The sequence below is a fragment of the Cupriavidus sp. 05L310 genome (genome assembly GCF_056398185.1).
Genome location: NZ_JBFTOX010000029.1, coordinates 1 through 55,878 on the forward strand (window position 1 = coordinate 1; position 55,878 = coordinate 55,878).

A 55,878-nucleotide genomic window follows, 5' to 3' on the forward strand; every position below is an offset into this window, starting at 1 on the left:
GGGCGATCTGCGCCGGTTTCTCGCGCGTGATGTCGATGCCGTTGAACAGGATCGTGCCGGTCGTCGGCTCTAGGAACTTGGTGAGCAGGTTGAAGCACGTGGTCTTGCCGGCGCCGTTGGGGCCGATCAAGGCATGGATGGACCCGCGGTTCACCCGCAGGTTGACGTCGCTCACAGCGGTGAAGCCGCGGAACGACTTGGTCAGGCCGCGCGTTTCTAATATGGAATCTTCGTGGGGCATCGTTTGTTCGCCTCTGGCATGCATCGGGAATGCGGATCTGGCCGGCGGCCTTATCCGTGGACGGGCAGCGCCTCGACGGCGTAGGCATGGTGCAGCGAGCGAGCCAGCACCGGATCCTCCAATTCGATCTCGAAGCGATCCGCCGGCCGGATGCCACCGATCGCGGCCAGCGTGCCGCACAGCATGGCGGTGCCATCGTCGAAACTGCCGCCCTGCTCCGCAAACCTGTCGAGCAAGTCCTGGGGCGAACGCATCGCCGTGACCGGCCCCTGCTGGTACAGGACCCGCTCGCCGCCGATGGTCGCGTAGGCACGCAGGACAAGCTGGTCCCAGTGCTTGCCGATGTCCGCCAGACGCCAGAGCACCTGCGCGCATGGCTTGTCGCACATCTGCTTGGACACCGTGATGCCGTAGGTCTCCACCTCCCGGTCCGTGTGGTCCGAGGCGATGCCGACGAAAATTTCACCCTGGTGCTTGATCAGCAGGAACTCCACTTCGCCGCTGCTGGCGCCTCCGCTGACCTGGATCGCGGGCTGCGATTGCAGCCGGTCCGCCGCAACCCGGTAGAACACCGGGGTGGCCGATGGCCGCCTTACGCCCAACGCCTCCAGCTCGCGGATGTGCTTCTCCATCGCGTCGGCATCTCTCCCCGTCCAGCCCGCGATGACAAGCTGCCTGATGTCCACAACGCGCTGCCACCTGCCAGTGCGTGTCTCAATATCGAATGTCAGCATGTTCATGTCTCCGTAGTTGCTAGTTGCTAACCGTCACTTCCTGATCAGCGCGCATTTGCTTGCCGAAATCGGCCGGAATGCTTCGCTGGCTGGAATGACCTGCTTGATCTTGTAGTAGTCCCATGGTTTCCTGGACTCCTGCGGCGTCTTGACCTCGGCGAGATACATGTCATGCACCATCAGCCCGTCGGCGCGGATCTTTCCATTGGCCGCAAAGAAGTCGTTGACGGGGCTGGACTTCATCTTCGACACCACCGCGTCGGTCTCGTCGGTGCCCGCGGCCTGGACGGCCTTCAGGTAGTGCATCGTCGACGAGTACACACCGGCTTGCACGAGCGTGGGCATCTTCCTGGTCTTGTCGAAGAACCGCTGCGACCAGGCACGCGTGGCATCGTCTCGGTCCCAATAGAAGGAAGTGGTCAGCATCATCCCTTGTGCCGCTTGCAGGCCGAGACTGTGGATGTCGCTGATAAACATGTGCAGTCCCGCCAGCTTCTGCTTTCCCGCGCCGCCAATGCCGAAGTCCCGGGCGGTCTTCAATGCGTTGACGGTATCGCTGCCGGCGTTGGCCAGGCCGATCACCTTGGCGCCCGATGCCTGGGCTTGCAGCAGATAGGACGAAAGGTCCGGGGAATTGATGGGATGCTTTGCCTTCCCGATCACCTTCCCCCCTACCGAGGTCAATGCATCGACCGCGTCTTTCTCAAGGGACGCTCCCAACGCGTAGTCGACCGTCAGGAAGTACCAGCTGTTGTCGCCGCCCTTTGACAGGGCTTTGACGGTGTTGGCTGCAAAGGCATAGGTGTCATAGGAATACTGGATGGTGTAGGGCGAGCAATCCTCGTTGGTCAGCCTGGTCGTGCCGGCGCCGCTGGCAATCACCAGCTTGTGCTTCTCCCTGCCGAGATTGGACACCGCGAGCGCCACCGAGGACGGCAATACGTCCTGGATGACGTCCACCTTCTGGTTGTCGAACCAGTCGCGCGCGATGGTCCCGGCCACATCGGTCTTGTTCTGATGGTCGGCGCTGACCACCTTGATGTCCGATCCCAGCACCTTCCCGCCGAAATCGTCCACCGCCATCTGGGCGGCCACCAGTGACCCTTTTCCACCAATATCGGAAAATATCGACGACATATCCGTCAAAACACCGATCTTCACCACGCCGTCGCTGATCTTGCCCGGCTGGGCCGCGGCGAGCGCCGAAGCGCCCAGCATCGTGCCGGCCAGGAACATCGGCTTGAACCGAAAATGAAACATGATCTCTCCTCCTCGTTGTCAGAAGCCGACACAAAGCCTTGCCGGCGGATAAGGCGTCTACTCCTCGTGGCTACGCAGGATGCACTCCATGCCCATGCCGATGGCGAGTAGTCGCCGGTCCGCCATCGGCTGGCCGAACAGCATCAGCCCGACCGGTGCCTCGCCCGTTTCATGGCACGGCATGGTCAGTGCGCACAGGTCGAGCACATTGGCGATGGCGGGATTGCGCAGCAATAGCCGGTTGGCACTAAAGAACGCGGCGTCATCGGCCAGGTCGGCAATCCGCGGTGCCGCGATCGGCACGGTCGGCAGCACCACTGCGTCGAACCATTGCAACTCCCCTTGTGCCTCCCGGCATAGCGCTTCGCGCCGGGCGCGCATCCGCAGGTAATCCGCCGCGCTCTGCTGCTCGCCCATCCGGATGCGCGACAGGACTCGCGGGTCGTACCGATCCGCCTGGGCGGCGACCCGCCCGGCATGCCACGCGCTCGCCTCCGCCGCCACCAGGCCCCCGTTGATGTTCAGTTCCGGCAACTGGTTCCAGCTATTGAAGGCAACCTCACGCAGCAAGGCGCCGGCGGCAGCCAGCCGGCCAAGAGCCCGCTCATAGGCACTGGCGACTTCGCCGGAAAGCCCGTCGAGCACCACGTTCCGTGCCACGGCCAGCCGAAGGCCACGTACCGGCCTTGCTGTCAACGGCACCTCCGGTTCCCCCGCCATGACCCCGTCGAGCGCGGCGCAGCAGGCAACCGTCTGCGCCAGGCAACCGATCGAGTCATAGCTGGGCGACAGCGGCACCGTGCCCTGCAGCGGCACCCGGCGCGCGGTGGGCTTGAACCCCGCGATGCCGCAGAGCGCCGCAGGAACCCGGCACGAGCCGCCCGTATCCGAGCCGATCGCGGCCACGGCCATGCCGTCCGTCACCGACACCGCCGCCCCGGACGAGGAACCGCCGGGAATGCGGCCAACCGCGCGCTCGAACGGATTGCGGGGCGTGCCGTAGTGCGGATTGGTGCCAACCCCGGAGTACGCGAACTCGGTCATATTGGTGCGGCCGACGAAGACCGCGCCGGCCGCGCGCAACCGTGCAATCGCGACCGCGTCAACCGTGGCAGCCTGCTCGGGCAGCACGCGGGCGCCGGCCCGCGTGACGTCGCCCTGCACATCGAACAGATCCTTGACCGAAATCGGCAAGCCAGAGAGCCGCCCGACAACGCCTTGTCTGCGCAATATGTCGCTGGCCGTGGCTTGCTTCGACGCGGCCATGCTCACGCCGTGCGGATACACGCGAGCCCCCTCCCCGCCGGGATTGCAGGCGCGCTCCACGCAATCCGCCAGCAGCGACGCCGCATCGGCGGTGCCCGCCGAGAGCTGGCCCATCACGGAATCTATGGTCGCCACCATGATCAGGCCGGGTCGAAGTAATGGATTTCCAGCAGCATGCAACCCGCGTTCGACTTGAAGGGACCGTGATAAGCACCCGGCGGACGGCATGCATAGGTGTTCGGATCGAAAGCCCGCCCGCCCTCGCCGCGCTCGTCATTACCGACGGTCAGGTCGCCGCTGAGCAGATACACTTCCTCCCAGTAGCGATGGACGAACGGCGCGGTGGTGAAGACGCCGGGCTGGAATCGCAGCAGGCGCGTGCGGCTGCCGCGGCCGCCGCCTTCGTCAAGGGAGCCGGAGAGTATCTTTTGCTGGATGCCCGAAGGATAGCCGGGAGGCACCTCCCAGCCGCTCTCCATATCAATGGTGTGAAACTCATCGTGAAGCTTGTTGATCGCCATGGTTATCTCCGTGGGTGTCAGCGAATCTCAAAAAGCGGCTGCCTGCTCAGGCAGCGCGCGCCACCTGGCCCAGCTCCGCGCCCAGCGAATAGCTGCCCAAGATGTTGTCGACCAGGTCGGTGGCCTTCTTCCAGTCGTAGGATCGATAGGCGTGCCCCTTGGTGACGAAGCCCGCGCCTGCATAGAACATCTCGTATTGGTTATGGCGCGATGCAAACTCGGACCCGACGGCGTCCCAGGCAAGCTTGAAGAACTTGACGCGCTCTTCCGGACTGCAGGCCGGCGACTTCTGCGTCTTGTCGATAATCGAGGCCAGTGCCGGGTTCTCGAAGTCGCGGATGCTCGACGGCAGCATGATCATTCCGCCACCCGCCAGTTCGCGCAGGGCGTTGAGGACCTTGGCGTAGAGCTGCTGGGTGATGACCTGCGATCCGTACAGCAGGTTACGGTCGGGCACGAAGTAGCCCTTCTCCATATGACCCTTGGATTCCATGCCATAGACCCAGGCCTCCACCATGGCCGCCTCGGCGGCGAGCTGGCCCAGCATCTCCCGCACCTGCGGGAAGGCATTGGTGCCGTTGACCTCGGTAATGCGCTGCGCGATGCCCACCAGGAAGCGCAGCTTCACCATCAGCCGGACCTGGCACTGGTAGTTCTGGTAGCTATGCGCCGGCGTGGCATGAAACTGCTTTGCGCACATGCCGACATCGCCCGCGATAAAGACGCGCTCCCATGGCACCTTGACGTCGTCGAAGTAAAGGACCGCGTCGTTCTCGTCGTAGCGGCTCGACAGCGGGTTGTCGAAAACCGAAGTCGCGTTGCCCTCGTACGATTTGCGCGACATGACTTTCAAGCCCTTGATGTTCATGGGCACGGCGAACGAAAGCGCATACATCTCATCGCCCTCGCGCAAGGGCTGGATGCAGCTGCAAAATACCTCGTTGGCCATGATGCCGCTGGTTGCCAGCATCTTTGCGCCGCGCACCGTGATGCCTTCGGCATCCTGGTCGACGATGCCCACCGCCAGGTACTTGTCTTCCTGCTCGTGCGCCGCCTTGGACTGGTTTGCCTGAGGATTGACGATGACGTAGGTGAGGAAGAGATCGTTGTCCCGGGCGTACTTGTAGTACTCGCGCAGGGCGCCGGCCCGGGCCCGGTCGTATTGCTCGAAGACGTCGATCCCCATGTACATGCCGGAAATGCAGGATGCGACATGGTCGGGCGAGCGGCCCATGAAGCCGTAGTGCAGTTCCGTCCAGGCCTCTAAGGCCATCCGGCGCTCGACCAGATCGTCGTAGCTCTCGGGCAGTTGCCAGATCCGGCTTACGCGCTCGCCGGTGTCCGGCGACTCGAAGGTCATCTTCTCGATGTTCTCCGGGCTGGCCTGGAAGTCGTAGAGGTTCGCGTAGCTGCGGATCGAGTTCCGGAATGCGGGGTCGGTCGTTACATCCGCGACCCGCTTGCCATCCAGATAGACCTCGCGGCCGTCGCGCAGCATGTCGATATGCCGGCTACCTGTCTTGACCATGTCTTCTCTCCTAAATACGTATCTGTCGTTGAATCAAGCGGCGGCGGGCGTCTCGTCGAGAACGCGATACCTGCCTCCGAAAAAAACCAGTGGCCTGCCATCCGGCCGGGCCCGGTGGCGAACGACGCGTCCAATAAAGATCACGTGGTCGCCGCCGTCATGGCGCGCATACGGCTCGCATTCGAAGGTGGCGAGCGCGTCGGGCAGGAGCACCGCCTGGCCGCTCCCCTCCGGGGCAATACCGATGCCGTCCCACTTGCCGGAGTTCGCCCTGGCAAAGCGGTTTGAAAGGTCTTGCTGGCTCGCCTCGAGCACGTTGACGGCATAGCGTGGCGTCGCGCAAAGATCGTCCAGGCTCAGGCAACGCCGGTCCACCGAGAACAGGATCAGCGGGGGATCGAGCGAGACTGAGTTGAACGACGCCACCGTGATGCCCACCGGTGCGCCTTGGGCGCGGGGCGCGGTGATCACCGCCACGCCCGTGGCGAACATCGCGAGCGTGCTGCGAAAGCGACGCTGCTCGTCGGCATCGGCGTCGCGCTGTGCATGGGTTTCGGCCATCATCCCTCCTGTATGGAAACCGTGGCGCGGATCGCATTCCGATCCGCTGCTTCACTTGTCGTTTTTTGCTTCGTTTATTAGCTTTGTAACTTAGGTAGTATTGAATGCCAATCCATGCCGCCATTCAAGCTGGTGAAAACCCTTGGTTGTGGGGTCAGGCTTCGCGCAACGACGGACCCAGCGCCGCAAAAATGGCCCGGAGCAGGCTTGCGATCAGGGGAATCGATGTCCAGGGATGGTGCAGGCAGGCTTCCACCTGCTCGCTGCGGCTTTCGCCGGACACGCACCACGAACAGAAATGCTCGCAGTTGTTGGTGAGCAGACGGTAGTTTTCCTCGCCGAGCCGAGAGCGGGCACGGCGCATGGCCTCCTCGCCACTGTATTTGGCGTGCACGTGCGCCCGCATGCTGACTTCGCGGCCGCCGGAGAAGCGGTCTAGCGTGGTCTCCTCCACCGGGCCGCGATCCCATGCCGCGCAAAATCCGGCGTAGTGCACCACCCGGTTGCCGCCAACATAGATGCCATGATGGAAGTAGCCGCGGCGCGCCGTGACCAGATGCGCACCAAGCGGGAGCTCGCGCCCCGCCGCATCGCTGCCTGCGGGGGAGCCGAGGAGAACCTGCGTCTCGTCATCGTGGTTCATGGGCACCCCTTAACCGGGTTGGCGCAGTCCGGTCCCGCGGCGCCATTTAGCTTTATAACTTAGCTACTAATAAACGCTACTATTCATCGGTATGCAAATTGGTAAAAACCCTTGATGCAGTACTCATCGTTGGCACGCATGAAATCCGTCACGAACGCTGAAACCCTTTGCCGGCATGACTTTCCGGGCAATTGTCCGCGCGGCTTTCAACCGGATCCGGTTGATTCGGCGTTGCGGACAAGCCGACGAGCAACCCTACCGGCGGCATGGTGCCAACGTGTTTTTTCCCCGGCCGGCGGTAGACTCGCGGCAAGCTCTCGCCGCCGGCCCGCGCATCACGCGGACCAAAGGCGCATCAACCGCATCAGGAGAACCAAGGAATGCAGGACGCAGCCACCGCACGCCCGATCTACATGGACTACAGCGCCACGACGCCGGTCGACCCCAGGGTCGTCGACAAGATGGTGCCGTACCTGTACCAGCACTTTGGCAACCCGGCCTCGCGCAGCCACAGCTATGGCTGGGAAGCCGAGCAAGCCGTGGAGACCGCGCGCGCGCACGTAGCCGCACTGCTGAACGCGGATCCTCGCGAGATCGTCTGGACCTCGGGCGCGACAGAGGGGAACAACCTGGCGCTGAAAGGCGCGGCCCACTTCTACGGCGGCAAGGGAAAACACATCGTCACGGTCAAGACCGAGCACAAGGCCGTGCTTGACACCTGCCGGGAACTGGAGCGGCAGGGCTTTGATGTCACGTATCTCGACGTCGAGGAAGATGGCCTGCTTGACCTTGGCAAGCTGCGCGCCGCGCTTCGCCCGGACACCATCCTGGTGTCGGTCATGATGGTCAACAACGAGATTGGCGTGATCCATCCGGTTGCGGCCATCGGGAACCTGTGCCGGGAACACGGCATCCTGTTCCATTGCGACGCGGTGCAGGCGGCCGGAAAGATCCCGATCGATCTCCAGGCGCTGAAAATCGACCTGCTGACCGTGACCGCGCATAAGGTGTACGGTCCAAAAGGCATTGGCGCGCTCTACGTCCGGCGCAAGCCGCGGGTTCGCATCGAGGCGCAAATGCACGGCGGCGGGCACGAACGGGGCATGCGTTCCGGCACGCTGGCGACGCACCAGATCGTGGGCATGGGCGAGGCATTCCGTCTCGCCAGGCTCGAACTAGCCGAGGAATCGCGCCGCGTTGGCGCATTGCGGGACAAGCTGCTGGCCGGGCTCGAACAACTCGACGAGGTCTACGTCAACGGCAGCACGTCGCACCGGATCCCGCACAACCTCAACGTCAGCTTCAATTTTGTCGAGGGTGAGTCACTGATCATGGGGATCAAGGGCGTTGCCGTTTCATCCGGATCCGCGTGCACATCGGCATCGCTGGAGCCCTCTTTTGTCCTCCGCGCGCTGGGGCGCAGCGATGAACTGGCGCACAGCTCGATTCGCTTTACGCTTGGGAGGTACTCCACGGAGGCGGAAGTGGATCAGGTGATACGGCAGGTACGGGACACGGTAAGCAAGCTGCGCGAGCTCAGCCCGCTATGGGATATGCATCAGGAAGGCATTGACATCAGCACGATCCAGTGGGCGGCGCACTGAAGCCACTGCGTGGACAGCCGCGTGAGCGAACATCACGCTTTTTGCTGCCGCGCAAGAAGGTGCGCCAGGTCGAGCGAGGCGCGATCGCCATTCGCCACAAGGCGATCCACCACCGAGCACAGGACCTTGAACTCGGTGCGGTTGACGCCTTCGAAGAGGACGTCATTGATACGTTGCTGCACCGGCGTCAGCTCGCTCAGCAAGCGGGTGCCCGCCGCTGCCACCGTAAGCAGCATCTTGCGCTTGTCCTCGGGGTGGGCCTTCTTGTCGATCAGGCCGAGCTTCTTGAGTTTCCCGGTTTCGATGGTAACGAACGGACCGCTCAAATGCAGATGCTCGGCCAACTGGTTCACCGTCACTTCGCCTTGCGCGGAGAGATGCGCGATTGAACGGATCAGCGAATACTGGACGCCGGTCAGGCCGATCAGGCTGCCGAAACCATCGCGCACGGACAGCAGGCGGGCGGCGAACGGCAGCAGGCCGTTGACCAGGTGCCGGAACTCGCTATCCGAGCCATCGACCAGGCATGCGGGATTGGTAATCGTCAGCGCCTTGACCTTGGTGTTCGTTGCCATACCTCACGCACTCCTTTAGCTAACTAAATTATCTTTTCCAAAAATAATACCAAAAAATTGGCAATGCACGTGCTACCCCTCTGTTGAGGAGGCGGGTCGGCGGGGATTCGCAGAACATCCGCCACATCCCTGACGACCCGTTGATTTGTCGAGGGAATCCAGCCTTTCCGGCACACGGATGCCCGAATAGCGCCTGGAGCAGCATATCCCCGTAAATGCCGGTCGAAGGGGCGAAGCGGTTTTGGCAGGGAGTAGACCTTGGCGGCCGCTCGCCGGGCCGATCTCCGCGACATCCGCCCACGCCTTTGCGTCGAAGCAGAACTTCGCGATGGCGCACCGACTACGACTCTCCGCAAGCCATATCCCGCGCAGTGCTCCAACGTAAAAATGTGCACGAATTCGTCGGATTTGGCGCGCGCATGGTGAAAACAGCGCGCATGCATGGCTTTCGCGCACTACCCTACTTGTAAGATGGCAGCCAGGCTCTCTACAGAAATCAGGTCGCCCCAACATGTGAAACGGAGGTGGTGTGTCGAACCGTCACACGAAGCGGATAGGTCGGGCGAGCGGCCATGGAAGCAGGCTGGCGCACCATCTTCTCGCCGCGCTGCTGGCCACCTTCGCCGGTTTCATCGCCCCGGCCCGGGCACAAACACCATCACCTGCCGCCGAATGGCAATACTCGGCCGGTGTGCCACTGATAAAGCTGTTCGAGCGGAGTATTCCCGAATGGGAAGTCCGGCTGGGTCTCGGCACCAGCCTGCGGCCGAGGTATGACGGCGCCCAGCAATATCATTGGCTGGTCGGCCCAAGCATCGATATCCGTTACGGCGACCTGTTCTTTGCCTCTACTGGCGAAGGCATTGGCATCAATTTGCTGCGCGCGACGCACTGGCGTGGCGGCGCCGCCATTACCTATAACCTGGGGCGACGGGCAGCCGACGATCCCGGGCATCTGAACGGCATGGGCAATATCAACGTTGCCCCGGAAGCCAAACTGTTTCTGGAATATGCCGTATCGAAAGAATTTCCGCTGGTGGTCCGCGCCGATCTCCGGCGCAGCATGGGTGGTACCGACGGATGGATAGGCGATCTGGGTGTCTATTTGCCGCTGCCGGGCAGTTCGGAGAGGTTCTACTGGTTCGCTGGTCCCACGATAACTTTTGCTGACGCCCGCTATATGAATGCGTGGTTCGGTGTCAGCCAACTCCAGGCGGCGCGTTCTGGCTACCCCCAATACAATCCCGGCCCGGGACTTGTGTCGTACGGTGCCGCCATCACTACGGTCTGGTACTTCCGCAAGCACTGGTTGCTGACCGCCGACACCGCAATAGGGCAACTGGCTAGCAGCGCGGCGCACAGCCCGATCACGCAGCGGGCAACCAACTTTGTCCTCGATCTATCCATCAATTACGAATTCTGAATGCCCCATCGACTCTGGCATCCCGCGATGCGGGCTCTCCAAGGGAGTCAGTAGACAATAGGCTCTGCCCCGCAAACATGGAAGAAAAGCCACTGCGCGTTGGCAATATCCGCTCCGATGTCGTAGCGCGCCTAAATTCCGGGCAATTCTCCATCCCGCTCCTTAAGCCGGAGCGGCCAGGCTCAGTTCAAATCGTCGTCCTTGTAGTACTTGGTCCCTTTAGCGGTGAGTTCGATCGCCAAGCCTTTATCGGTAAGCTGGTAGAGCCAGACGCCAGGCCCCACGGCTATCGCCCCCTGGTACGCGCTGCCCTTGTCGCCGGCTTTCGCCGCGGCGGTTGCTTGCCCACCGAACGCCCACCCGGACGTGATGAAATCGTTCAGCGCGGTCTCGTTCTCGAATACCCAGACCAGCTGGAATTTCTTCACGCCCATGCCGAGGCCGGCCTGGACCTCCGCCATCTTCATATAGGTCATGGCCTTGGTCTTGTTATTGACCGCGACGCCCTCACCCGACCCTCCGCCAGCGAGGAGGATCTTCATGCCGAAGTTGCTGAACGCCGCATAGCCTGCCTCAGACTCCACAGCCTTGCGCGCCGACGGTTGCACCCTGTAGAGGGCAGCCAAAGAATCCTGTGCCGCTTTGCGTACTTTCCCCTGCTTTTCCTCCTTGCTAGCGCCAAGCGCGATAGCCGGCATGACCGATAAGCAAGCCAGCACCAGAATTACCATGCGACGATTCATACCCCCCCGATAAGCGTTGCTGCGTTGGCGCGGGAGTAACAGCGGCTCCCAGGCCTACGGGCACTGGCTGATGGCGCTAGCCGCATTGCTGTCGGTGCCGCGGAAACCCACCGATGAACCGGACCCACTCGCGCCTTGGCGTACGATGGCGGCCGAGCCGCTTGGTGGTTGCTGGCCTGGAACGTAGACATCGAATGCCTGGTCGTTAGCGAGCATGTACTGCATGTAGACCACCTGGCCAGAGCTGTTCGCCCATTTAGACCCGATGCATTGAGCGGCCGCTTTGGGGGCAAGCTGACTTTGGCCGACGGGACGAACGTCTGACGGTGGTGGCGGTGGGGTGGCGCACCCGGAGACCGCAATGGCCAACGCGATTAAGGGATATTTCATGTTAGCGACTCCATATCAAATCGCACAAAGCACGGACGTCGGTACGAGAGTCATCCGGTGCAAGGGGTTTCCATGCCGCGCAGCATGCCGACGAAACCCTGGCTCGAATGGCAGTTCCGCTGCCCCCAAGTTAGCGCGTCCGCATCACAGGTTTGCACTACTCCTATTCCTAGACTGCAAGTACATAGTGTCACACCGACACTATGATTCAATTGGACCTTGGTCCTACACAGCGCGTACGGGAACGGTCCTTCCGATCACTCCGGCTCGTCAAGCCCCTTTGCACATGTATACCTAACGCAGCACGGCGGACCGCGCGAGGATAAATAAGCGTAGCGCCTGGCCAGAGGTTAAAGGCGAACTTATCGAGTCGGCGGCGGGCGTCTACGGCCTTTTGATTTACATGCTTCCCACCCATGAACGCTCCGTAGGTTGAAGATGTAGCGGATGTCGATCTGGTCCTTGATGACGTCTTCGCCTATGATCAATTTACGGAAAAATATGAAAAATCTCTGGAAATTTTCCTGAAACCATCCTTTTTGGCTCCCTTCTTTTCACTGTCGACCATAATCCTGTTATAGGATATTCACATCATGAAAAGATATTATCCTCTACTTTTCTTCTGCGCTGCGATATCATTTACCTCGACAGGATGCGTGAATCGCCCATCTTTTTCCGGAGAAAATAGTGTTAGCACAGCAGGAAGAATAGTAGATTATGCCGGAAACAAATATATAGATTCTTGTGGCGGGATGGCACCAAATGTCTCGGCCACAACCCAGACCATTATCATTTGGGCTAGGCCGAGGAATCCCCCAGGCAGTGTTAGTTACGTGACCCAACCGAGTCAGGGTTTGAACGTGCCTCAACAATCTGTCGTGTGCAAGGTTAACTACAAGATTCTTGAGAACAATAGCGCCGCTCAAGCGGGCATCTGGGTCCAGGATGGGAAAACGAGATATAGCGCAGTTGCCTGCGGCGGATTATGGGAGGTACTCACCGGGATTAAAGTCATGATTTGCCCTTACATAACAAGTAGGGATGCGGCAAATCAGCCAAACTCCGGTTGCACTCCGCTCGACAATCTGTATATTGGCTCCGATGCATCCCATGAGCTTATTTGCAATTAGATATTTCGATAATTATGAATAATGTACGATTCGACTTTGCGCGTTCTTCGGGCCGCCTGCCTCACGTCGATTTTCGAAAAACAGTATTTCAGCAGCCTGCCAACCTTACTGTTTGATCGGCCTGTCGCCTCGCGATGTCACCGGGCGGATCGGAAGCGCCGATGAAGCGCGAGCCGCGTTCGTCCCCGCCGTGCGGCCATTGACGAATTGACACGGCGTGAACACGCACGAACTCGGGTCGCTTTGACGGCTGCCGGCATGACGTCCCACGAGAGTGGGGTACGGCATCGCTCGCCAATGCCGTTTACACCCAAGCTAATATGTCGAAATCGCGCGTGCTCCTCGATGTTTCTGGAAACCGCGAAAGGGATCGAGCAAGGAACGTCTCTCGTCAAGACCTCCCTCAGACTAATACATGACGTGTTTCAACGAAGAAGCGTTGAATCCGGCGATCTATATCAGGATCGACCATCAACTCCGGCCGGTTTCCATTCGGGCAGGCCAGCCGGGGCGTCGTGCCAAACAGACGGCAGATCAACGGGCGCTCGGCATAAACCTGGCAACCCTTGCTGCCAAGATGGGGGCAACTTAGGTTTTCAAGCGCAGCTTCGTGCTCGGCATCGCTTTTTACGGGAAGCCTCGACATCTCCTCCGTCGACGCCATCACGGGCCCACAACAGTCATGGCAGCCAGGTGTGCATTCGAATGAGGGAATCCGTGATCGAAAAAATCTGATTTTTTGACTGGTCATTTCAGTCACTCGAGTCATTTGAGCGTCCCCCATTTGAGCGTCCCGCTTCATTGGCCCGCCCACCTGCCTGCGATTGACCTGGTGGCCGGCGGCGCACGCATCAAATGCGCAGCCGCGCCAGCCAGGCCACTGCCACCGCAGCCGCGGAAAGCCAGAGCGCAACAATCACGGCGACCGCAATGCGGCTGCCGGGACGCTCCGCAGCGAGCGCGGCGGCGGCCCGATGCTCTTCCATCACTTCAAGCGGGATCATCCGGACCACCAGCAACACGCCGAGGGGCACCAGCACCACATCGTCCAGATAGCCAAGAATCGGGATGAAGTCCGGAATCAGGTCGATCGGAGACAACGCATAGGCGGCGACCAGCATGGCCAGCGCTTTCGCATACCAGGGCGTGCGGGGATCGCGCGCAGCGAGCCACACCGCGTGGACGTCGCGCTTCACCTCCCGTGCCCATGCGCGCGCGCGGGCGGCCAGCCGCGGAAGGAAGTCCGAGCGCAACATGTGGCTTCGCACGTCATCCATGACAGGTACGGCACCAAGTGCGAGCAGCAATGTGGCCAATGGCAGGGTGACACTGAACCCAACATGCCTGAACCCTACCGCCCCGACTACACCGCCGGCAAAGAACAGCGCGACCAGCGTAACGAGCACCCGCAGCTTTCTCCGGTCGGCCAGCACAGTTGGCTTGGCGGAATTGGCCCTGGCCAGGTTCCAGTAGAACAGCTTACCCAGTTCAATGCCGATGTCGGTGACCATACCCGTTATGTGCGTGGTGCGGATCTCGGCCTTCGAGAGCTTTGTGATCATGGCATTCTGCAACCCCATGATGAAGCAAAGCACCATGACCGTCGCCGGCACGAACAGCCATTCGTGACGCTCGAGATTGCTGCCCAGCAGACCGAAACACACCAGCAACACGGATTCAAGCATCAACGGCAGCGCGAATTCGCTGTGCAGGCGCTCGCGCCGCCCCCAGTTGATCAAAATCGCAGAGCAGGCCGCACCCGCCAGAAACGATAACAAGGCACCCAGGCCGTCCAGGATGAGCCCGATGCTGCCGAGCGCCAGATTGTCGGCCATGGCGGACACTATGCCCGACATATGGGAGGTGTATTGCTGCACCGCCAGGAATCCGCCTGCGTTGGTGGCGCCTGCCACAAACGCAAGATAGCGTGCCAGTTGCCGGTCGGCCTCCGGACTGCGTTCCCTCCCGGTCAATCTGCGCAAGTATGGAATCGGCATGGTCACATCGGTGAGCGTTACCTTCAGTTCAGACCGCGTCTATTCGGCATCGGCCGGCGAACGCGTCAGCCCGCGAGCTTTTGCCAGAAGTTGTGATCCGCCGCCAGCCGTTTGCCCTGTTTCAAGCGACGCGCGGCCGAGCGCAGATTCAGCGGATGCGTGGTTTCCAGAGCGCGCGCACGCATCAGCAATTCGTCCAGCGAGGGAAGTGCCTGCGCGCCCTTCCAGGCGAACAGCGCGTAGTTGCAACTGTCCTCAGAGGGAGAAATGGAAAAGGAGTCGCCGAACACCGAACGAATTTCTTCCATATAGAACGGAATATCGGCATCGCTGTCGATGAAGTTGGCGACCAATACTCCATCGTCGGCGAGCCTAGCGTGGCACGCCGCGTAGAAGTCCGCGCTGCCCAATTGTGTTGGCATGCCATGGGCGAGAAAGCCATCCACCAGGATGACCTCCGGCCGCGCGCCCTGACTCTTGACATATTCGGCGCCATCCGCGCAAACCACCTCGAGCCGCTCGTCGTCGGGCGGAATGTGAAACGTATCGCGCAGGGCAATCACCGCCGGATCGATTTCGATGGCGACAACCTTGGCATCCGGCAGATGCCGATAGCAGTACTTGAGCAATGATCCCCCGCCGAGGCCGATCATCGAAATCCTGGCGGGCGCCGGCTGCAACAGTAAAAACGCCATCATCGTCCGTGTGTAGCCAAGAACAAGCTTGTCGGGATCACGCCGCGACATGACGCTTTGCGTTGCCAGCGCGTCGAAATGCAGTGAAAGCGCAAGCGAGGTTTCCAACACCGTCGGCGTGCCGTCGTTGGGCGCTTCGGACAGAAACTTCAAGTAGGCTTCAAAGGACGTGCGCGTGGGGTCCATCTGGGGGGCTCGATCGGGCGTGGTATTCAATTCGTCACTCAGTCAGCAGGGCGGCAATGACTTTCACGGCAGCAACTTCATCCGGTCCGGTGGCCCGAATATGCACCTCGGTCCCCGCCCGTGCCGAGAGCCGCATCACCTCCATCACATTCTTGGCATTCGCTGTGCAGTCATTACTGACAAGCAGGATCTCGGATTCGAACTGAGCGGCGGTAAAGGTTAACCGCGCTGAGCCCCTGCCTTGCAAGCCCATGCGGTTCGTCATTTCAATTGTCGCGTTTACCACATCGCCCTCGGATAAGAAGCGGCCCCTAAGCAACTTGCAAACATCACGTCCTCTGGCTTGCCGCCATAGGCCGGACAAGACCGGCTGGCATGCCGGAACATCGTCAAGTTGTATATAATGATAACGCTATTATCATACAACACTATTCGAGAGCGCATGGAATCCAAGACCGCCCGTTTCACCGTGTTGATCGACCCCGTGAAGAAGAAGGCCTTTGAATCGCTGTGCGCGGCGCAGGATCAGACGCCGTCACAGGTGGTGCGCCAGTTGATCCGCGACTATCTTGAGCAGCATGGCGTGGCTTACGCCACGCGGCCCCAAGTCGGTACCACGCTTCCGGCCAGGAAGGACCGCGAGTGACCAATGTCCGCGTCGCGGACTACCAGCATCAATCCGCAGTTCCACTTCGAGGTCGCATCCGGCAAAGGTCCGCGCAAGGGCACCGAGATGCCTGCCCTCCCTGCGAGGTGCCGACCGGAAGGCAATGCTTCCTGCCGTCACGGAATGCCGCGGCCGCCGTCAGGCCCTTGCAACAATCGGGAGAGATCCATGCACAAGCCGGCGGTTAGTTATCGCGTCACTCCGCGCGCAAAGGCGCTCGTCGACGGCAGTTTCCAGCCGAAGGTGCTGGTGGCCATCTACCGGGGTGATGCCCTGCTTAGAGATGTCACGCTCTACGCGCGCGGTGGCTCTTGTCCGTTACGCGCCACCGCGGCAAGGCTTGCCGAAGCGCTGGCCTTGCGGATTCAGGCGGTACTTCAAGCGGTGCTTGAGGACATACAAGAGACGGATGACGTCGCCACGGCCGCCATTCAGACACTATTGCGCCGTATTGGACTCAGGACGAGCCTGCGATCCGTCACCATGGGCGATGCCGGCGCCAGCTAGCCGGGTTCGGGAAGAGGCATTGGTGGCGCAAGGACGCAGCACCGCATGTCCACGCCCCCTGTCAAGCATCCCAATCCTCCACCTGCTCCACAAGCTGCTCCATGGTTGCTTCGCCAGCCCGTTCGCGCAAATGCCTCACGCGCTTTGATGCCTGCGTGGCTTATGTTAATCACATTAACATAGTGATTACACGTATGGCGCATTGAATTATGGTTCCTGGCATATGAAATCTTCATCCCGTATGCTAGGTTGTAACAAGCAAATGGCGACCGCCGCTGCCGATTCACCGGCAGTGCTCGGTGGCAGTGCCGAGCACCGCCTGGCAGCAGACATTCATGCATGATGTGATGCATCTGACCATCGTACTAGCACGTTGAGGCTCCATGGAGATCAAGACTGCTCGGCTGACGCTGCTCATCGATCCAAACAAGAAGGCCGCTTTCGAGCGCCTTTGCGCGCAACAGGATCTGACGGCATCGCAGGTGGTGCGCCAGCTCATCCGCGAGTACCTCGCTCAACATGGGGTCCAGTACGTGCCCAGCGGATTGAACTCGGACAATGTCGAGCCTGCCGGCGATGAGACAGTGCCACAAGCGCAGGCGCAGTCTGAAGCCCCGCCCGCCAAACGGCGCACCGCACGCCGCAAGGGCTAGGCCATGAGCAGCCTGCCCCCGGCCGCACAATGGCTCCATATCGACTGGGTGCTTATTGTCGTGGGGGCCTGGTTGCTGGTCGGGGCCGCGGGCGTTCTCGCGCTGCAGCGGCTGACCCTGGTGTCTCGCGTTCTCTTCCCTCTCGGTGGATTGCTTGGACTGGCGCTTTCCGGCTTCGCGCTCGCCTCGGTACACGGCACGCCGGAGGTCGCAGTACTGGCCATCGGGCTGCCGTCGCTGCCCTTCCACGTCCGGCTCGACAGCCTCTCCGCTTACTTCTTGATGGTCATCGGCGGCGCGACCGCGGGCATCTCCATGTTCGCGGCCGGGTATTTCCGCAAGGGCGAGGGCACGCCGCCAGGCTTGCTTTGCCTGGAATATCACCTGTTCCTGGCCTGCATGGCCGGTGTCATTCTGGCTGACGATGCCTATTCGTTCATGGTGATGTGGGAGACCATGGCGCTGTCGTCATTCTTCCTGGTGACCGCGAATCACCGCATTCCGGAGGTGCGCAGCGCCGGCTACATCTACATCACGATGGCGCGGATCGGCGCGATCGCAATTCTGCTCTGCTTCGGTGTGCTGCAGGCCAACACCGGTGACTACACCTTCGCCAACATGCGCGGCCAGGCTCTGACGCCCTTCTGGGCATCGATTGCCTTCCTGCTTGCCGTGTTCGGCTTCGGCGCCAAGGCCGGCATACTGCCCTTGCATGTCTGGCTGCCGGAGGCACATCCGGCAGCGCCCTCGCCGGTCTCCGCGATGATGAGCGGCGTCATGCTCAATACAGCCATCTACGGGCTGTTGCGCGTGTCCTTCAATCTGCTGTCCATGCGCCTGTGGTGGTGGGGTGCGCTGCTTCTGGCCATCGGCCTGGCCACCGCCCTGTTCGGCGTGGTCTTCGCCGCGGTGCAGACCGACATGAAGCGCTTGCTGGCCTACTCGTCGATCGAGAACATGGGCCTGCTGTTTGTCGCCATGGGCCTGACCCTGATCTTTTCGGCTTATGACATGAGGCCGATGGCGGCACTAGCCCTGACCGCGACGCTCTATCACGTCGCAAGCCATGCCTTCTTCAAGAGCCTGCTTTTTCTCGGCACGGGCAGCGTGCTGCATGCGACCGCCGAGCGAAGCCTGGGCAAACTGGGCGGATTGATACGGTACATGCCCCGGGTGGGCTGGCTCACATTGCTGGGGGTGCTGGCCAGCGCAGGCCTGCCTCCGCTCGGCGGTTTCGTGTCGGAGTGGCTGCTGCTGCAGAGCTTCCTGTTCACGCCCGGCTTGCCGATGCCACTGCTGACCATGCTGATTCCGGTGGTCGCCGCGCTGATCGCGCTGGTGGCGGCGCTGGCCGGTTATACGATGGTCAAGTTCTTCGGCGTGATCTTTCTCGGCCAGCCGCGCGAGCACAAGCTCACCCACCCGCATGACGCCGGCCCCTGGGAATGCGCGGGCATGGCGTGGCTGGCCCTTGGCTGCGTGGCGCTTGGCCTGTTGCCGACGCAGTTCATTCAGCTGATCGACCCGGTGACGCGACAACTGGTCACCGCCGGCCTGGGTGCCCAGGTAGCGGCAAGCGGATGGCTGCTGGCGCCGACCAACCGGGACCAGGCCAGCTATGGGCCGGTCATCTTCCTGCTCGGCATCCTGGCCAGCTTTGCCCTGGCCTATGTGCTCGTGCGCTGGCTGTACCACGGCCGGTTGCGCCGCGGCCCGCCGTGGGCCTGCGGGTTTCCCTGGGGCACCGCGCGCATGCAGGACACCGCCGAGGGATTCGGCCAGCCTATCCGGCAGATCTTCGAACCCTTTTTCCTGATGGAGCGCGAGCTGCCGACGCCCTTCGACGAACGGCCGCGCTACCGCGTGACCATTGAGGACCGCTTCTGGCGCTGGCTATACCTGCCCGCTGTCGATCTGGCCTCGTATCTGGCGCGGCTGGCCGGCTTGATGCAGCAGGGGCGCATCTCCGTGTATCTGCTGTATAGCTTCCTGACTCTGATTGCCACGCTGCTGGCGGTGATGCGATGAGGTCTCCATGACAGTCACCGGCTTGCTGTCACAGTCGATCGAGATCGTGATATCGATCGCCCTGGCGCCGCTTCTGACGGGCTGGGTCAATCAATGCCGTGCCTGGTTGCAGAACAAATCCGCGCCTAGCCTCTGGCAGCCATATCGCACGCTGCACAAACTGTTCAACAAGGAATCGGTGGTGGCAGACAACGCATCGCCGCTGTTCCGCGTCACGCCCTATGTGGTGTTCGGCTGCATGGCGCTGGCATGCGCGATCATCCCAACCCTCTCGACGGACCTCCCGCTGGCGCCCGCGGCCGATGCGATCGCGCTGGTCGGCCTGTTTGCGCTGGCACGGGTTTTCATTTCGCTGGCGGCGATGGACATCGGCACCGCCTTCGGCACCCTGGGGGCGCGGCGCGAGATGCTGATCGGGTTTCTTGCCGAGCCGGCATTGCTGATGGTGCTGTTCTCGGCCTCGCTGGTTTCCAAATCGACATCGCTCACTACCATCGTCGAGACACTCGCCCATCGCCAACTGGCGATCTACCCCGGGCTGGCCTTTTCCGGCGTTGCGTTCACCATGGTGTCGCTGGCGGAGAACGCACGCGTGCCGGTCGACAACCCCGCCACGCATCTGGAGCTGACGATGATCCATGAGGCGCTCATCCTGGAATACTCGGGCCGCCACCTCGCACTCATCGAGTGGGCCGCGAGCCTGAAGCTGTTCGCCTACTCGTGTATCGGACTCGCGCTGTTCTTCCCCTGGGGCATCGCCGAGGCCCAGGCGCCATCGTCCATGCTGCTGGCGCTGCCGGCGCTGCTGGCCAAACTCATGGTGGGCGGCATCCTGCTTGCCGCGCTGGAGACGGTGAGCGCCAAGATGCGCATCTTCCGCGTCCCGGAATTCCTGGCTACCGCCTTCTTGCTGGCGGTGATCGGCATGCTGGTGCATTTGCTGCTTGCCCGCTGACATGAGCACCCTGCTGACCCAGTTCGTCAACCTGCTCGGCGCGGTGCTGCTGATCCTGGCCTTCGGGATGATCTCGCAGCGCCGCATCCTGACGCTGATCCACCTGTTCACGCTGCAGGGCGCCACCCTGGCGCTGGCGACGGCCGTGGTCGGCTACGTGACCCGGCAGCCAGACCTGTACCTGTCGGCCGGCGTGACTTTCGCGCTCAAGGTGCTGCTGATCCCCTATCTCCTGCACCGGGTCATCACCCGGCTTGATATCCGCTGGGACGTAGAGACGCTGATCAACATCCCGACCATCATGGTGATCGGCATTCTGGTGGTGATCTTCGCGTTCAACCTGGCCATGCCGATCTCGCGGCTGTCGGTGAAGTTGGCCAGCGGCACGCTCGGCATCGCGCTGGCCTGCATACTGCTTTCGTTCCTGATGATGATCACCCGGTCGAAGGCGATACCGCAGGTCATCGGCTTCCTGGCCATGGAGAATGGATTGTTCTTTGCCGCGACCTCGGCGACCTACGGCATGCCGATGGTGGTCGAGCTAGGCATCGCGCTGGACGTGCTGATCGGCGTGCTGATCCTGGGCGTGTTCATGTTCCAGATCCGCGAGCAGTTCGACAGCCTGGACATCCGCCACCTAGAGAAGCTGAAGGAGGACTGAGTTGATCGCGCTAGCCTTCCTGCTTGCAACCCCGCTCGCCGGCGGGCTGGTGCTGGCTCTGGTCGGTCATCGCGATCATGCCCGCGACGTCAACGTCGTGTTCAGCCTGGGCACCTTCATCGCGGCCTGCCTGCTCACCGGGCGGATTATCGACGACGGTCCCACGCTCGCGTGGGACCGTGCGTTCTACATAGACGCCCTGAACGTGTTTCTCGTTACGCTGACCGCGTTCGTGGGCCTGACCACGTCCATCTTCTCGCGGCCCTACATGCGCGTGGAGCGCGACCACGGCAAGATGACGCCGCCGCGGCTGCGCCTGTACCACAGCATGTACCAGCTATTCACCTTTACGATGCTGCTGGCGCTGACCACCAACAATATGGGCATCGTATGGGTGGCGATGGAAGCCGCCACGCTGACCACGGTGCTGTTGGTCAGCGTGTACCGGACCGCGGCCAGCCTCGAGGCGGCCTGGAAGTACTTCATCCTGTGTGGCGTGGGTATCGCCCAGGCGCTCTTTGGCACGGTGCTGCTCTACATGGCGGCCGAGCAGGTCATTGGCCCCGAGGGCGGCGCGCTGCTGTGGACCAACCTCGATGCGGTCAAGGGCCGGCTGGACCCGAATATCATCACTCTGGCGTTTGCCTTCCTGTTCATCGGCTATGGCACCAAGGTCGGCCTGGTTCCCGTGCACAACTGGCTGCCGGACGCGCATGCCGAGGGGCCAACCCCGGTGTCCGCCGTGCTGTCCGGCCTGCTGCTCAATGTGGCGCTCTACGCCATCCTGCGCTGCAAGGTGTTGACGGACGGCGCGCTGAACAACCATCTCACCGGCCGCCTGATGATGGGCTTCGGCCTGGTTTCCGTAGTGGCGGCGGTCTTGCTCCTCATCCGTCAGCGGGACGTCAAGCGCATGTTCGCCTACTCCTCCATCGAGCATATGGGCATGATGACCTTCGCTTTCGGCATGGGCGGCCCGATCGCCAGCTTCGCCGGACTGCTGCACATGACGGTGCATTCGCTGGTCAAGTCCGCGATCTTCTTCGCCGTCGGCCATGCGGCCCAGCAAGCGGGAACCCAGGCCATGGACGAGATCCGCGGGCTGGTCCGGGTCAGCCCCACGGTCGGTTGGGGCCTGATGCTGGGCGTACTGGCCATTCTGGGCATGCCACCCTTCGGCGTGTTCGCCAGCGAGTTCCTGATCGTGACGACCGCGATGCGGGAACAACCCTGGGCCACGCCCTTCCTGCTGGTCGCGCTCGGCCTGGCCTTTGCGTCAGTGTTCAGCCGCGTGCAACCGATGGTCTTCGGCGAGACCACCCTGAAACCCCTGCCGCACCCGCCGGCGCTGGTCCCGGTATTCTTGCACCTCATACTCGGCTTGATGCTGGGTCTCTATATCCCGCCGTACCTGGATGCGTGGTACCGCCAGGCGGCCGCCATGCTGGGGGGTTGAGCACATGGCCCTGCCTGAACTCGGACTCGACCTGCATCGCCTCCCGGCACCGCTGCCGGTATGGCACGGGCTCGCCGGTCCCGATGCATGGAGCGCGGCAGCGCGCACGGTCGCGGACACGGGCGGACGACTGATTTCCGTGTGGGGCGCCGATCGCAGCGCTGCGGGCGGGACGTTGGCGGCATGCGCCGCGTATGCCGTACCGGATGGACTGGTCTGGCTCGAACTGCGGCTCGGCGGCCCGGCTCAGGGGGTTCCGGATCTGGCCGGCATCTTCCCGTGTGCCGGGCGGATGCAGCGCGCCATGGCGGACCTCTCGGGCATCCGGGTGCAAGGCAGCCACGACCAGCGCCCGTGGCTCGACCATGGCCTGTGGCCACCCGGGTCATTCCCCCTGCAACATGGGACGCAACCGCTGGCCGCCGCGGGCAGGCTGCCCGCGGACTACGCCTTCGTACGTGTCGATGGCGATGGGGTGCATGAGATAGCCGTCGGCCCGGTGCATGCCGGCATCATCGAACCCGGCCACTTCCGCTTCTCCGTCGTCGGCGAAAAGGTGCTGCGCCTTGAAGCCCTCCTCGGCTACACGCACAAGGGCATCGAACGCCGCTTCACCGAACTGGCGCCGAGTGAGGCTTACCGGCTCGCAGGCCGCATCTCAGGCGACTCGACCGTGGCCTATGCCTGGGCCTACTGTATGGCGCTGGAATCCGCCTCGGGGAGCGAAATACCGGCAAGGGCGGCCTCGCTGCGCGCCCTGATGCTGGAGCGCGAGCGCGTGGCCAACCACCTGGGCGACCTCGGTGCGTTGGGCAACGATGCCGGACTGGCCTTTGGACTGGCTCAGTTCTCGCGGCTGCGCGAGGATTGGCACCGGCTGTCCGGGGAAGCCTTCGGACATCGCTTCATGATGGATGCGGTGGTGCCCGGGGGTGTCGCGATCGATCCGGCGCCGCGCATGATGGACCGGCTGCGCAAGCAGTGCGACGGCATCGAGCGCGAAGTTCGCGCGTTGCGGCGCGTCTATGACGAGCATGCCGGACTGCAGGACCGGTTTCGCGCCACGGGCCGGGTAACGCCACAACTTGCCGCCCAGCTTGGCCTCGCGGGGCTCGCCGGACGCGCCAGCGCGCAAGCGGCGGACCTGCGCTGCGACCACGCATGGCCGCCCTATGACCGGTTAGACGTCACGATGGCCACGCACCGCGATGGCGATGTCGCCGCACGCGTGGCGATGCGCTTTGACGAGACCATTGAATCCCTGCGGCTTGTTCGCGCCATCTGCTCGGAACAGCCCGGCGGCGCGATCCATGCCGGCATCCGGGCGCAAGACGCGATCTCCATCGGAGCAGGCTGGGTGGAGGGCTGGCGCGGCGAAATCCTTGTGGCGCTCGAAATCGGCGCTGACGGCAGAATCCTGCGTTGCCACTGCCATGATCCCTCCTGGCAGAACTGGCCGGTGCTTGAGCACGCGGTCATTGGCAACATCGTTCCGGACTTTCCGCTGATCAACAAGTCATTCAACCTCAGCTATTCGGGACACGACCTCTGATGTGGCGCATCCTCAAACAAATCGTCCGCACTGGCATCGTCACGGAGCCGCCGCCCCCGGCCGTCGATGGCGATGGTGGCGCCGCGATGCAACGTATCCACCGGGACATCCTCGACATCCTCGGTCAGGCGCTCACGATCAGGGAGGTCGATGCAGGCTCGTGCAACGGCTGCGAGCTGGAAATCCACGCGCTCAACAACCCCTACTACAACATTGAGGGGCTTGGCATCAAATTCGTTGCCAGCCCGCGCCACGCTGACATGCTGCTGGTGACAGGACCGGTTTCGCGCCACATGGAAGACGCTTTGCGGCGTACCTATGACGCGACGCCAGAGCCGAAACTCGTGGTCGCGGTGGGTGACTGCGGCTGTACAGGAGGCATCTTCGGCGAGAGCTATGCGAGTTGCGGTCGCGTCGCCAACGTCATCCCCGTCGACGTCGCCGTGCCTGGCTGCCCGCCTCCCCCCATCGAGATCCTGCGGGGGATACTGACCGCCGTGCAGCGGCGCAAAAGCTAGATCCTCCACGTGATCCTCATGGAGGATGGCGACGGCATCTTTTAAAGGAAGCGTGGTCAACGCGGCCACGACGGCTCCGGGGGTCGTGCAGACCGGCGTAGTGACCGGCATCAAGCACATTTTCCGACAGGGAGCGAGACAACGGGAAGCGGGGAAAGCCGGCAGGGGTTGCCCCGCCGCGACAGCACACCCCGACCTCACTCCAGGGTCACATTGGCCTTCTTGACCAGTGCCGCATAGCGCGCCGCTTCGCTCTGGAAGAACTTCGCGGCGGCCTCCGGCGTGCCGGGATTGATCGTATTGCCCTGCCTCTTCATCGCTTCCAGGACATCCGGGCTGGTGAATGCCTTGACGAACACGGTGTTGAGGCGCTTGACCTCGGCCGGCGGAAGCCCTGCCGGACCCACCACGGCAAACCAGCCCTCGACCGCGAAGTCTGGCAAACCTTGTTCGGCGATGGTTGGAATCTCCGGCGCGGCGGGCGAGCGCGTGGCGCCGCACAGGCCGATCGCACGCAGGGTGCCGTTCTTCAGGTGCGGCGCCACGGCGTTAAGCGCCACGACCCCCATCTCCACCTGGCCCGCGATCAGGTCGGTCATCATCGGGCCGGTGCCTTTGTAGGGCACGTGCCGGGCTTTGACGTGCGCTTCATCGAGGAACATCTCCGCGGCGAGCTGGATGATGGTACCGTTGCCCGATGACGCATAGTTGAGCGAATCGGGCTTGGCCTTGAGCAAGGCAACGAGTTCCTGCACGTTCTTCGCGGGAACCTTGGGGTTGACCACAAGGACCAGCGGCGTCGAGCCGATCACGCTGATGGGCGTGAAGTCCTTGATCGCGTCGAACGGCATCTTCTTGTACACGCTCGGATTGATGACATGGTTGTTGGAGAACAGGCCCAGCGTCGTGCCATCGGGCGGCGCCTTGGCCACCGCCGCTGCGCCGGTAATGCCGCCGGCGCCGGGGAGATTCTCGATCACCACCGGCTGGCCCAGGCTCTTGCCGAGCGACGGTCCGGCGGCGCGCGCGATAGCATCCACGCCCGAGCCCGCGCTGATAGGCAGGATCAGGCGTACCGGCCGGCCCGAGCCTTGGGCCATGACGGTGCCGGCCGGCAAGGCGACCGCGAGTGCGATGGCCGAAGCGGCCATGCCGAGTACCGCCCGGCGCGAAAGGGGGAATGCCATGTCTGTCTCCGTATGCTTATCGTTCTGATCCGCGTGGCCATCCGATGCCACGCGGCAATGCGGGTAGATTCAATCCGGCGTGCGCGTGCGCAGGCCGGACAGGATTTCGTCGTTGTGCTCGCCGATGCCCGGCAGCGGCATGCGCACGCCGGGCCTGCGTCCGCCCATCAGCAGCGGCAGCAGCACGACGTCCGTGGTGCCGCCATCCTCGGTCTGCATCGGCACGAGGCCACCGCTTGCCTTCAGGTGAGGGTCATCCAGCAGTTGCTCCGGACGCATGATGGGCGCGTAGGGAATGCCCGCGGCTTCGAGCTTCGGCGAGAGTTCTTCCACGCGATGGTCCTTGAGAATCGCACCCAGCCGTTCCAGCAATGCCGGACGTACCGCGACGCGCATGGCGTTGGTCGCGAGCTCCGGATCGGCAGCCAGGTCGGGACGTTGCAGCACGCCGCACAAGATGTTGAACTGCTTGTCGCTGACGGCGCCGATAAACAATTGCTCGCCTCCGGCCAGCGTGAACACGTCGTAGACGCTCCAGGCGGACACGCGCGACGGCATCGGCGGCGGCGGCTCGCCTGTCATCGAGAACTGCTGCATATGCTGGGACGACAGGAACACGCAATTCTCGAACAGCGCGCTCTGCACTTCCTGCCCCCTGCCGGTACGGTCGCGCTCCCGCAGGGCGGCCATCACGCCGATGGCGCCGAACATGCCGCCCATGATGTCGTTCACCGAGGTACCCGCGCGCAGCGGGCGGCCCTTGGGCCCGGTCATGTAGGACAGGCCTCCCATCATCTGCACGACTTCGTCGAGCGCCAGGCGGTTTTCATAAGGGCCGGGCAGGAAGCCCTTGTGCGACACGTAGATCAGCCCGGGGAATCTGGCGGACAACGTGGCGTAGTCCAGCCCGCATTTCTCCATCAGGCCCGGGCGGAAGTTCTCCAGCAACACATCGCACTGGCCAACCAGTTCCGCTGCCGTGGCCTGTCCTTCCGGGGTGGTGATGTCGATGACGACGCTCTTCTTGTTGCGGTTGAACGAGCGGAAGAAGCCGATGCCAAGGCCGGGCAGGTTGCGCGTCTTGTCGCCGCCGGGGGGTTCGACCTTGATGACTTCCGCGCCCAGGTCCGCGAGGATCATGCCGCAGGTCGGGCCCATCACCATATGGGTGAACTCAACCACGCGGACGCCGGCGAGCGGCAAGGAGGCATGTTCAGTGCTCATGATTTTCTCTCTCAGGCGCAGGCGGCGGCAGCATCGGCCACCGATGCGGGAAATGTCTTGGGCAGGCCGGCGCGCCACAGCGTGCCGTGCAGGGTCTCATTGGTCAGCCAGCCGGCCACGCGCTCGCGCAGCGCCAGCAACCGGTCGATATCGATGCCGGTATCGAAGCCCATGCTGCCCAGCAGGTAGGCCAGGTCTTCGGTGGCGACATTGCCGCTGGCGCCGGGCGCGTGCGGGCAACCGCCAATCCCGGCGAGACAGGCATCAAAGCGGGTCACGCCGGCTTGCAGGGCGGCATACACGTTGGCCAGGCCAAGCCCGCGCGTGTCGTGGAAATGGCCGCACCAGAAGCGGTCGCCGGCGATTGCCGTGGCGCGTTCAAACAGGCTGCGCACCATTGCGGGATCGGCATAGCCCACCGTGTCCGCCAGGCTGACGCGATCGGCGCCCGCATCCAGCAGGGCCTGCATCAGGCGGAGCACCTCGTCCGGATCCACATGTCCCTGCAGCGTGCAGCCGAAGGCCGTGCCCACGCCGCCTTCGATCAGCGTCCTGGAGCCGGCCGCGTCGCGGGCGGCGCGGATCCTTGCCACCTCGGCCACCACCTCGTCGGGCGTCTTGCGCAGGTTGGCCAGACTATGGGCATGGCTGGCGGACAGCGGCACCAGCATCAGGTCGGCGCCGCTGGCGATGGCGTTTTCCGCGCCCCGCAGGTTTGGTACCAGGACCGAGACGAACAGCCCCGGCAGCGACCTGGCAAAGTCCACGAGTTCCGCGGTATCGGCGAGTTGCGGCAGCAGCTTCGCCGGGACGAAGGAGCCGACCTCTATTTCCCGCTGGCCTGCCGCATAGGCCGCCTGGATCCACTCGCGCTTGGCGGAGGTCGGCAGGATGGTGGCGATGCTCTGCAGGCCGTCGCGCAGCCCGACCTCCCGAATCACGGCCCGGCGTGGAGCGAATTCAGCGTGTGTTGTCATTCTGTCTGGGTCCCCTCGGATGTTCGTGTTTCGGTCTGGCATGAGCACTCTATGCCATTCCAATCGAAGGCAGAAGCGCTAATCCAGAAGCACTAACATTCCGAATCGGAATGGCTAGCTAGCATCACACCATCCCATGCGCCCCCGGTTTAGAAATTCCTGAGCAACGCAACACCCGCTAAAATTACTACGCTAAATTTCCATATCGGAAATCCTGAACTCAACACCGGAAGCTTCCGATGCGTGACCTGGACCTCACCTCCCTGCGCCTGTTCGTGGCGGTTTGCGAGACGCGCAACATGGCGCGCGCCGGCGAACAGCAACACATCGTGGCTTCGGCCATCAGCAAGCGCCTGGCTCAACTGGAAGACACCGTGGGCGTCACGCTGTTCGAGCGGCGCCGGCGTGGGGTGATACCGACCGCGGCTGGCGAGATCCTCCTAGAGCACGCACGCGCCATGCTGGCCGCGGCTGATCGCGTGGAGCGCGATATGACCGACTACGGCACTGGCATCAAGGGACAAGTCCGCCTGCTGTCCACTGTCTCGTGCATGGCCGAGTCGCTCCCCGACGATATCGCCAGCTTTCTGCAAGTGCCTGACCATCGGGATATCCGCGTCACCGTCGAGGAGAGCATCAGCCGCGAGCTTGTCCGCTCACTGCGGGAAGGCTCCGCGCCGCTGGGCATCTGCTGGGATGCCGCGGATCTCGAAGGACTCCAGACCCGGCCCTATCGCAGCGATACCTTGGCAGCCATCGTGCATTCCTCGCATCCGCTCGCGAGCCAGGCGGAGTGTTCCTTCGAGCAGACGCTTGAATTCGACCATATCGGCCTGCCCGGGCAGACCGCGGTACACACCATGCTGGCGCGCGCGGCGGCCATCATCGGCAAGCCGATGGCGTACCGGGTGGTGGTTTCCTCCTTCGATGCGTCCCTGCGCTGCGTCCGCGCAAACCTCGGTCTTGCCATCGTGCCCCGCGAGGTAGTTGAGCCCCTTTCCGCCAGCTTTGGCGTGCAGATGGTCCCGCTCACGGATAGCTGGGCGCAGCGCCGCTTCGCGATTTGCTTCCGCGACGAGGCGAGCCTCTCGCCGGCGGCGAAGCTGTTGGTGGATTACCTGGTACGCCAGGCGGCATCCTGACAGCCCGCCGGGCACCGTCGGGCCAGAACACCTATGCTTGATTCCTGCGAGGCGCGTGAACCTGCGGGACTGCGCCCCCTGGCGCTACTGTTCCAGCGCGTCACAATACAGAGCAGAGCGTGGCCTCGGGCCACGGATACCGGGAGACCTCCATGGATTCGAAAGCGCAGCGCAACGTACATGTCGTGCCTCACGGCGACGGCTGGGATGTCGTCCATGAAGGCGCCAGGGGCGAGCGAGCCCATTTCCTCAATCAGGAGGAAGCCGTCGAGGCCGCCACGGTGATCGCCAGGCGCGAGAAGGTAGAGTTGCTGGTTCACGGCCAGGATGGCCAGATCCGCATGCGCAACAGCTATGGTCACGACCCTCGCGACGTGCGGGGCTAGACAGTAAGCCGGCGCCATCGGGAGCGACCCGGGATCCGGAAATACCAAGCCATTGCTTGTGTAATTCACGGCACCACCTTATTATCCAAGCATCATTTTGGATAATAAGGTGGCAGCCATCCTGCCGCACGCTCTCAATGCCCCCTGAACAAGCCTTCACCGGCGCCTGGCGCGAACTGCTCCTTGGCAAGAACGGGTTACTTGCCCTCGCCCTTACCGGCGGCGTGGCGCTTCACGCCATCAACGTCCACATTGTCACCACCGTGCTGCCGTCCGTGGTACGGGACATTGGCGGCCTGGACTGGTACGCCTGGAACACCACGCTTTTCGTCGTCGCCTCCATCGTCGGCGCCGCGCTGTCCGTCCGGCTTCTGGCCGCCCTGGGACCGCGCGGTGCCTCCATTGCCGCGCTGGCCGTGTTCGCACTGGGATCGGCGGGCTGCGCGCTGGCGCCGTCCATGCCCTGGATGCTGGCCAGCCGTGGCGTGCAGGGGCTGGGCGGCGGCACGCTGGCAGCGCTTAGCTATGCACTGATCCGGGTTGTGTTCGCGCCGCCGCTATGGCCCCGCGCGGTGGCGCTGGTCTCGGGCATGTGGGGCATCGCCACGCTCTGCGGGCCGGCCGTGGGCGGATTGTTCGCCCAGGTGGGGCATTGGCGCTGGGCGTTCTGGACGCTGCTGCCGGTGTCCATCATGCAGGGCTTGCTGGTGGCGGTGCAATTGCGCCCGGCCGGCGAGCGCGCATCGTCCGCCGCCGCGCCGAGCATTCCCGCCGCGCAGATCGCACTGCTGGCTGCGTCGATCCTGGCTGTCGCCGCCGGCAGCCTGTCGGCGGCGATGGGCTGGCAGGCCGCCGGCGTGGCCGCGAGCCTGGCATTCGGCGCCGCCGCCATTGTGTGGGACCGGCGCGCGCTGGTGCGGTTGCTGCCTAGCGGCGGCACCGAGCCCGGCACGCCGCTGGGCGCGGTCTATGCCAGCGTGGCCCTGCTCCTGATCGGCACCACCACCGAAGTCTTCGTGCCTTATTTCCTGCAGACCTTGCATGGCCACACACCGCTGGCCGCGGGCTATCTCACAGCCGCGATGGCGGGTGGCTGGAGCCTGGGCGCGCTGCTTTCCTCCGGCCACGGCGGTACGGGCGCGGCACGGCTGCTGCGCGCGGGGCCGGTACTGTGCGCCGCCAGCCTGATCGCGCTGGCGATAGTGGTACCGGCGGGGGCAAGCCTGGCGCCGACGGCTCGCACGCTGCTCAGTGGCCTGGCGCTGGCCGGCGCGGGCGCTGGCGTGGGCATCGGCTGGCCGCATTTGCTGACGCGCGTGCTGACGCTGGCGCCGCACGGCGAGGAAGGCACGGCTTCGGCCGCGATCACAACCGTCCAGCTCTACGGCATGGCGATCGGCGCAGCGATCGCGGGGCTGGTGGCGAATGCCGCTGGCCTGATCGTCCCCGGCGGCACCGCGGGCGCGCAGTCGGCTGCCGCCTGGCTGTTCGCCAGCTTTGCCGTGGCGCCCGTGCTGGCAGCGCTGGCCGCGCGCCGGATTACAAGCCGGGCGCATTAGGATTCCGTGGCGTTGCGCCAACTCCGCCGCCGCTACCCGCGCCCGGACGCGCTCAGGCATGCGCCGCGCCTTGGCGCGCAAGTCCGCTAGCATCGCCACCGGCGTCAGGTCGCGCCAGCTGAACGGCAGGTTGCTGACCATCGGCACGGTATGGAGCGCGGACGAGGTGACCAGCAACTTGTGGGCCCCCACGGTCGCAAGCGCCACCGGCCGATGCATCAGCGGCTCAGGCCTCGCGCATCGATATCCCACAGGCCGGCTACCCGCCCCTGCCGGAAGCAGACGTAGTGCCGGTGCAGGTTGGCGGTAGGGTCGCAGTGCCCCGGGATCAGCAGCAGCTTGCCGCCCAGCAACTCGTGGCTGTCGCCGTTGAGCACTTCGAGCACGCCGTGCTCGTCGTTGGCGGCGACGTAGCGCAGCGACCCGTTGCCGTCGCGCGACCACAGCCGCGGCAGGCCGGAATCGACCGCCACCGTCTTCAGGCCGACATCGCAAACCACCACGCCGGGGCGAGCCGTGCTCATCACCGTGGCCGCGATGAACAGGCTGTGCGCCGGCCGGAATTGCCCCATCCATTCATTGGCGCCGTAATGTCCGTCCAGGAACAGATAGGACCCCGGCTGGATCTCGGTGTAGACGCTGCTGCCGACGTCGAACTCCGCGGTGCCGGTCCCCCCGCCCGTGACCACCGGGCAGGCGATGCCGCGCGCATCCAGGTGCCGGACATAGGCATGCGCCGCTTCGGCAGCCCGTTGCGCGGCCTGGCGGCGCTGCGCCCAGGCGGCGATATGCTGGGCCGGGCCGTGATACGCCTGGAGGCCGCCGAACCGCAATGCCGGAAACGCTGCGATGGCGTCAGCCAGCGCGCTCAAGGCATCGCGGCTGGCAACGCCACAGCGTCCGTGTCCCACGTCGACCTCCGGCAACACCGTGATCTTCGCGCCCGCGGCGGTGGCGGCGGCCCCCACCGCCCTCACCTGCCGCACGTCATCGGCGCAGATGCTCAGCGCCACATGCCCGGCCAGTTCTATCGCCATGGCCACCTTGTCGGCGCCGGCGAACTCGTTGCTGATATGGATGCTGGCGATGCCGGCCGCCGCGAACGGATAGGCTTCGCTCAGCTTCTGGCAGCAGATGCCCGCGGCTCCCTGGGCCATCTGGGCCCGGGCGATGGCGACGGACTTGTGCGCCTTGGCATGCGGGCGCAAGGCCACGCCCGCGGCAGCCGCCAGGTCACGCATCTGCAGCAGGTTCGATTCGAAGGCGTCCAGGTCCACCAGCAGCGCCGGTGAACCCACGTCCTCCAGCGCATCGCCCTTCGCGGCCGGCTCGGGAAGCCGCAAGGGTGGCCGCCTGGCGGCTGCCGGGCCGGTGTGCTCACGCATGATGCAGCTGCCCCTGGTCTTTCCGCTTCAGCGCCATCGCCAGCACGCGCGCCACGTGCACGGCCTCGGTGTCCGCGCCGTCCAGGATCTGGTGGCGGCAACTGGTGCCGTCGGCGACCACCAGGGCGTTGGCCGCGCGCTGGCGCACCGCCGGCAGCAGCGAGAGTTCCGCCATGGCTTTCGATGCCTCATAGTGCTCGGCCTCGTAGCCGAAGCTGCCCGCCATGCCGCAACAGGAGGAATCCACCGGCGACACCTTCAGGCCGGGGATCCAGCCGAGCACGGTCTGCACCGGGGTGAAGGCATCGAAGGCCTTCTGGTGGCAGTGGCCATGTACCAGGGCCTCGCCGGTCTGCAGCGCATCGAGATCGAGGGCCAGGCGTCCCGCCGTCTTCTCCCGCACCAGGAATTCTTCGAACAGGAAGGCCTGGGCGGCCAGCTTCCTGGCCTCGTCGCCGTAGCCGTAATTGAGGAACTCGTCGCGCAGGGACAGCAGGCACGAAGGCTCCAGCCCCACGATCGGGATGTTCCGGTCGACATAGGGCTTGACGGCATCCAGCAGGCGCCGCGCTTCCTCCCTGGCCTGGTCCACCAGCCCCGCCGCAAGGAAGGTACGGCCGCAGCACAGGGGGCGCTCGCCTTCGCGGGTGTTGAAGTGCACCGTGTAGCCGGCGGCTTCCAGCACTTGCTGCGCCGCCCGCGCGTTTTCCGGCTCCATGTAATTGGTGAACGTGTCCACGAAGAGCATGACTTCGCGGCCCGGTGCTGCCTGCCCCCTGGTCCGGGCTTTCGACAGGAACGATGTCTTGAAGCGTGGCAACGAGCGCTGCGGCGCGAATCCCACCGCGCGCTTTATCGCGCCGGAGATGCCGGGAATGCTGCCGGCCAGCGCGAGCAGCGCGGGGAACCGGCTGGCGACCGGCGCATAGCGCGGCATGAAGGCCACCATGCGCTCGCGCAGGGTGATGCCATGGCGCTTGGTCCAGGCATGGCGGGCCTCGATCTTGAACTTCGCCATATCGACGCCCGTCGGGCAGTCGCGCTTGCAGCCCTTGCAGGAGACGCACAGGTCCAGGGCTTCCTTGACTTCCGCGCTGGCAAGGCCCTCATCGCCCAGCTGGCCGGAGACCGCCAGCCGCAGCGTATTGGCACGACCCCGCGTAACGTGCTGCTCATCCTTGGTCACACGATAGCTCGGGCACATGGTGCCCGCGTCGAACTTGCGGCAATGGCCGTTGTTGTTGCACATCTCCACTGCCGCGGCGAGCCCGCCCGCGCGGTCGCTGCCCGTGCCCGGCGCCGTTTCCTCGCCGGTCAGCGGGTTGCGCGTCACGTTCCAGGCGGACCAGTCCAGTGCCGGCGCGAGCGGCAGCGCGGCGTAGCCCGGCGCGAAGCGGAAGTTCTCGCGCGCGTCCATCTTCGGCGGCCGCACGATCTTGTCCGGGTTGAAGCGGTTGTCCGGGTCGAACAGCGCCTTGATCTCGCCAAAGGCGGCATTGATGCGCGGACCGTATTGCCAGGCCACCCACTCACCCCGGCACAGCCCGTCGCCGTGTTCGCCGGAATAGGCGCCCTTGTACTCACGCACCAGCGCGGCCGCTTCCTCCGCGATTTCGCGCATGCGCAGCGCGCCGTCGCGCCGCATGTCCAGGATCGGGCGCACATGCAGCGTGCCCACGCTGGCATGGGCGTACCACGTGCCTTCGGTCTCGTGCTTGTGGAACACGGCGGTGAGCCGGCGCGTGTACTCGGCCAGGTGCTCCAGGGGAACAGCGCAATCCTCGATGAAGGACACCGGCTTGCCGTCGCCCTTCATGCTCATCATGATGTTCAGGCCCGCCTTGCGCACATCCCACAGCGCCTTCTGGGCTTTGGCATCGGGCATCTTGACCACGGAGCCCGGCAGGCCCAGGTCGCTCATCAGCGTCGCGAGATCGTCGAGCCGCGCCAGCAGCGCGCTGTGCTCCTCGCCCGCGAACTCGACCAGCAGGATGGCCTGCGGCTCGCCGGACAGGGCCTGCCCGATCACCGGGCGGAACGCCGGGTTCTCCATCGACAGGTCGATCATGGTGCGGTCCACCAGCTCTACGGCCACGGGCTTGAGCTTGACGATATGCTGCGTCATGTCCATCGCCTGGTAGAACGTGGGAAAGTTCACCACACCCAGTACCTTGTGCTGCGGCAGCGGCGACAGCTTCAGCGTGAGCTGCCGGCTGTAGGCGAGCGTGCCTTCGGATCCCACCAGGATATGCGAGAGATTGGCGTAGCCGTCGTCGGTATAGGCGCGCGGATTCTGGCATTCGAACAGGTCGATGTTGTAGCCCGCCACGCGGCGCAGCACCTTCGGCATGCGCTCGGCGATTTCCTCGCGCTCGCGGGTGGCGATTCGCCGCAGGCCTTGCAGGATGCCCTCCACGCGCCTGTCCGCGACAGCCTCTTTGAGTGAGCCGAAATGGCATTGGCTGCCGTCGGCCAGCACGGCATCGATGCCCAGCACGTTGTGCACCATGTTGCCGTACTCGATGGAGCGTGAGCCGCATGAGTTGTTCCCGGCCATGCCGCCGATGGTGCATTGGGCTCCGGTCGATACATCCACGGGAAACCACAAGCCGTGCGGCTTGAGCCAGGCATTGAGGTGGTCCAGCACGATGCCGGGTTCCACGGTGACGGTGCGGGCGGCGGGATCGAAATCCACGACGTTGTTGAGCCACTTGCTGTTGTCGATCACCAGCGCCTCGCCAACGGTCTGGCCGCACTGGCTGGTGCCCGCGCCGCGCGCCAGCACCGGGGCCTTTTCGTCGCGGGCGATCTCCAGCGCCAGCATCAGGTCGGCCTGGTCGCGCGGCACCACCACGCCGACCGGCATGATCTGGTAGATCGAGGCATCGGTAGCGTAGCGGCCCCGGCTGGCCCGGTCGAAGAGCACATCGCCGCGCAGTTCCTTGCGCAGTCGTGCCGACAGCGGCGAGCTGGCGCGGCCTTGCGACGGCACGAGGTGGATCGGCTTGACCAGCAGCGAGGGGGAGGAATCATTCATGGCTTTCTACCAGTGGCTTGTGGGTATCGGTGCCGCATCTGCGCGCGGCTTGTTACGCGAGGATGAGTTCGACCGCAGGCAGGCCGGCGATCCTGCCCAGCGCCGCGCCCGGCTTGTTCCTCTTTTCGTGCCCGCCCGGTCCGGGCCGGGGCAGATTCATCGCCGCCGGCTCTATGGCCGGTTCCCGCTAGTGCACGCAGGCGGCGGGGCGCCAAAAGGCAACACCTCTCCCTGGCCTCACCCCGGGAGGTGAAGCCATGCCTGTCTGCACTTGCGGTGACTCAGGAAGACCGGCGTACGCCTGCCGCGCGGGCAAGCCGCCCGGCCTTCCGGTGCCGGTTCAGGCCGCGGCCTTCAGCGCTGGCGCGTCCGCATGCGCGGCCAGGTACTCCATCGCCGCCACGACCCCGCTCGCCGCCACCGGCACGCCCGCGAGCTTCAGCCCCATCTCGCAACCGGACAACGTGGCCATCAGGGTCAGGTCGTTGCAGTCGCCGAGATGCCCGATACGGAACATCTTGCCGCGCATCTTGCCCAGTGCCTGCCCCAGCGACATGTCGAAGCGTTCATAGATGTGCTTGCGCACCGCGTCGGCGTCCACGCCCTCCGGCATCATCACGCCGGTCAGCACCGGGCTGTACACCGATGCGTCCGCGCACTGGATCTCCAGCCCCCAGGCCCCCACCGCGCGGCGGGCCGCCTCGGCCAGCCGCTGGTGCCGCGCGAAGACGTTGTCCAGGCCCTCGTCCAGGATCATGTCCAGCGCCTCCGACAGGCCATAGAGCAGGTTGGTGTTCGGCGTGTACGGCCAGTAGCCGTTCTTGTTGGCTTCGATGATTTCGTCCCAGCCCCAAAAAGCACGCGGCAGCTTCGCCTGCTTGCTGGCCGCGATCGCCTTCGGCGACAACGCGTTGAAGCTGATCCCCGGCGGCAGCATCAGGCCCTTCTGCGAACCCGACACCGTTACGTCCACGCCCCACTCGTCGTGCCGGTAGTCCGCCGAGGCCAGGCCGGAGATGGTGTCCACCAACAGCAGCGCCGGGTGGCCGGCCGCGTCGATAGCGCGGCGCACGGCGGCAATATTCGAGGTAACGCCGGTCGAAGTCTCGTTGTGCACCACGCATACGGCCTTGATGGCGTGCGCGCTGTCGGCACGCAGGCGGGCTTCGATCATGTCCGGCTGCACGCCGCGGCGCCAGCCCTCGATGCCCGGCAGGCCCAGGAATTCCGGCTTCAGTCCCAGTGCCTCCGCCATTTTCTTCCACAGCGTGGCGAAGTGACCCGTCTCGAACATCAGCACGTTGTCGCCGGGGCTCAGCGTATTGGTCAGCGCGGCTTCCCAGGCACCCGTCCCGGAGGCCGGATAGATGATCACCGGCTGCGCGGTCTTGAAGATCTTCTTGATATCGGCCAGGACCTTGCGGCCCAGCGCGCCAAACTCCGGACCGCGGTGGTCGATGGTCGGATAGCTCATCGCACGCAGGATGCGGTCGGGCACGGGGCTCGGACCGGGGATCTGAAGGAAGTGGCGGCCAGCGGGGTGGAAGTCGAGTTTGATCATGGATTGGTCCCTCCTTTGTGGATTATGAATTTTGCATTCAAAATACTTTAGCAGACGAAAGGACCGCCTTCCAAGCGCTGAATGACTGTAAACACTGGGTGTTTACCCCGACGCTGCGCGTCTGGTGAGAGATGCAGTAAAATGCGGAAAACGCAAAGATAAGGACTTTGTATGCAGAATCCAGTTGGCGGCGACCTCTCCCGCCCTGCGCCGGTCCTCCCCAAGGTTGAACGGCAACGGCTTCACGACACAGTAGTCGAGCACCTGCGCAAATTCATCGTGGAAGGCGTGCTATCGCCAGGCATGAAGCTCAATGAACGCGAATTGTGCGAAACCCTCGGGATCTCGCGCACGCCGCTGCGCGAGGCGTTCAAGGTGCTGGCGGCGGAAGGCCTGATCGAGATTTCTCCCAACCGAGGCGCCAGCGTCTCGCGCATGACGGAATCGGAAGTGTGGGAAACCTTCGAGCTGATGAGCGGCCTCGAAGCTTTTTCGGGCGAGCTGGCATGCGAGCGCATCACGCCGGCCGAGCTGGCGGAGATCAAGGCGCTGCATTATTCGATGCTGGCCTGCCGCGTGCAGAACGACCTGCCGGGCTACTACAGCCGCAACCAGGAAATCCACGACCGGATCAACGAAGCGGCGCGCAATGCCACGCTGCGCCAGACCTACCAGAGCATCAACCGGCGCCTGAAGGCGCTGCGTTTCCGCTCGAATCACGAGACCGACAAGTGGGACCGCGCCGTGCACGATCACGAAGACATGATCAAGGCACTGGAAGCGCGCGACGGCAAGCTGCTCGGCTCGATTCTCAAGCGGCACCTGCTGGAAAAGCGCGACGCCATCATGCGGATCCATCCGGATCCCGTCGGCGACCCGCCCACGGCTAACGCGTAGGCGCGCCGGAAAGCACGGCATATTTCTTGCGGCGATGTCCTGACGAGTAAAGCGCTACCGCCACACCTGCACTGAAACGGCGCCGTCTCCCCGTTGCGCCTTTGTCAGACACTCCCCGATGGTCATGCGTCACGGCGGGTCCAGAATGGAAATATTCACACGTCCAAACACGTCCCAAACAGGAGATCGCCATGACAGCCAGGAATATCCACGTTTTGCCGCACGGAACCGGCTGGGACGTGATCCAGGAGGGGGCGAGGTATGCCAACTCGCATCACACGTCCCAGGAAGACGCCGTGGAAGCCGGTACCCGGGACGCCCAGCGCGAGCACGTCGAACTTCTGATTCACGGCCTGGACGGACAGATCCGTGCGCGCAACAGCTTTGGCCATGATCCTCGTTCGGTGCACGGCTGAGCGCCGCGTCGTGAAGACTTTCCTACCGGCGTTGCACTATTCGCCGCCACTGCCACGCGGCAGCGGCGCCAAACCCGAGCGGCCCAACCCACGAGGAGGCGTATCCCGCCGGCAGGCAAGCGTGGCGTTGCGCGGGCACGTGCTTTGCTCCAAGCGCATACCCCGCCGCCATCCGGTGGCGGCTTTGGTCACGCATTGCATACGCGAAGGAGGATCTCCATGCACGCGAAGTCAAAGGCACAACAAATGGCCGCTGGCGCGGCGCTTTCCGCGAAGCGCGGCGACCGGAAGGCAAGTAGCCTGAAAGGCGCCTCGAAATCCATGTTCAGGTCGATGAGCGAAGCCGAGCTGCACGAGATGGCCGCCACGAGGCAAAAGGGCAAGCCGAGCCATACGAGCAAGTCATAAGGCCATAAGGCCATAAGGCGTTCCGCCAGACTCGCCCAGACAAGGAAGACACCGCTCCGGGCGAGTCCGGGCCGCTTCACTAATCTGTTGAAACCCGAGCCGGCCTGATAACGCTGGGCGCAACGGCGGGAGATTGCACGAGAAACAGCGCGCAGAGCAGACTGCCGATGCTCAGGAGGGCGATGACGACACCCATCCGCCAGGGTGTACCGTCCGTGCCGACGCCGACCAGAGCCGAGCCGACGATGCCGGCGCCGTACTGGATGGCGCCGGTCAGCGCCGACACGGCACCGGCGCGTCCGGGAAACGTGCTGAGCGCACCGGCAATCGAATTGGCGACGATAAGGCCGGTTGCGGAGACGAGCAGGAAAAGCGGTATCACCAGACCCGCCAGCCCGCCCCAGCCAGTCCGGGCGGCGACTGCCAGCAGAATGCCCGCGATTGCCGCGCCGATGGTACCGGCCCGCATCAGGCGATCGCTGCCAAGCCGGGTCACCAGCCTTGAATTGACCAGGTGGTGATCATGATGCCGGCGATGCCCGCACCAAACAGCACGCCGTAGGCCTGCGGCGATACGTGGTGGCAGGTGATGTACGCGAAAGGCGTGCCGGCGTCAGTGACATGGTTCGATATCCTGCTGCGCACGGCAAACGCGCCGGTACCCGGAAGGCCGGACACCGGCGCGTTGCCGCCACAGGCAAGTCAGCGATCGACTCGCTGCTGGAGATGGGCCGGGTAACGATCACCCGCGACGGTGATCCGTTGCAGTGCCGCCTCGATGACGGACAAATCCTCGGCCGACAGTTCGACGGCGGCCGCGCGGACGTTCTCATTCAGCCGGTGCAGCTTCGTGGTACCCGGAATCGGTGCGATCCACGGCTTTTGCGCCAGCAGCCAGGCGATCGCAATCTGTGCCCGCGTGGCGCCCTTGCCGTCCGCAATCCGGCCAAGTACCTCGACGAGGCCCGCATTGGCCTTGCGGTTTTCCTCGGAGAAGCGTGGCACAACGTTGCGGAAGTCAGTCTTGTCGAACGTGGTGCCCGCGTCGATGGCCCCTGTCAGGAAGCCCTTGCCTAGCGGGCTGAACGGCACAAAGCCGATGCCGAGCTCCTCGAGGGTCGGCAGCACCTTCTCCTCCGGCTCGCGCCACCACAGCGAATACTCGCTCTGCAGCGCCGCCACCGGCTGCACGGCGTGCGCCCGGCGGATCGACTGCGCGCCAGCCTCGCACATGCCGAAGTGCTTGACCTTGCCCTCCCGGATCAGCTCCCCGACGGTGCCCGCCACGTCCTCGACCGGCACGGCCGGGTCGACACGATGCTGGTAGAACAGGTCGATGCGATCCGTCTTCAGACGCTTCAGCGATGCCTCCGCGACGGCGCGGATACGCTCGGGCCGGCTGTCGAGGCCCTTTGTCGAATCGCCGTCCTTGAAGCCGAATTTGGTGGCGATCGCCACCTGGTCGCGAAATGGCGCCAAGGCCTCGCCGACCAGTTCCTCGTTGACGAACGGGCCATAGGCCTCGGCCGTGTCAAAGAATGTGATGCCTTGCTCGAATGCGGCCCGGATCAACTTGATGCCTTCGGACTTTTCAGTGGCCGGGCCGTATCCGAAGCTCAAGCCCATGCAGCCAAGGCCGAGTTCCGAAACATCAAGACCGCTGTTACCAAGTGTGCGCTTTTGCATAATTTCTCTTTTCCAAATGTCGCAGCGGATCGTTGCCGTTGATCGGGCGCTACTGTCACGGCCTTTGCAGGGAGGCCGTAGCTGCGCGGGCAACGCCCGACACGTGTCAGTCGCTATTTGCTGTGGTGGATTGCTGTGGTGGATTCTAGGTTGCTGTACTTCATTCAACAATCCGCTTACCATTTCACAGGGAGTTGAGAGAAATTCATCAATGATGCGCGCTGGCCTGTCCGAACTGACTGCTTTCATGACCATTGCCGAGCAGCGAAGCTTTCGCGCGGCCGCGCGCACGCTGGGCGTTTCGCCGTCGGCGCTAAGTCACGCAATGCGGAATCTCGAAGCGAAGCTGGATGTGCGATTGTTTAACCGGACGACTCGGTCGGTCGCGCTGACCGAAGCGGGTGAACAGCTTCTGCGGCGCGTCAGGCCGGCTATCGCCGACATCGAGGATGCGGTAAACGAAGTCGCGTCAGCAAGCGACCGGCCGTCGGGCTCGATCCGTATCAGCGCATCCGAGTCCGCGGCAAGGCCGCTTGTGCGCCATGTGCTGCCGGACTTCCTGGCGGCTTACCCCGGCATACACGTCGAGTTCATCGTGGACACACGACTCGTGGATATCGTGGCCGACGGTTTCGACGCCGGCATACGGGTTCTGGACGATGTGCCGCGCGATATGATCGCCGTCCGCTTCGGACCTGACATGCGGTTCGCAGCAGTGGCATCCCCGGAATACCTCTCGCGTCATGAGCCGCCGAAAGCGCCACACGACCTGGGGCAGCACCGATGCGTCCGCTTCCGGTTCGAGAGTGGCGCGCTCTACCGCTGGGATCTCGAGCATCGCGGCAAAAGCGCCAGCATCGATGTCGACGGGCCGCTGACGCTTGGCAACCTGAATCTGATGGTCGAAGCAGCGCTGGCAGGTATCGGCATCGCCTGGGTCCCGGAAGATCAGGTTGCGGAGCACCTGGCCTCGGGCCGGCTGATCCACCTGCTGCCGGGATGGAGCCCTTCCTTTCCCGGCTTGTGCCTCTATTACCCGGCTAACCGGCACCCGCCTACCGCGCTGAGGCTGTTTGCGCAGGCGGTGCGCGAGTGGGCCAGCCGTCGGCCGGCGTTGTGACGATCAGTAATGACGATCAACGCGGCCTGGCGCCGGAGATCGTTCACTTCATCGCCCGCTTTTCCGGAACGCGGCAAAGCAGCGGAGGCAACGAGCGTTGCCTCCCCCTTCCTCAATCCGCTGAACTGGCGGGAAGCACCGAAACGCGGACGCTGGTAATGCCCAACGGCTCGCGCCCGGCGGCGCCACGCGCGGCGGAGGGATCGGTCCAGCCTTGCAGCGTGTTGGCCAGCGACCGCAACAGCGCCGTGCCTGCCACGGACGCCTGCTCAAGCCCCAGCAACACTTCGAACGACGCGCTGCGCTCGCCCGCGGCCTGCAGCCGCGCGTCCAGGTCAGCCAGCAGGTTGTAGACGGCATTGCCCATCTGCAGCACGAAGCCGCTCTCCAGCCCGAGCTGCCGGTATTGCGGCCGAACCCACGACTCGACCAGGGTCACGAAGATCACACCGGTTTCGTCGGCATTGATTTCGAATGCGCAATAGCCGACCGGATGCAGGTCCCGCGCGAGGATCAGCCGGTAGAAGAGGACCTGGCCGCAGACCTCGTCGCTATCCATGTCCATCTCGAAGGCCTGGCCGGGCTCCCAGTCCTCGCTGTCAAGGACTTCGCCGGATACAGGCGCGTCGCCGCCGGGCAACGGTACGCCGGCTTCCGCTTCAAGCTGGGCACGCAGGGTTGCCAGCACTTCGTCGCGTCCGGGCGCTTCCGGCGGTTCGGTATAGATGGCAAAACGCTCGCCCTCGGCCGTCCCGGCGAAGTCCGGGCCCATCAAGGGCGACAGTTGCAACGCTAGCGGTTCCTGCAGCGCCTGGCGGAGGGTATCGGTGTTGGTGCGAGCGGTCATGGGCGTAGTGGTGGATGGCGTGTGGTTGGCGTGGCGGCGGTGAACCCGCCTGCGGCAAAAAAGGCAGCGCCGAGTTTGCCATAGGCCAGCCAGCGGAGCCACGATTATCCCGATTCACCCTGGCTTGTCCATTCCGCGGAGAATCCGGTGGCGGCAAACCGCACATGCCGCGCCAGGCGACGGCCGCTGTGCCACAATCCACACCAGCCGCACGCCGGAACTCCCCCACAGAATATCGGCCTTCACACCAGTCAGCCAGGCGCCGCGCGCGGTCCGCTACCGGTGATGTCGTCGAGTCCGGCAGTCTTCAATCCCCACAGAAAAAGGAAGCCGCATGTCGACCCGCCGTCAATTCCTGAAGACACTGCCGATAGCCGTGGCCACAAGCCTCGCGGCCGTTGCGGCGCCGTCCGGCGCCGGCGCGGCCACGCTCGACGAGAAGGATCCGCAGGCCGTCAAGCTGGACTACAAGGCGGACACCCGCAAGGTGGATCAGGCGAAATTCCCCAGGCATGCGGCCAGCCAGACCTGCGCCAACTGCCAGCTGTTCCAGGAAGGCGCCAGTCCGTCGACGGGCAGCTGCGTGCTGTTCGGCGACAAGCAGGTAGCCGCCGCCGGCTGGTGCAGCGCGTGGGAGCAGGGCTGAAGACTGGACGCCATGCCGGCGCCGTCAGCTCTCGGGAACCTTCCCCGCCGATGATGGATCCGCGGCCTGCCCGCGCGGCTCGCTGCGCTCCCGGTCCTCCGCCTCCCATGTGCGCCCCCGTGTGCGCGGGTCGACGGGCAGGCGCTGCTGCATCGCCGCCTTGGCCAGCATATGGGCGCTGATTGGCGCGGTCAGGAACAGGAAGGCGGTGATCAGCAGTTCATGCAGGCTCAGGCCGTTGCCCTGGTTGCTGAAAAACACGACCGAAGCCACCACGACGCCACCGACACCCAGCGTGGTGGATTTGGTCGGCCCGTGCAGGCGCATGAAAAAGTCCGGCAGCCGGAGCAGCCCGATGGCGCCGACGAGCGTAAACACGCTGCCGATCAGCAGCAGCACGCAGGTGGCGAATTCCGCGATTGGGCTCATATTGTCCATTGGGCCTCCCGTCATGGTTAGCGGACCAGTCCGATCCGTCCGGTCACTTGAGTTCGATGATGTCGCCGCGCTGCAGGTACTTGGTCAGGGCGACGGTGCCGATAAAGCCCATGACCGCGATCAGCAAGGCAACCTCGAAGAACAATTCCGAGCGCAGCCAGATGCCGAATACCACGATCAGCGCGATGGCATTGATATTGAGCGTGTCGAGCGCGACGATGCGGTCGGGCAGGCCCGGCCCGCGCACCAGGCGGATAAAGGCGAGCAGGAAGGCGACCCCGAGGATTCCCAGCGAGAGCGGTATTACGACGGCAAGCATTCAAATATCTCCCGTAGCGGCGCCTCATAGCGCGACTTGACCAGCGCGATCAGCTTGGCTTCATTGTCCAGATCGAGTACGTGGACCAGCAGCCGGCGGCGGTCATCGCTGAGTTCGGCGCATAAGGTGCCCGGGCTGAGCGACACGATGCTGATCAGCGCGGACAGCGCCAGTTCATGCTCGACATCGATCGGCACCTGGATAAAAGCCGGGCGCATCCGCGACACCGGCCCCAGCACCAGCAAGGCCACCTCCACATTGGCCACCACGATGTCGATCAGCACGTGCGCCGCCAGGCGCAGCATCAGATCGGGCCGGCCCACGCGCATCGGACGCAGCCAGAGTCCCTTGCCGATCAGGAGCGAGATCGCCCAGCCGAGAAGTGCGCCCAGCGCCCAGTCGGCAGGCGACACCCTGTTTACCAGCAACAGCCATGTCGCCAGAAGCGCCAGGCTGAGCCATGGATGCGGAAACAAGCGTTTGACCATGACCTTAGCTCCCCGCGGCCGGCAGCACCGCGCGCAAGTAGGCCGCGCGGTCGAACAATTGGGCGGCGGTGTCCGCCAGGTACTGGCTCAGCGGCTGCGCGAACAGGACCAGCGCGACGCTGCAGGCCAGCAGGAAGGCGCAACAACCCAGCTTCCAGCCATCCGGCGCGACCCGATGGTAAGCACCGTGGCGCTCGGGATCGTGTTCCTGGGGCAGGCGCCAGAGCAGGCGCGTGCCGGTGCGGCTCACGGCAATCAGCAGCGCCAGGCTGGATAGCAGGACGCCCGGCCACAACACGGCCGCGGCCGGCAACGGCGCGCTGCGCATCACCATGACCTTGCCGATGAAACCCGACAGCGGCGGCAGGCCGATCGCCGCCAGCGCCGCAACCAGGAACAGCGCGCCCGCCAGCCGCGAGCCGTGGACAACCGGGACAGGCTGCCCCACCGAGCCCGCCGGCGGCGCCGGCTCAAGCGCATCCGCCAGCAGGAACAGTGCCGCCGTGCACAACGTGGTACTGAGCAGGTAATACAGCGCCCCCGCCCAGCTTTGTCCGGTCTGCATCGATACGCTGGCCGCCAGCAGCCCGACCGATGCCAGCACGAGGTAGCAGGTCAGCGTCTTCAGGTTGGGGGCGGCAAGCGCCCCGAGCGCGCCAAACCCCATGGTGGCGAGCGCCATCCACCAGACCCAGTCATGCAGGAACGCCGCCAGCATGCCGCCGGGCGCGCCGAAGATCAGCGCGGCGCAACGCAGGATGGCGTAGATGCCCACCTTCGTCATGATGGCGAATAGCGCGGCGGCCGAGCCCGTAGCGCTGGCGTAGGCCTTGGGCAACCAGAAGAGCATGGGGAACAGCGCCGCCTTGAGCCCGAAGACAAGCATCAGCATGGCCCCCGCGGCCGTGGCCAGCGGCACGTCGGCAGGCGGCAACCCGGCCAGCCGGAGGCCCATGTGCGCCATGTTCAGGGTGCCGCTCAGCCCGTACAGCACGCCGATGGCGATCAGGAAAAAGGCCGAGCCCGCCAGGTTCAGCAAGACGTAGTGCATCCCGGCGCCGATCCGCGCGCGCCCGCCGCCATGCACCAGCAAGGCATAGGAGGCGATCAGCAGGATCTCGAAGAAGACAAAGAGGTTGAAGAGGTCGCCCGCCAGGAAGGCGCCATTGAGGCCCATCAACTGGAACTGGAACAGGGCGTGGAAATGCCGCCCCATCCGCGCGTCTCCCCTGCCCGCGGCCACCACGGCAGCCGCGCCCAGCACGGCGGTCAGCAGCAGCATCAGCGCGCCAAGCCGGTCGAGCTGGAGCACGATGCCGAACGGCGCCGGCCAGTTGCCGACGTGATAGACCGGGATGGCGCCGGTGGCTGCCTCCAGGACCATGCAGGCAGCCACCGGCAACAGCAGCAGCGCGGCGGCCGTACTCAGCGTGCGCTGGACCCGGAGCCAGCGCAGCGGCATCGCCACCAGTAAACCGCCGGCGAACATCGGCAGCAGGATGGGCAGGAGGATCGAAAAAGGCAGGCTATGGGTCATGGGCCGTCCGCCTCGTTCCTGCCAGCGCCGCCGGCCTCCTCTTGGCCCGCTTCCTTGCCATCCACATGGTCACTGCCTGTGATGCCAAGCGAGCGCAGCGCCAGCACCACCGCGAATGCGGTCATGGCAAAACCGATGACAATGGCCGTCAGCACCAGTGCCTGCGGCAGCGGGTCGGCATACCGCGCCCCGCTGGCGATGACCGGCGGGCGGCCGCTGGACAGGCGGCCCATGCCCAGCAGGAACAGGCTCACTGCGTACGAGATCAGCGCCAGTCCCAGCACCACCGGGAATGTGCGCGCGCGCAGCAGCAGGTAGATGCCGCAGGCCATCAGGATGCCGACCGTGCCGGCGTAGACGGCTTCCATCAGGCACCCTCCCGCGCGTGGATGCGCTTGTCGCGCACGCCGAGGTGCGACACGATCAGCAAGGTCGTGCCCACCACCGTGAAATAGACGCCGAGGTCGAACAGCATGGCGGTGGCCAGTTCGATTTCGCCCAGCACCGGCAAGTGGAAGTGCCCGAAGGCCGTTGTCAGGAACGGGAAGCCGAACGCCCAGCTACCCAGCCCGGTCAGCCCGGCCACCAGGATGCCGCTGCCCGCCAGCGCGCGGTAATTCAGCGCGATGCGCGCCTCGGTCCACAGCACGCCACTGGCCACATACTGCAGCAGCAAGACCACCGCCGTGATCAGCGCGGCGATAAAGCCTCCGCCCGGCAGGTTGTGCCCGCGCAGCAGCATGAAGACCGCGACCAGCATGGTCAGCGGCAGCATCAGCCGGGCCAGGATGGCCAGCAGCAACGGGTGGCTCTGGCTCGACCACGGCAGCCCGTTGGGCCCCGCCTGCGGCGCCGCCAGGCGCATGCCCTTGAGCAAGGCCTGTACCGCAAGGCCGGCGACCAGCAGCACGCAGATCTCGCCCAGCGTATCGAAGCCGCGGAAATCCACCAGGATCACATTGACCACATTGTGGCCACCGCCACCTTCAACGCTGTTGGCCAGGAAAAAGGCGGAAATCGAATCATAGGGCCGGGTCATCACGGCATATGCCAGGACGGCTAGCAAGCCGCCGCTGCCCAGGGCAAGGCAGGCATCGCGGACACGCCGGGACACCGGCGAGGCGTCCGGCCGGTCGATGGGAAGAAAGAACAAGGCCAGCACCAGCAGCAGGATTGTGACGACTTCGACCGAAACCTGCGTCAGCGCCAGGTCGGGAGCCGAAAACCACGTAAACGCCAGCGCCACCAGCAGCCCGCACGCGCCCAGCAGGATCAGCGCGCTCAGCCGTTGCCTGTGAGCGAGCACCACGCCGATCGCCGTGAGCCCCAGCAGCGCCATGCCTGTCACGGTCATCGCGTCGAGCGGGCCGGGGGGCACCGGGCCGGCCAGCGTGTCCAGATCCGCCAGGAAAGTGGCCGGAATCAGCAGCATGGCGGCCACCATCCACGCCAGGTAGCCTTGCAGCGAGCCGTTCTCGAACGCCCCGGTCATGCGGCCGGCCAGCCGCTCCAGCCAGCCGATGGCCGCCTCGAAGGCATCGCGGGCGTTCAGGTGGAGCATGCGTGCGTGATGGCGATGGAAGGCATCACGCCGGAAGAAGAAAAACACCGAACCGCAGACCATCGAGATCAGGCTCATCAACAAAGGCAGGTTGACGCCATGCCACAGGCTCAGGCTGTACTCCGGCAACGGCCCGCCCAGCGTGGCCAGGGCCGCGGAGGCCAGCAAGGGCCCCACCGTGTACGCGGGGAACAGCCCGACCACGAGGCAGATGGCAACCAGCACCTCCACCGGGATCCTCATGGAACGGGGTGGCTCGTGCGGCGGGTAGTTCGGCAGGTCGACCGGCTTGCCGTCGAAGAACACGCCGTAGATAAAACGCAGCGAGTACGCCACCGTCAGTGCCCCTGCGAAGGTCGCCGCCGCCGGGATGATCCAGTTGAACTCACCGAGCAGGCCTTGCGCCAGGGTCTCGCCAAAGAACATCTCCTTGCTCAGGAAGCCGTTGAACAGCGGCACGCCCGCCATCGACAACGAGGCCACGATGGCCAGCAGCGCGGTATGCGGCATGTAGCTGCGCAAGCCCCGCAGCCGTTGCAGGTCGCGCGTGCCGGTCTCATGGTCGATGATGCCCGCCGCCATGAAGAGCGACGCCTTGAACACGGCATGGTTGAGGATGTGGAACAGCGCAGCCACCGTGCTCAGTTGCGTGTCCAGCCCGAACAGCAGCGTGATCAGGCCGAGATGGCTGATGGTGGAATACGCCAGCAAGCCCTTCAGGTCGCGCTGCAACAATGCCATGCCGGCGCCAACCACCAGCGTGGCCAGGCCGGTGAGGCTGACCATGTAGAACCACCAGTTGGTGCCATCCAGCACCGGATAAAGCCGGGCCAGCAGGAAGACGCCAGCCTTGACCATGGTGGCGGAATGCAGATACGCCGAGACCGGCGTGGGTGCCGCCATGGCGTGCGGCAGCCAGAAACTGAAAGGAAACTGCGCGGACTTGGTGAACGCCGCCAGCAGGATCAGCGACAGCATCAGCGGATAGAGCGGGTGCCGTTGCACCGTGCCTGCCTGCGCCAGCACATCGGACAATTCCATGCTGCCGCAAATGTGGCCGAGCAGCAGCACGCCGGCCAGCAAGGCCAGCCCGCCCCCGCCGGTCACCGTCAGGGCCATGCGAGCGCCCTTGCGCGCGTCCGAGCGATAGGACCAGAAGCCGATCAGCAGGAACGACACGATGCTGGTCATCTCCCAGAACACCGCCAGCAGCAGCAGGTTGCCGGACAGCACGACACCGAGCATCGCCGCCATGAACAGCAGCAACAGGGAGAAAAAACGTACGGTGGATTCGCTGCGCGGCAGGTAATAGCGCGCATAGAGAATGACCAGCAGCCCGATGCCCAGCACCAGCAGCACGAACACATACGCCAGTCCGTCCAGCCGCAGGCTCAGGCTCAGCCCGATATCCTCGATCCAGGGCTGCCGCCAGACGATGGCGCCGCCATCGGCCACCCGGCCCCGCGCGCTGAGCAGCAGGCCCAGGCCCGCTAGCGGCGTGGCCACCACGATGGGCGCGGCCAGGCCACGGGCCAGACGCCGGGCCAGCGGCATCAGCACCGCGGCGAAAAGCGGGAGCGCAATCAGCCAGACCATCAACATCGGCCACCTCCGGGCGCCGGGCCAGCGATGCGGCTGGACAAGCTGTTCGCGGCGAGCACCACCATGGTCATCACTCCCTCCTGTGTGGCCGGCACCGGTGGGGTGCGGGCTGTTGAACGGGAAAGCGCTTCAGGTACCGGTCGTTGCCTCGCCCCGGCTGACGACAACCACCGGCACTTGCGATTTGCCGAGGATCGTCGTCGCGACGGAACCGAGAATGGCATTGGCCAGCGCACCGCGCCGCTTGGAGCCCACCACGATCGCGTCGGCATCCAGTTCGGCCGCCAGCCGCATGATCTCATGCGCGGGGTCGCCAGTGACCCAATGTCGATTCATCGTGCTATCACCTCTCATCCAATGCACGCGGCCACGATCCGCGCATGCGAACCGGTCGTCCGGCGCCAGCCGGCTGGCGCTCGCGCCGCCGGCAATCATTTTGCGCTACAACCGCCCGCCCTCGCCCGCGCGCGGCTGGCAGGCACAAAGAATTCAGATCTGTCTCAAAAATATTCAAAACGGCGCGCTACCTGAGCGTGGCCACGTTTCGCGGCCTGTCCGCAAGGTGCTGCCGGGCGACGGTAGTCCTGATCGCGCATGGGCGCAATGAATCACCCTTCTTACAATAACGCCCGTGTCTTCCTGCCGTCCCGATCACATTGGCCGGCCCCGCCGGAACTCAAATAGGAAAACGAGGGTTGAATGCACAAGTCAAAGCGGGCTAGCCCATGGCCGTAAAAACCAGGCCCGCTATGCCGAGCCCCACCGCCGCCAGCGCATCGCCCGCGATCAGCCCGCCGCCCACCAGCGACGTCGTGCTCATGTCCTCGGGCAAGGGGTCAGGCGTGCCCTTCGACCCCGGCAGGCTATTGAGCACGCTGGCCACTACCCCGCCCAACGCGAACCACGCGGAGGTGGGGAGGTTGACGAATCCGCCAAAGGAGGACGCATAGGGCGACGGCAACACCACGGTATCGAGCAGGAAGTCCGCAATGCGTCCAACCCTGCCGGCCTGGATGAAGCGCTGATAGCGCGCCCCCGATCTGACCAGCAAGCGCAGCAGCGCCGTGGCAAAGCCCAGGGCGATGCCGAGTGCCACCGCCGTGCGCTGGTGCGGCAGGTCATCGGTCAGGCCACGCAAGGCGCCTACGATCTTGTACGTCATGGCCGATGCCCAGCGATGCGGCTGATCGCTGGCGGCAAGCGCGGTCTGGTCCAGCGCCAGCTCGGGATAGGCACCCATGAACAGCCTGGCGAACAGCACCGCCAGCACCGCGCCAGCGACAATCCCCGCCACCTGGAAGCGAAACTGCAAGGTGCGATTGGTTCCGAGCCGCCAGCCGGTGGAGCGGTCCTGCTGCATATCGCACGCCTCGCTGGTCGATACCAGCAACACCGTCGCCGCGATCAGCCCCACGTGCGGGTCGCGCAAGCCAAACGCGGCCATCAGGATCACGGAAAGCACGAAGGCCGAGGAAATCGGGTTCTGATCGACCATGCCGACCGAGATGCCATTCACCATCGCGAACACAAACACCAGCAGCACCGCCAGCACCAGATAGCCCGCGGGCTGGTGGAGCAGCCCCGCACCAACCGCCACGATGGCGGCGCCCCAGAACAGCACCCACGCCGCCAGCCGCCACTGGCTGCCCCGCGATGGCCCTGCCGGCCCGGGCATGCCGCTGCCACGCAGGCGCCGGTGCTGCCGGTACGCCTTGAACAGGATCAGCGCGATATCGACCAGCGCCGCGCCCATGATCATCCCGAGCGCGATCAGGAAGGTAATCTTGCGAAACGGCTCGCCTGGCGCCAGCCAGCCGATCGAGACGAAGAACGGAATCAGCGCCCAGCCCGCCAGCCCGGCCACCAGCGCGGCAAGGCCGATGCGCGCGCCGACGATCATGCCGGCGCCGAAGGTGGACGCCGACAGGTCGATGGCGGCAAGCCGATCGATCCGGACCGCGCCGATACCGCCGACAATGCCCAGCACCGTGCCGCCGGCCAGGCGGGACAACGACCGCCGGAGCAGCACCGGATCGGTCAACGCGCGCAGGATATTGGCCACCGCCAGGCCGGACGGAAAGGTGAGTTGCAGGCGGTCGACCAGGATCGGGGTGTACAGCATGCCCACGCCCACCCCGAACATGCCGACGCAAAGCATGTACAGCATCAGTTGCCACAGCGGCGGCTCGGGCATGCCCATCCAGGTCATCGCCTGGATCACAACGGCCATGCCGCTCATGCCTGCCACCGACGACGCAATGGTCTGGATATAGTTCGCCCCGTGGCGCCCTTCGGTGCCGTAGCCAAAGGTCACCGTGGAGCCGAGAATCCCCGCCAGGACCTGCCCGCCCACGAAGAAGCCGAGCGAGAAGTTCATATAGGCCGCGGCAATCCCGCCGAGCGGGCCGAGCACAAAAACCCCGACGGCGCCGAGCAGCGCGTAGTACCGCCATCCGCCCTGCTCCGGCAGCCAGGCCCAGCGCCGGCCAGTGCCGTCGCCGCCGTAAGCTGGCGGCAAGGGTGCCGGCTCGGCATGAGCGCGCGATGCGGCGTCTTGCGGTGGCCTGCGGGCTGCCGTCATTGGCTCCCCCATGCGCGCCTGGCGCATCAGTGGCTGCTTGGCGCGAAGGAAACAAAAAGTGCCGTGAGGCAGAGGCGGCCTGCTGGAGAGACAACCGCGCCTGGGCTGGGGAGATGCTACCGCAACCGGGGTAGCGCGAGGCGTGCGTTCGTGCGCAAGGGCACCTTATGCCGGCCCTACCAGGCTACACAAGGCGGCCCGCAAAAAAGACCGGACACGAGACGTGTCCGGGAACCCATTTGCTGACTCAGATCGTGTCACTAATCCGAGAATCTCAAATGATACGCATTATCATTTAAAAGTTCAAGAATAAGCCAGCTTACCCGCCCGGCTCAGCCCTCAGGCGGCCACAGCCATGTGCCGCGCCTGGCCCGCGCGATGGCGCCCGAACCGGAGCATGGTGGCGCCCGCGATCACGGCCGGGATCCCCACCAGGAGGAACAGCGCCGGCATCGTCAGGCCCAGCGACAGCATGGTGCCACCACCCACCGATCCCACCACCGAGCCCATCCGGCCGACCCCATTGGCCCAGGCCACCCCGGTGGCGCGGCAATCGGTGGGATAGTAGGCTGCGGACAGCGCGTTGGCACCGACCTGCGAACCGGAAACGCAGAACCCGGCGGCGAACACCGCCAGGCCCGCCAGCCAGGGCGCGGCGGTCAGGCTGCCAATGGCCGCCACAAAGATGCCCGCCAGCGTATAGCTTGCCGCCAGCACGTAGTGCGGGTTGGCGCGATCCATCAGCCAGCCCAGCACGATGGCGCCGAGGGTGCCGCCCACCTGGAACATCGTGGTGACCAGCGCCGCGGTCTTGAGCGAGACGCCGGTCGTACGCAGCAGCGTGGGCAGCCAGCTGGAAAGCAGATAGATCACCAGCAGGCTCATGAAGAAAGTGAGCCACAACAGCAGGGTGCCCCGCACCAGCTCGGGCTTGAACAGGTGGGCGGCCGGCGAGCCGGGCATGCGCTTGTCCGTGACCACGATGCTGCCGGGCGCAATCGGCTCGCCCGGCGCGATCCGTTGCAGCGTAGCGGCAACCCGCTCCGGCTGCTTGCCGCTCATCACCAGGTACCGGACCGACTCGGGCAGTTTCCACAGCAGGAATGGCAACAGCAACAAGGGCAGCACGCCGCCCAGCAGCAGCACCGAGCGCCAGCCGTGTTCCTCGATCAGGCTCGCCGAGGCCAGGCCGCCCAGCGCCGAGCCGATGGTGAAGCCGCAGAACATGGTCGTCACCAGGAAGGAGCGCCGCTTGGCCGGGCAATACTCCGAGGTCAGCGTGATCGCGTTGGGCATGGCGCCGCCAAGGCCGAGGCCGGTCAGGAAGCGCAGCGCCACCAGGCCCCACAGCGAGCCGGAGAAGGCGGAAGCCAGGCTGGCGATGCCGAAGAACAGCACGCAGAAAACAAGGATGGTCTTGCGCCCGAAGCGGTCGGCCAGCGGGCCGAACAGGAAGGCGCCCGCCATCAGGCCGGTCAGCCCGGCGCCAAACAGCGGCGCGAGGTGCCCGGGCGTGAGCTGCCATTCGGCGCGGATCGCCGGCGCGATAAAGCCGATGGCGGCGGTATCGAAGCCGTCGATGGCGACGATCAGGAAGCAGAGTACGACGATGCCGACCTGAAACGCCGACAAGGGCTGGCGGTCGATGAACTCGGTGATACCGATGGATGGTTGGGTGGGCACGGCTGTCTCCTTCATTGTCTTTCGAGGCGGCCGATTTGCTGTCGGCTCGCCCTTGGTGGCCTTCCCGGCCTTCTCTGGCTTTCTCCGGCTTTCGTAGCCGGCTCTACCGCGCCCCTCGCAGGCAGTCCTCGGCACGCCAGCCGTGCAGCCATTGCAGCGCGTCGTAGAACTGCTCCTGCGTCCGTCCCACCCACAGCGAATTGCGAACCAGCCGCTCCACGCCCTTGGCGTGGTAGAGCCGGCCCATCTCGCGGGCGGAGTACAGCACCCGTGCCGTGCGCGGGATGCGCACCTTCTCGTACAGCGCGAAGGCCGCCTCGAAGTCGCCGTCGCTGGCCTCGATGGCCGCGCCCAGCGTGACGGCATCCTCCAGCGCCTGGCAGGCGCCCTGCGCGAGGTACTGCGTCATCGGGTGCGCGGCATCGCCCAGGATGGTGGCGCGGCCAAAGCTCCAGCGCTCGACCGGATCGCGGTCCGCGGTGGCCCAGCGCCGCCAAGAGCTCGGCCGGTCCAGCATCTGGTGCGGACGGGCATGGATCCCTTCGAAGTACGACAGCACTTCTTCCTTGCTGCCATCGCGCACGCCCCACACTTCCTGCTCGCGGCTATGGAAGGTGACCACGAGGTTGTACTGCTCGCCCCCGCGTAGCGGGTAATGCACGAGATGGCAGTTGGGGCCGGCCCATACCACCGGCGCGTTGATCCGCAGGTCGGCAGGCATGTCGGCCACGTCGACCACGGCGCGGTACACCACGTGCCCGGTCACGCGCGGCTCGTCGCCCAGCAAAGCCTGGCGCACCGCCGATTTCACGCCGTCGCAGCCAATCACCGCGTCGGCCTGGTGCCGCTCGCCGTGCTGGTCGATCACGGTGACGCCGCGCTCGTCCTGCTCCAGCGCGCACACCGTGGTCGCGGTGCGGAACTGGATCAGCGGGTGATCCTGCACGGCTTCCAGTATCGACAGGTGGATGTCGGCGCGATGGATCACGGCATAGGGATTGCCGAAGCGCTCGCGGTAACGCGCGCCCACGTCCACCTTGGCCACTTCGGTGGCATCGATGGCGTCCATCATCATCAGGTAGTCGGTAAAGACCGAGCGCTTGCGCGCGGCTTCGCCCACGCCCAGCGCATCGAGCGCGGCAAAGGCGTTGGCGCCGAGCTGGATGCCGGCGCCGATCTCGCCGATTTTCTCCGCCTGCTCCAGCAATTCGACGCCGATGCCCTGCCGGGCCAGCGCCAGCGCGGCGGCCAGGCCGCCTATGCCGCCGCCCACGACGATCACCTTGCGGTCCGTGCTGCGAATGGTATTCATGATGGTCTCCTTGGGTGCGCGCGTCGGGACAAAAACGCCCTGGGGCACCCCATTCGGTTAGCGCGCCGTGTAGTCCGGCTGCCGCTGAGGTTCTGCCTGCCGGAAGGCCCGGTGCTCGCTGGCATGGCGGTACACCGCCATGGCCCGCTCGAAGCCGCTGGTATCGCAGCCCATGCGCTGCGCGTTGGCGATCTGCGGCACCAGGCAGCAGTCGGCCAGCGTGGGCGCCGCCCCGAAGCACCACGGGCCGCGCCCGTGCTGCGCGAGCAGCCGCTCCACCGCGCCCAGCCCTTCATCGACCCAGTGCCGGTACCAGGCGTCTTTCTGCTCCGGCGATACCCCGAGCGTGTCTTGCAGGTAACGCAGGATGCGCATGTTGTTCACCGGATGGATGTCGCAGGCGATCACGTTGGCCAGTTCCAGCACCCGGGCGCGCAGTTCAGGCTCTCGCGGGATGAGTCGCGGCTCCGGGTGGTGGGCATCGAGATAGTCGATGATCGCCATCGACTGGCCGAGGTGGAAATCGCCGTCGACCAGCGCCGGCACCACGGCAGACGGGTTGATCGCGGCCACGTAGTCCGCGGCGCGATGCTCGCCGACGCGAATATTGACCGGGTGGTAGTCGTAAGGCAGGCCCTTCAGGGCCAGCGCGATGCGCACGCGGTACGAAGTGGAACTGTTGAAGAAGCTATAGATCTGCACGGCGCAGCCCTCGCAAAGATGAATCAGGCCACCCGCACCGACAATTCGCCAAGGCGCTCCACACCGGCGACCATCAGGTCGCCCGGCTTGACGGCCCCGACTCCCTCGGGCGTGCCGGTGTAGATCAGGTCGCCCGGTTCCAGGCGGAAGTACTTCGACAGATCGGCAACGGTCTCGGCCACCGACCAGATCAGGTGCGTTACGTCGCTGCGCTGCTTGTCGGCGCCATTGACAGTCAGCCAGATCGCGCCCTGCGCGAAATGCCCGGCGGCGCTGGCCGGATGGATCGGGCCGATCGGCGCCGAGGCGTCGAAGGCCTTGCCGATTTCCCAGGGGCGGCCCATCTCGCGCATCTTCATCTGCAGGTCGCGGCGGGTCATGTCCAGGCCCACGGCATAGCCCCACACGTGTTCCAGCGCCTGTTCCAGCGGAATATCCGAACCGCCCTTGCCGATGGCGACGACCAGTTCGGCTTCATAGTGGTAGTTGGCGGTCTGCGCCGGATAGGGCAGCGTCAGGGTCTCGCCATAAGCTACCGGAATCACCGCGTCGGCAGGCTTGCAGAAGAAGAACGGCGGCTCGCGATCGGGATCGAAGCCCATCTCGCGGGCATGCGCCGCGTAGTTGCGGCCCACACAGTAGACGCGGCGCACGGGAAACTGGTCGCTGCTGCCCACGACCGG

At 64.7% G+C, this 55,878-nt stretch carries 53 protein-coding genes and 2 pseudogenes (1 of these 55 only partly in view); 19 read left to right on the forward strand and 36 right to left on the reverse strand.

All coding sequences use genetic code 11. The annotated features are described in order from the left end of the window. The 8 genes from AC1DS6_RS21200 to AC1DS6_RS21235 all read right to left on the reverse strand — a co-directional run. On the reverse strand, positions 1 to 241 hold a 241-nt coding region (locus AC1DS6_RS21200; RefSeq protein ID WP_441628975.1), incomplete at its 3' end, for an ATP-binding cassette domain-containing protein. 50 nt (positions 242 to 291) lie between these two features. Beyond that, positions 292 to 981: a DUF2848 domain-containing protein gene (locus AC1DS6_RS21205; protein ID WP_441628977.1), complete on the reverse strand. Its 690-nt coding sequence runs from the start codon at positions 979 to 981 to the stop codon at positions 292 to 294. A 27-nt stretch (positions 982 to 1,008) separates the two neighbouring features. Further along, positions 1,009 to 2,211 (reverse strand): ABC transporter substrate-binding protein, encoded by a 1,203-nt coding sequence (locus AC1DS6_RS21210; protein WP_441629096.1) that lies wholly within the window; start codon positions 2,209 to 2,211, stop codon positions 1,009 to 1,011. Positions 2,212 to 2,292: 81 nt separating this feature from the next. After that, entirely contained in the window at positions 2,293 to 3,639 is a 1,347-nt protein-coding gene (locus AC1DS6_RS21215; RefSeq protein ID WP_441628979.1) for an amidase, read from the reverse strand. Positions 3,640 to 3,641: 2 nt separating this feature from the next. Further along, positions 3,642 to 4,022, reverse strand: coding sequence for a cupin domain-containing protein (locus tag AC1DS6_RS21220; RefSeq protein WP_441628981.1), 381 nt, complete (start codon positions 4,020 to 4,022; stop codon positions 3,642 to 3,644). Positions 4,023 to 4,068: 46 nt separating this feature from the next. Beyond that, entirely contained in the window at positions 4,069 to 5,550 is a 1,482-nt protein-coding gene (locus tag AC1DS6_RS21225) for a 4-hydroxyphenylacetate 3-hydroxylase family protein (protein WP_441628983.1), read from the reverse strand. 33 nt (positions 5,551 to 5,583) lie between these two features. Beyond that, positions 5,584 to 6,111: a flavin reductase family protein gene (locus AC1DS6_RS21230; RefSeq protein ID WP_045241263.1), complete on the reverse strand. Its 528-nt coding sequence runs from the start codon at positions 6,109 to 6,111 to the stop codon at positions 5,584 to 5,586. 154 nt (positions 6,112 to 6,265) lie between these two features. Further along, positions 6,266 to 6,754, reverse strand: a complete 489-nt coding sequence (locus AC1DS6_RS21235) for a lecithin retinol acyltransferase family protein (protein ID WP_477103015.1) — start codon at positions 6,752 to 6,754, stop codon at positions 6,266 to 6,268. A 380-nt stretch (positions 6,755 to 7,134) separates the two neighbouring features. On the opposite strand from AC1DS6_RS21235, the gene AC1DS6_RS21240 reads away from it, so the two are divergent. Continuing rightward, entirely contained in the window at positions 7,135 to 8,358 is a 1,224-nt protein-coding gene (locus AC1DS6_RS21240; protein WP_477103016.1) for an IscS subfamily cysteine desulfurase, read from the forward strand. Between the two features lie 32 nt (positions 8,359 to 8,390). On the opposite strand, the gene AC1DS6_RS21245 is transcribed toward AC1DS6_RS21240, so the two are convergent. Further along, the gene (locus tag AC1DS6_RS21245; RefSeq protein ID WP_035864451.1) at positions 8,391 to 8,933 is read right to left on the reverse strand and encodes a MarR family winged helix-turn-helix transcriptional regulator; all 543 of its coding nucleotides are present in this window, start codon (positions 8,931 to 8,933) and stop codon (positions 8,391 to 8,393) included. Between the two features lie 529 nt (positions 8,934 to 9,462). Between AC1DS6_RS21245 and AC1DS6_RS21250 the strand changes: the two genes are divergently transcribed. Further along, positions 9,463 to 10,356: a MipA/OmpV family protein gene (locus AC1DS6_RS21250; protein WP_477103017.1), complete on the forward strand. Its 894-nt coding sequence runs from the start codon at positions 9,463 to 9,465 to the stop codon at positions 10,354 to 10,356. Between the two features lie 182 nt (positions 10,357 to 10,538). On the opposite strand, the gene AC1DS6_RS21255 is transcribed toward AC1DS6_RS21250, so the two are convergent. The 6 genes from AC1DS6_RS21255 to AC1DS6_RS21280 all read right to left on the reverse strand — a co-directional run bounded on the left by AC1DS6_RS21255 (position 10,539) and on the right by AC1DS6_RS21280 (position 15,783). Further along, positions 10,539 to 11,087, reverse strand: coding sequence for a lipid-binding SYLF domain-containing protein (locus tag AC1DS6_RS21255; protein WP_477103018.1), 549 nt, complete (start codon positions 11,085 to 11,087; stop codon positions 10,539 to 10,541). 66 nt (positions 11,088 to 11,153) lie between these two features. Then, positions 11,154 to 11,489 (reverse strand): hypothetical protein, encoded by a 336-nt coding sequence (locus AC1DS6_RS21260; protein WP_441628993.1) that lies wholly within the window; start codon positions 11,487 to 11,489, stop codon positions 11,154 to 11,156. 1,533 nt (positions 11,490 to 13,022) lie between these two features. Beyond that, positions 13,023 to 13,421 (reverse strand): YkgJ family cysteine cluster protein, encoded by a 399-nt coding sequence (locus tag AC1DS6_RS21265; RefSeq protein ID WP_477103019.1) that lies wholly within the window; start codon positions 13,419 to 13,421, stop codon positions 13,023 to 13,025. A 49-nt stretch (positions 13,422 to 13,470) separates the two neighbouring features. Beyond that, positions 13,471 to 14,616: a DUF1275 domain-containing transporter gene (locus AC1DS6_RS21270; RefSeq protein ID WP_441628997.1), complete on the reverse strand. Its 1,146-nt coding sequence runs from the start codon at positions 14,614 to 14,616 to the stop codon at positions 13,471 to 13,473. A gap of 65 nt (positions 14,617 to 14,681) precedes the next feature. Next, positions 14,682 to 15,497: a fused MFS/spermidine synthase gene (locus AC1DS6_RS21275; protein ID WP_477103020.1), complete on the reverse strand. Its 816-nt coding sequence runs from the start codon at positions 15,495 to 15,497 to the stop codon at positions 14,682 to 14,684. Between the two features lie 34 nt (positions 15,498 to 15,531). Beyond that, positions 15,532 to 15,783 (reverse strand): HPr family phosphocarrier protein, encoded by a 252-nt coding sequence (locus AC1DS6_RS21280; protein ID WP_441629001.1) that lies wholly within the window; start codon positions 15,781 to 15,783, stop codon positions 15,532 to 15,534. A 156-nt stretch (positions 15,784 to 15,939) separates the two neighbouring features. Between AC1DS6_RS21280 and AC1DS6_RS21285 the strand changes: the two genes are divergently transcribed. From AC1DS6_RS21285 to AC1DS6_RS21325, 9 genes and pseudogenes are all read left to right on the forward strand, one after another. Then, complete coding sequence (locus tag AC1DS6_RS21285) at positions 15,940 to 16,143, forward strand: CopG family transcriptional regulator (RefSeq protein WP_035864406.1); 204 nt, start codon at positions 15,940 to 15,942, stop codon at positions 16,141 to 16,143. Positions 16,144 to 16,332: 189 nt separating this feature from the next. Beyond that, entirely contained in the window at positions 16,333 to 16,671 is a 339-nt protein-coding gene (locus AC1DS6_RS21290) for a hypothetical protein (RefSeq protein WP_441629003.1), read from the forward strand. A 383-nt stretch (positions 16,672 to 17,054) separates the two neighbouring features. Beyond that, a pseudogene (locus AC1DS6_RS21295) lies at positions 17,055 to 17,204 on the forward strand (ribbon-helix-helix protein, CopG family); the annotation flags it as partial. Between the two features lie 123 nt (positions 17,205 to 17,327). Further along, on the forward strand, positions 17,328 to 19,352 hold the full coding sequence (gene hyfB, locus AC1DS6_RS21300; RefSeq protein ID WP_477103021.1) for a hydrogenase 4 subunit B: 2,025 nt from the start codon (positions 17,328 to 17,330) through the stop codon (positions 19,350 to 19,352). A 7-nt stretch (positions 19,353 to 19,359) separates the two neighbouring features. Then, entirely contained in the window at positions 19,360 to 20,307 is a 948-nt protein-coding gene (locus AC1DS6_RS21305; protein ID WP_477103022.1) for a respiratory chain complex I subunit 1 family protein, read from the forward strand. A 1-nt stretch (position 20,308) separates the two neighbouring features. Beyond that, a complete protein-coding gene (locus AC1DS6_RS21310) occupies positions 20,309 to 20,968 on the forward strand; it encodes a formate hydrogenlyase (RefSeq protein ID WP_477103023.1) in 660 nt (219 codons plus the stop codon). 1 nt (position 20,969) lies between these two features. Further along, positions 20,970 to 22,424 (forward strand): hydrogenase 4 subunit F, encoded by a 1,455-nt coding sequence (locus tag AC1DS6_RS21315; RefSeq protein WP_441629011.1) that lies wholly within the window; start codon positions 20,970 to 20,972, stop codon positions 22,422 to 22,424. A gap of 4 nt (positions 22,425 to 22,428) precedes the next feature. Then, positions 22,429 to 23,976, forward strand: a complete 1,548-nt coding sequence (locus tag AC1DS6_RS21320) for a hydrogenase large subunit (RefSeq protein ID WP_477103024.1) — start codon at positions 22,429 to 22,431, stop codon at positions 23,974 to 23,976. Beyond that, entirely contained in the window at positions 23,976 to 24,494 is a 519-nt protein-coding gene (locus AC1DS6_RS21325; RefSeq protein WP_477103025.1) for an NADH-quinone oxidoreductase subunit B family protein, read from the forward strand. The genes AC1DS6_RS21320 and AC1DS6_RS21325 overlap by 1 nt, the downstream gene beginning before the upstream one ends. A gap of 197 nt (positions 24,495 to 24,691) precedes the next feature. Here AC1DS6_RS21325 and AC1DS6_RS21330 read toward each other — a convergent pair whose 3' ends face one another. The 3 genes from AC1DS6_RS21330 to AC1DS6_RS21340 form a co-directional block, all read right to left on the reverse strand. Further along, a complete protein-coding gene (locus tag AC1DS6_RS21330; protein ID WP_441629017.1) occupies positions 24,692 to 25,681 on the reverse strand; it encodes a tripartite tricarboxylate transporter substrate binding protein in 990 nt (329 codons plus the stop codon). Positions 25,682 to 25,750: 69 nt separating this feature from the next. Next, complete coding sequence (locus tag AC1DS6_RS21335) at positions 25,751 to 26,905, reverse strand: CaiB/BaiF CoA transferase family protein (protein WP_441629019.1); 1,155 nt, start codon at positions 26,903 to 26,905, stop codon at positions 25,751 to 25,753. 11 nt (positions 26,906 to 26,916) lie between these two features. After that, positions 26,917 to 27,882, reverse strand: a complete 966-nt coding sequence (locus tag AC1DS6_RS21340; protein ID WP_441629021.1) for a hydroxymethylglutaryl-CoA lyase — start codon at positions 27,880 to 27,882, stop codon at positions 26,917 to 26,919. Between the two features lie 239 nt (positions 27,883 to 28,121). On the opposite strand from AC1DS6_RS21340, the gene AC1DS6_RS21345 reads away from it, so the two are divergent. The 3 genes from AC1DS6_RS21345 to AC1DS6_RS21355 all read left to right on the forward strand — a co-directional run bounded on the left by AC1DS6_RS21345 (position 28,122) and on the right by AC1DS6_RS21355 (position 30,969). Next, entirely contained in the window at positions 28,122 to 29,024 is a 903-nt protein-coding gene (locus tag AC1DS6_RS21345) for a LysR family transcriptional regulator (protein ID WP_441629023.1), read from the forward strand. A 152-nt stretch (positions 29,025 to 29,176) separates the two neighbouring features. Continuing rightward, positions 29,177 to 29,410 carry a DUF2188 domain-containing protein gene (locus AC1DS6_RS21350; protein WP_441629025.1) on the forward strand — a complete coding sequence of 78 codons (234 nt, stop codon included), beginning with the start codon at positions 29,177 to 29,179 and terminating at the stop codon, positions 29,408 to 29,410. A gap of 137 nt (positions 29,411 to 29,547) precedes the next feature. After that, entirely contained in the window at positions 29,548 to 30,969 is a 1,422-nt protein-coding gene (locus AC1DS6_RS21355) for an MFS transporter (protein ID WP_477103026.1), read from the forward strand. A gap of 218 nt (positions 30,970 to 31,187) precedes the next feature. On the opposite strand, the gene AC1DS6_RS21360 is transcribed toward AC1DS6_RS21355, so the two are convergent. From AC1DS6_RS21360 to AC1DS6_RS21370, 3 genes are all read right to left on the reverse strand, one after another. Continuing rightward, positions 31,188 to 32,354: a DSD1 family PLP-dependent enzyme gene (locus tag AC1DS6_RS21360; RefSeq protein ID WP_477103027.1), complete on the reverse strand. Its 1,167-nt coding sequence runs from the start codon at positions 32,352 to 32,354 to the stop codon at positions 31,188 to 31,190. Continuing rightward, on the reverse strand, positions 32,347 to 35,391 hold the full coding sequence (locus AC1DS6_RS21365) for an FAD-binding and (Fe-S)-binding domain-containing protein (protein ID WP_477103028.1): 3,045 nt from the start codon (positions 35,389 to 35,391) through the stop codon (positions 32,347 to 32,349). Before AC1DS6_RS21365 ends, AC1DS6_RS21360 begins: the two co-directional genes overlap by 8 nt. Positions 35,392 to 35,731: 340 nt before the next feature. Next, the gene (locus AC1DS6_RS21370) at positions 35,732 to 36,952 is read right to left on the reverse strand and encodes a pyridoxal-phosphate-dependent aminotransferase family protein (RefSeq protein ID WP_441629033.1); all 1,221 of its coding nucleotides are present in this window, start codon (positions 36,950 to 36,952) and stop codon (positions 35,732 to 35,734) included. Positions 36,953 to 37,123: 171 nt separating this feature from the next. Here AC1DS6_RS21370 and AC1DS6_RS21375 point away from each other — a divergent pair, with 171 nt between their 5' ends. From AC1DS6_RS21375 to AC1DS6_RS21385, 3 genes are all read left to right on the forward strand, one after another. Next, entirely contained in the window at positions 37,124 to 37,849 is a 726-nt protein-coding gene (locus AC1DS6_RS21375) for a GntR family transcriptional regulator (RefSeq protein WP_035864360.1), read from the forward strand. 191 nt (positions 37,850 to 38,040) lie between these two features. Beyond that, positions 38,041 to 38,265 carry a DUF2188 domain-containing protein gene (locus tag AC1DS6_RS21380; protein ID WP_035864358.1) on the forward strand — a complete coding sequence of 75 codons (225 nt, stop codon included), beginning with the start codon at positions 38,041 to 38,043 and terminating at the stop codon, positions 38,263 to 38,265. 219 nt (positions 38,266 to 38,484) lie between these two features. Next, positions 38,485 to 38,673, forward strand: a complete 189-nt coding sequence (locus AC1DS6_RS21385; protein ID WP_441629036.1) for a DUF3008 family protein — start codon at positions 38,485 to 38,487, stop codon at positions 38,671 to 38,673. 79 nt (positions 38,674 to 38,752) lie between these two features. Here AC1DS6_RS21385 and AC1DS6_RS21390 read toward each other — a convergent pair. Both AC1DS6_RS21390 and AC1DS6_RS21395 read right to left on the reverse strand, forming a co-directional pair. Then, positions 38,753 to 39,285 (reverse strand): annotated as a pseudogene (locus tag AC1DS6_RS21390) (MFS transporter); the annotation flags it as partial. A gap of 90 nt (positions 39,286 to 39,375) precedes the next feature. Then, positions 39,376 to 40,359: an aldo/keto reductase gene (locus tag AC1DS6_RS21395; protein ID WP_441629038.1), complete on the reverse strand. Its 984-nt coding sequence runs from the start codon at positions 40,357 to 40,359 to the stop codon at positions 39,376 to 39,378. Between the two features lie 211 nt (positions 40,360 to 40,570). On the opposite strand from AC1DS6_RS21395, the gene AC1DS6_RS21400 reads away from it, so the two are divergent. Beyond that, positions 40,571 to 41,479 carry a LysR family transcriptional regulator gene (locus tag AC1DS6_RS21400; protein WP_441629098.1) on the forward strand — a complete coding sequence of 303 codons (909 nt, stop codon included), beginning with the start codon at positions 40,571 to 40,573 and terminating at the stop codon, positions 41,477 to 41,479. Between the two features lie 112 nt (positions 41,480 to 41,591). On the opposite strand, the gene AC1DS6_RS21405 is transcribed toward AC1DS6_RS21400, so the two are convergent. Then, complete coding sequence (locus AC1DS6_RS21405) at positions 41,592 to 42,326, reverse strand: hypothetical protein (RefSeq protein ID WP_441629040.1); 735 nt, start codon at positions 42,324 to 42,326, stop codon at positions 41,592 to 41,594. 334 nt (positions 42,327 to 42,660) lie between these two features. Between AC1DS6_RS21405 and AC1DS6_RS21410 the strand changes: the two genes are divergently transcribed. Further along, complete coding sequence (locus AC1DS6_RS21410; RefSeq protein ID WP_441629042.1) at positions 42,661 to 42,972, forward strand: high-potential iron-sulfur protein; 312 nt, start codon at positions 42,661 to 42,663, stop codon at positions 42,970 to 42,972. 24 nt (positions 42,973 to 42,996) lie between these two features. Here the strand turns inward: AC1DS6_RS21410 and AC1DS6_RS21415 are convergent, their stop codons facing one another. The 12 genes from AC1DS6_RS21415 to AC1DS6_RS21470 all read right to left on the reverse strand — a co-directional run. Beyond that, the gene (locus tag AC1DS6_RS21415; RefSeq protein ID WP_441629100.1) at positions 42,997 to 43,401 is read right to left on the reverse strand and encodes a Na+/H+ antiporter subunit G; all 405 of its coding nucleotides are present in this window, start codon (positions 43,399 to 43,401) and stop codon (positions 42,997 to 42,999) included. A gap of 52 nt (positions 43,402 to 43,453) precedes the next feature. Further along, positions 43,454 to 43,729 (reverse strand): K+/H+ antiporter subunit F, encoded by a 276-nt coding sequence (locus tag AC1DS6_RS21420; RefSeq protein WP_276286515.1) that lies wholly within the window; start codon positions 43,727 to 43,729, stop codon positions 43,454 to 43,456. Next, positions 43,714 to 44,217, reverse strand: coding sequence for a Na+/H+ antiporter subunit E (locus AC1DS6_RS21425; RefSeq protein ID WP_441629045.1), 504 nt, complete (start codon positions 44,215 to 44,217; stop codon positions 43,714 to 43,716). Before AC1DS6_RS21425 ends, AC1DS6_RS21420 begins: the two co-directional genes overlap by 16 nt. A 4-nt stretch (positions 44,218 to 44,221) precedes the next feature. Continuing rightward, on the reverse strand, positions 44,222 to 45,754 hold the full coding sequence (locus AC1DS6_RS21430; protein ID WP_477103029.1) for a monovalent cation/H+ antiporter subunit D: 1,533 nt from the start codon (positions 45,752 to 45,754) through the stop codon (positions 44,222 to 44,224). Next, entirely contained in the window at positions 45,751 to 46,122 is a 372-nt protein-coding gene (locus AC1DS6_RS21435) for a Na+/H+ antiporter subunit C (RefSeq protein WP_441629049.1), read from the reverse strand. The genes AC1DS6_RS21430 and AC1DS6_RS21435 overlap by 4 nt, the downstream gene beginning before the upstream one ends. Beyond that, the gene (locus tag AC1DS6_RS21440; protein ID WP_441629050.1) at positions 46,122 to 48,917 is read right to left on the reverse strand and encodes a monovalent cation/H+ antiporter subunit A; all 2,796 of its coding nucleotides are present in this window, start codon (positions 48,915 to 48,917) and stop codon (positions 46,122 to 46,124) included. The genes AC1DS6_RS21435 and AC1DS6_RS21440 overlap by 1 nt, the downstream gene beginning before the upstream one ends. A gap of 129 nt (positions 48,918 to 49,046) precedes the next feature. After that, positions 49,047 to 49,253: a universal stress protein gene (locus AC1DS6_RS21445; RefSeq protein ID WP_441629052.1), complete on the reverse strand. Its 207-nt coding sequence runs from the start codon at positions 49,251 to 49,253 to the stop codon at positions 49,047 to 49,049. 382 nt (positions 49,254 to 49,635) lie between these two features. After that, positions 49,636 to 51,498: an OPT/YSL family transporter gene (locus AC1DS6_RS21450; RefSeq protein WP_477103030.1), complete on the reverse strand. Its 1,863-nt coding sequence runs from the start codon at positions 51,496 to 51,498 to the stop codon at positions 49,636 to 49,638. 339 nt (positions 51,499 to 51,837) lie between these two features. Continuing rightward, a complete protein-coding gene (locus tag AC1DS6_RS21455) occupies positions 51,838 to 53,181 on the reverse strand; it encodes an MFS transporter (protein ID WP_441629056.1) in 1,344 nt (447 codons plus the stop codon). A gap of 103 nt (positions 53,182 to 53,284) precedes the next feature. Then, entirely contained in the window at positions 53,285 to 54,493 is a 1,209-nt protein-coding gene (locus tag AC1DS6_RS21460) for a 3-hydroxybenzoate 6-monooxygenase (RefSeq protein ID WP_441629058.1), read from the reverse strand. 57 nt (positions 54,494 to 54,550) lie between these two features. Beyond that, positions 54,551 to 55,195, reverse strand: a complete 645-nt coding sequence (maiA, locus tag AC1DS6_RS21465) for a maleylacetoacetate isomerase (RefSeq protein ID WP_035864331.1) — start codon at positions 55,193 to 55,195, stop codon at positions 54,551 to 54,553. Positions 55,196 to 55,218: 23 nt separating this feature from the next. Next, positions 55,219 to 55,878 carry the 3' portion of a fumarylacetoacetate hydrolase family protein gene (locus AC1DS6_RS21470; RefSeq protein ID WP_441629062.1) on the reverse strand. Its footprint extends 39 nt past the window's final position, so only the last 660 of its 699 coding nucleotides appear in the window; its start codon lies off the right edge, out of view; its stop codon occupies positions 55,219 to 55,221.

Excerpts from the sequence above, each read along its gene's own strand:
- AC1DS6_RS21435 (WP_441629049.1), bottom strand. The coding sequence starts at position 46,122 with ATGGAAGCCGTCTACGCCGGCACGGTCGGCATCCTGATGGCCTGCGGC.
- AC1DS6_RS21405 (WP_441629040.1), bottom strand. The coding sequence starts at position 42,326 with ATGACCGCTCGCACCAACACCGATACCCTCCGCCAGGCGCTGCAGGAA.
- AC1DS6_RS21430 (WP_477103029.1), bottom strand. The coding sequence starts at position 45,754 with ATGACCCATAGCCTGCCTTTTTCGATCCTCCTGCCCATCCTGCTGCCG.
- AC1DS6_RS21260 (WP_441628993.1), bottom strand. The coding sequence starts at position 11,489 with ATGAAATATCCCTTAATCGCGTTGGCCATTGCGGTCTCCGGGTGCGCC.
- AC1DS6_RS21275 (WP_477103020.1), bottom strand. The coding sequence starts at position 15,497 with ATGGACCCCACGCGCACGTCCTTTGAAGCCTACTTGAAGTTTCTGTCC.
- AC1DS6_RS21210 (WP_441629096.1), bottom strand. The coding sequence starts at position 2,211 with ATGTTCCTGGCCGGCACGATGCTGGGCGCTTCGGCGCTCGCCGCGGCC.
- AC1DS6_RS21375 (WP_035864360.1), top strand. The coding sequence starts at position 37,124 with ATGCAGAATCCAGTTGGCGGCGACCTCTCCCGCCCTGCGCCGGTCCTC.
- AC1DS6_RS21220 (WP_441628981.1), bottom strand. The coding sequence starts at position 4,022 with ATGGCGATCAACAAGCTTCACGATGAGTTTCACACCATTGATATGGAG.
- AC1DS6_RS21215 (WP_441628979.1), bottom strand. The coding sequence starts at position 3,639 with ATGGTGGCGACCATAGATTCCGTGATGGGCCAGCTCTCGGCGGGCACC.
- AC1DS6_RS21205 (WP_441628977.1), bottom strand. The coding sequence starts at position 981 with ATGAACATGCTGACATTCGATATTGAGACACGCACTGGCAGGTGGCAG.
- AC1DS6_RS21310 (WP_477103023.1), top strand. The coding sequence starts at position 20,309 with ATGAGCACCCTGCTGACCCAGTTCGTCAACCTGCTCGGCGCGGTGCTG.
- AC1DS6_RS21445 (WP_441629052.1), bottom strand. The coding sequence starts at position 49,253 with ATGAATCGACATTGGGTCACTGGCGACCCCGCGCATGAGATCATGCGG.
- AC1DS6_RS21325 (WP_477103025.1), top strand. The coding sequence starts at position 23,976 with ATGTGGCGCATCCTCAAACAAATCGTCCGCACTGGCATCGTCACGGAG.
- AC1DS6_RS21355 (WP_477103026.1), top strand. The coding sequence starts at position 29,548 with ATGCCCCCTGAACAAGCCTTCACCGGCGCCTGGCGCGAACTGCTCCTT.
- AC1DS6_RS21305 (WP_477103022.1), top strand. The coding sequence starts at position 19,360 with ATGACAGTCACCGGCTTGCTGTCACAGTCGATCGAGATCGTGATATCG.
- AC1DS6_RS21385 (WP_441629036.1), top strand. The coding sequence starts at position 38,485 with ATGCACGCGAAGTCAAAGGCACAACAAATGGCCGCTGGCGCGGCGCTT.
- AC1DS6_RS21225 (WP_441628983.1), bottom strand. The coding sequence starts at position 5,550 with ATGGTCAAGACAGGTAGCCGGCATATCGACATGCTGCGCGACGGCCGC.
- AC1DS6_RS21395 (WP_441629038.1), bottom strand. The coding sequence starts at position 40,359 with ATGCAAAAGCGCACACTTGGTAACAGCGGTCTTGATGTTTCGGAACTC.
- AC1DS6_RS21415 (WP_441629100.1), bottom strand. The coding sequence starts at position 43,401 with ATGAGCCCAATCGCGGAATTCGCCACCTGCGTGCTGCTGCTGATCGGC.
- AC1DS6_RS21240 (WP_477103016.1), top strand. The coding sequence starts at position 7,135 with ATGCAGGACGCAGCCACCGCACGCCCGATCTACATGGACTACAGCGCC.
- AC1DS6_RS21350 (WP_441629025.1), top strand. The coding sequence starts at position 29,177 with ATGGATTCGAAAGCGCAGCGCAACGTACATGTCGTGCCTCACGGCGAC.
- AC1DS6_RS21265 (WP_477103019.1), bottom strand. The coding sequence starts at position 13,421 with ATGAAGCGGGACGCTCAAATGGGGGACGCTCAAATGACTCGAGTGACT.
- AC1DS6_RS21340 (WP_441629021.1), bottom strand. The coding sequence starts at position 27,882 with ATGACAACACACGCTGAATTCGCTCCACGCCGGGCCGTGATTCGGGAG.
- AC1DS6_RS21410 (WP_441629042.1), top strand. The coding sequence starts at position 42,661 with ATGTCGACCCGCCGTCAATTCCTGAAGACACTGCCGATAGCCGTGGCC.
- AC1DS6_RS21230 (WP_045241263.1), bottom strand. The coding sequence starts at position 6,111 with ATGGCCGAAACCCATGCACAGCGCGACGCCGATGCCGACGAGCAGCGT.
- AC1DS6_RS21285 (WP_035864406.1), top strand. The coding sequence starts at position 15,940 with ATGGAATCCAAGACCGCCCGTTTCACCGTGTTGATCGACCCCGTGAAG.
- AC1DS6_RS21330 (WP_441629017.1), bottom strand. The coding sequence starts at position 25,681 with ATGGCATTCCCCCTTTCGCGCCGGGCGGTACTCGGCATGGCCGCTTCG.
- AC1DS6_RS21235 (WP_477103015.1), bottom strand. The coding sequence starts at position 6,754 with ATGAACCACGATGACGAGACGCAGGTTCTCCTCGGCTCCCCCGCAGGC.
- AC1DS6_RS21420 (WP_276286515.1), bottom strand. The coding sequence starts at position 43,729 with ATGCTTGCCGTCGTAATACCGCTCTCGCTGGGAATCCTCGGGGTCGCC.
- AC1DS6_RS21255 (WP_477103018.1), bottom strand. The coding sequence starts at position 11,087 with ATGGTAATTCTGGTGCTGGCTTGCTTATCGGTCATGCCGGCTATCGCG.
- AC1DS6_RS21400 (WP_441629098.1), top strand. The coding sequence starts at position 40,571 with ATGATGCGCGCTGGCCTGTCCGAACTGACTGCTTTCATGACCATTGCC.
- AC1DS6_RS21290 (WP_441629003.1), top strand. The coding sequence starts at position 16,333 with ATGCACAAGCCGGCGGTTAGTTATCGCGTCACTCCGCGCGCAAAGGCG.
- hyfB (WP_477103021.1), top strand. The coding sequence starts at position 17,328 with ATGAGCAGCCTGCCCCCGGCCGCACAATGGCTCCATATCGACTGGGTG.
- AC1DS6_RS21380 (WP_035864358.1), top strand. The coding sequence starts at position 38,041 with ATGACAGCCAGGAATATCCACGTTTTGCCGCACGGAACCGGCTGGGAC.
- AC1DS6_RS21270 (WP_441628997.1), bottom strand. The coding sequence starts at position 14,616 with ATGCCGATTCCATACTTGCGCAGATTGACCGGGAGGGAACGCAGTCCG.
- AC1DS6_RS21460 (WP_441629058.1), bottom strand. The coding sequence starts at position 54,493 with ATGAATACCATTCGCAGCACGGACCGCAAGGTGATCGTCGTGGGCGGC.
- AC1DS6_RS21365 (WP_477103028.1), bottom strand. The coding sequence starts at position 35,391 with ATGAATGATTCCTCCCCCTCGCTGCTGGTCAAGCCGATCCACCTCGTG.
- AC1DS6_RS21345 (WP_441629023.1), top strand. The coding sequence starts at position 28,122 with ATGCGTGACCTGGACCTCACCTCCCTGCGCCTGTTCGTGGCGGTTTGC.
- AC1DS6_RS21440 (WP_441629050.1), bottom strand. The coding sequence starts at position 48,917 with ATGTTGATGGTCTGGCTGATTGCGCTCCCGCTTTTCGCCGCGGTGCTG.
- AC1DS6_RS21335 (WP_441629019.1), bottom strand. The coding sequence starts at position 26,905 with ATGAGCACTGAACATGCCTCCTTGCCGCTCGCCGGCGTCCGCGTGGTT.
- AC1DS6_RS21320 (WP_477103024.1), top strand. The coding sequence starts at position 22,429 with ATGGCCCTGCCTGAACTCGGACTCGACCTGCATCGCCTCCCGGCACCG.
- AC1DS6_RS21360 (WP_477103027.1), bottom strand. The coding sequence starts at position 32,354 with ATGCGTGAGCACACCGGCCCGGCAGCCGCCAGGCGGCCACCCTTGCGG.
- AC1DS6_RS21425 (WP_441629045.1), bottom strand. The coding sequence starts at position 44,217 with ATGGTCAAACGCTTGTTTCCGCATCCATGGCTCAGCCTGGCGCTTCTG.
- AC1DS6_RS21370 (WP_441629033.1), bottom strand. The coding sequence starts at position 36,952 with ATGATCAAACTCGACTTCCACCCCGCTGGCCGCCACTTCCTTCAGATC.
- AC1DS6_RS21450 (WP_477103030.1), bottom strand. The coding sequence starts at position 51,498 with ATGACGGCAGCCCGCAGGCCACCGCAAGACGCCGCATCGCGCGCTCAT.
- AC1DS6_RS21245 (WP_035864451.1), bottom strand. The coding sequence starts at position 8,933 with ATGGCAACGAACACCAAGGTCAAGGCGCTGACGATTACCAATCCCGCA.